General features: G+C 44.3%; 51 protein-coding genes (1 of these 51 cut by a window edge). 28 read left to right on the top strand and 23 right to left on the bottom strand.

Features of this window, described 5'->3' with window-relative positions; translation table 11 throughout:
- Positions 1-237: 237 nt before the first annotated feature.
- Entirely contained in the window at positions 238-645 is a 408-nt protein-coding gene (locus NX845_RS07145; RefSeq protein ID WP_026012354.1) for a hypothetical protein, read from the bottom strand.
- Positions 646-838: 193 nt separating this feature from the next.
- Positions 839-2,170 carry a ferric reductase-like transmembrane domain-containing protein gene (locus tag NX845_RS07140; protein ID WP_260256732.1) on the bottom strand — a complete coding sequence of 444 codons (1,332 nt, stop codon included), beginning with the start codon at positions 2,168-2,170 and terminating at the stop codon, positions 839-841.
- Positions 2,171-2,403: 233 nt separating this feature from the next.
- Between NX845_RS07140 and NX845_RS07135 the strand changes: the two genes are divergently transcribed.
- The 5 genes from NX845_RS07135 (at position 2,404) to NX845_RS07115 (ending at position 5,127) form a co-directional block, all read left to right on the top strand.
- Complete coding sequence (locus NX845_RS07135; protein WP_102548184.1) at positions 2,404-3,105, top strand: flavin reductase family protein; 702 nt, start codon at positions 2,404-2,406, stop codon at positions 3,103-3,105.
- A 175-nt stretch (positions 3,106-3,280) separates the two neighbouring features.
- Entirely contained in the window at positions 3,281-4,072 is a 792-nt protein-coding gene (locus NX845_RS07130) for a CLCA_X family protein (protein WP_017076945.1), read from the top strand.
- A 186-nt stretch (positions 4,073-4,258) separates the two neighbouring features.
- A complete protein-coding gene (locus NX845_RS07125) occupies positions 4,259-4,516 on the top strand; it encodes a type II toxin-antitoxin system Phd/YefM family antitoxin (protein WP_017061616.1) in 258 nt (85 codons plus the stop codon).
- Complete coding sequence (locus NX845_RS07120; RefSeq protein ID WP_017069754.1) at positions 4,506-4,772, top strand: Txe/YoeB family addiction module toxin; 267 nt, start codon at positions 4,506-4,508, stop codon at positions 4,770-4,772. The genes NX845_RS07125 and NX845_RS07120 overlap by 11 nt, the downstream gene beginning before the upstream one ends.
- Before the next feature lie 31 nt (positions 4,773-4,803).
- Positions 4,804-5,127 carry a DUF4144 domain-containing protein gene (locus NX845_RS07115; protein ID WP_004732884.1) on the top strand — a complete coding sequence of 108 codons (324 nt, stop codon included), beginning with the start codon at positions 4,804-4,806 and terminating at the stop codon, positions 5,125-5,127.
- A 122-nt stretch (positions 5,128-5,249) separates the two neighbouring features.
- Here the strand turns inward: NX845_RS07115 and NX845_RS07110 are convergent, their stop codons facing one another.
- Complete coding sequence (locus tag NX845_RS07110) at positions 5,250-6,578, bottom strand: anaerobic C4-dicarboxylate transporter (protein WP_016766967.1); 1,329 nt, start codon at positions 6,576-6,578, stop codon at positions 5,250-5,252.
- A gap of 411 nt (positions 6,579-6,989) precedes the next feature.
- Here NX845_RS07110 and NX845_RS07105 point away from each other — a divergent pair, with 411 nt between their 5' ends.
- The 10 genes from NX845_RS07105 (at position 6,990) to NX845_RS07060 (ending at position 18,599) form a co-directional block, all read left to right on the top strand.
- Positions 6,990-7,649, top strand: a complete 660-nt coding sequence (locus NX845_RS07105) for an HAD family phosphatase (protein WP_065605927.1) — start codon at positions 6,990-6,992, stop codon at positions 7,647-7,649.
- 185 nt (positions 7,650-7,834) lie between these two features.
- Positions 7,835-8,461 (top strand): HD domain-containing protein, encoded by a 627-nt coding sequence (locus tag NX845_RS07100; RefSeq protein WP_108110687.1) that lies wholly within the window; start codon positions 7,835-7,837, stop codon positions 8,459-8,461.
- A 41-nt stretch (positions 8,462-8,502) separates the two neighbouring features.
- Positions 8,503-9,030, top strand: a complete 528-nt coding sequence (locus NX845_RS07095) for a GNAT family N-acetyltransferase (protein WP_108110686.1) — start codon at positions 8,503-8,505, stop codon at positions 9,028-9,030.
- 120 nt (positions 9,031-9,150) lie between these two features.
- Positions 9,151-9,837, top strand: a complete 687-nt coding sequence (locus NX845_RS07090; protein ID WP_017067459.1) for a DNA-3-methyladenine glycosylase I — start codon at positions 9,151-9,153, stop codon at positions 9,835-9,837.
- Positions 9,838-10,031: 194 nt separating this feature from the next.
- The gene (locus NX845_RS07085) at positions 10,032-10,766 is read left to right on the top strand and encodes a GntR family transcriptional regulator (RefSeq protein ID WP_017061609.1); all 735 of its coding nucleotides are present in this window, start codon (positions 10,032-10,034) and stop codon (positions 10,764-10,766) included.
- 496 nt (positions 10,767-11,262) lie between these two features.
- Positions 11,263-12,708, top strand: a complete 1,446-nt coding sequence (gene xdhA, locus NX845_RS07080) for a xanthine dehydrogenase small subunit (protein ID WP_260256731.1) — start codon at positions 11,263-11,265, stop codon at positions 12,706-12,708.
- Entirely contained in the window at positions 12,701-15,106 is a 2,406-nt protein-coding gene (xdhB, locus tag NX845_RS07075) for a xanthine dehydrogenase molybdopterin binding subunit (RefSeq protein WP_017061607.1), read from the top strand. The genes xdhA and xdhB overlap by 8 nt, the downstream gene beginning before the upstream one ends.
- Before the next feature lie 48 nt (positions 15,107-15,154).
- Entirely contained in the window at positions 15,155-16,036 is an 882-nt protein-coding gene (gene xdhC, locus NX845_RS07070; protein ID WP_260256729.1) for a xanthine dehydrogenase accessory protein XdhC, read from the top strand.
- Between the two features lie 59 nt (positions 16,037-16,095).
- A complete protein-coding gene (gene guaD / locus NX845_RS07065) occupies positions 16,096-17,430 on the top strand; it encodes a guanine deaminase (RefSeq protein WP_260256728.1) in 1,335 nt (444 codons plus the stop codon).
- 287 nt (positions 17,431-17,717) lie between these two features.
- A complete protein-coding gene (locus NX845_RS07060; protein ID WP_050632516.1) occupies positions 17,718-18,599 on the top strand; it encodes an AEC family transporter in 882 nt (293 codons plus the stop codon).
- 111 nt (positions 18,600-18,710) lie between these two features.
- Here the strand turns inward: NX845_RS07060 and NX845_RS07055 are convergent, their stop codons facing one another.
- From NX845_RS07055 to puuE, 10 genes are all read right to left on the bottom strand, one after another.
- A complete protein-coding gene (locus tag NX845_RS07055) occupies positions 18,711-19,091 on the bottom strand; it encodes a carboxymuconolactone decarboxylase family protein (protein WP_260256727.1) in 381 nt (126 codons plus the stop codon).
- Between the two features lie 58 nt (positions 19,092-19,149).
- On the bottom strand, positions 19,150-19,506 hold the full coding sequence (locus NX845_RS07050; protein WP_260256726.1) for a MerR family transcriptional regulator: 357 nt from the start codon (positions 19,504-19,506) through the stop codon (positions 19,150-19,152).
- Between the two features lie 36 nt (positions 19,507-19,542).
- On the bottom strand, positions 19,543-20,061 hold the full coding sequence (locus NX845_RS07045; protein WP_048669456.1) for a hypothetical protein: 519 nt from the start codon (positions 20,059-20,061) through the stop codon (positions 19,543-19,545).
- Between the two features lie 310 nt (positions 20,062-20,371).
- Positions 20,372-22,465 (bottom strand): UvrD-helicase domain-containing protein, encoded by a 2,094-nt coding sequence (locus NX845_RS07040; protein WP_260256725.1) that lies wholly within the window; start codon positions 22,463-22,465, stop codon positions 20,372-20,374.
- Positions 22,466-22,479: 14 nt separating this feature from the next.
- A complete protein-coding gene (locus NX845_RS07035; RefSeq protein WP_260256724.1) occupies positions 22,480-24,564 on the bottom strand; it encodes an ATP-dependent endonuclease in 2,085 nt (694 codons plus the stop codon).
- A 313-nt stretch (positions 24,565-24,877) separates the two neighbouring features.
- The gene (locus tag NX845_RS07030; protein WP_102571825.1) at positions 24,878-26,194 is read right to left on the bottom strand and encodes a urate hydroxylase PuuD; all 1,317 of its coding nucleotides are present in this window, start codon (positions 26,192-26,194) and stop codon (positions 24,878-24,880) included.
- 14 nt (positions 26,195-26,208) lie between these two features.
- Positions 26,209-26,769 (bottom strand): ureidoglycolate lyase, encoded by a 561-nt coding sequence (locus NX845_RS07025; protein ID WP_017083066.1) that lies wholly within the window; start codon positions 26,767-26,769, stop codon positions 26,209-26,211.
- A 14-nt stretch (positions 26,770-26,783) separates the two neighbouring features.
- The gene (alc, locus tag NX845_RS07020) at positions 26,784-27,770 is read right to left on the bottom strand and encodes an allantoicase (RefSeq protein ID WP_017086623.1); all 987 of its coding nucleotides are present in this window, start codon (positions 27,768-27,770) and stop codon (positions 26,784-26,786) included.
- 123 nt (positions 27,771-27,893) lie between these two features.
- Positions 27,894-28,409 (bottom strand): 2-oxo-4-hydroxy-4-carboxy-5-ureidoimidazoline decarboxylase, encoded by a 516-nt coding sequence (gene uraD / locus NX845_RS07015; RefSeq protein ID WP_017067791.1) that lies wholly within the window; start codon positions 28,407-28,409, stop codon positions 27,894-27,896.
- Positions 28,410-28,431: 22 nt separating this feature from the next.
- Positions 28,432-29,370, bottom strand: a complete 939-nt coding sequence (gene puuE, locus NX845_RS07010) for an allantoinase PuuE (protein ID WP_017083064.1) — start codon at positions 29,368-29,370, stop codon at positions 28,432-28,434.
- Positions 29,371-29,781: 411 nt separating this feature from the next.
- Between puuE and uraH the strand changes: the two genes are divergently transcribed.
- From uraH to NX845_RS06980, 6 genes are all read left to right on the top strand, one after another.
- The gene (uraH, locus tag NX845_RS07005; RefSeq protein ID WP_004732855.1) at positions 29,782-30,135 is read left to right on the top strand and encodes a hydroxyisourate hydrolase; all 354 of its coding nucleotides are present in this window, start codon (positions 29,782-29,784) and stop codon (positions 30,133-30,135) included.
- A 245-nt stretch (positions 30,136-30,380) separates the two neighbouring features.
- On the top strand, positions 30,381-31,724 hold the full coding sequence (locus NX845_RS07000) for an NCS2 family permease (RefSeq protein WP_260256723.1): 1,344 nt from the start codon (positions 30,381-30,383) through the stop codon (positions 31,722-31,724).
- Positions 31,725-31,941: 217 nt separating this feature from the next.
- On the top strand, positions 31,942-33,393 hold the full coding sequence (locus NX845_RS06995) for a nucleobase:cation symporter-2 family protein (RefSeq protein WP_260256721.1): 1,452 nt from the start codon (positions 31,942-31,944) through the stop codon (positions 33,391-33,393).
- Positions 33,394-33,550: 157 nt separating this feature from the next.
- Entirely contained in the window at positions 33,551-34,915 is a 1,365-nt protein-coding gene (locus tag NX845_RS06990) for an 8-oxoguanine deaminase (protein WP_260256719.1), read from the top strand.
- A 767-nt stretch (positions 34,916-35,682) separates the two neighbouring features.
- The gene (locus tag NX845_RS06985) at positions 35,683-36,921 is read left to right on the top strand and encodes an alpha-xenorhabdolysin family binary toxin subunit A (protein ID WP_260256718.1); all 1,239 of its coding nucleotides are present in this window, start codon (positions 35,683-35,685) and stop codon (positions 36,919-36,921) included.
- Between the two features lie 200 nt (positions 36,922-37,121).
- Entirely contained in the window at positions 37,122-39,518 is a 2,397-nt protein-coding gene (locus NX845_RS06980; RefSeq protein WP_260256716.1) for a hypothetical protein, read from the top strand.
- A gap of 189 nt (positions 39,519-39,707) precedes the next feature.
- On the opposite strand, the gene NX845_RS06975 is transcribed toward NX845_RS06980, so the two are convergent.
- The 6 genes from NX845_RS06975 to gcl all read right to left on the bottom strand — a co-directional run bounded on the left by NX845_RS06975 (position 39,708) and on the right by gcl (position 47,319).
- Entirely contained in the window at positions 39,708-41,144 is a 1,437-nt protein-coding gene (locus NX845_RS06975) for an amidohydrolase (protein WP_260256715.1), read from the bottom strand.
- A 269-nt stretch (positions 41,145-41,413) separates the two neighbouring features.
- Positions 41,414-42,022: a TetR/AcrR family transcriptional regulator gene (locus NX845_RS06970; RefSeq protein ID WP_260256714.1), complete on the bottom strand. Its 609-nt coding sequence runs from the start codon at positions 42,020-42,022 to the stop codon at positions 41,414-41,416.
- 163 nt (positions 42,023-42,185) lie between these two features.
- Entirely contained in the window at positions 42,186-43,496 is a 1,311-nt protein-coding gene (locus tag NX845_RS06965; RefSeq protein WP_260256712.1) for a glycerate kinase, read from the bottom strand.
- A gap of 187 nt (positions 43,497-43,683) precedes the next feature.
- Positions 43,684-44,580, bottom strand: a complete 897-nt coding sequence (locus NX845_RS06960) for a 2-hydroxy-3-oxopropionate reductase (protein WP_048611851.1) — start codon at positions 44,578-44,580, stop codon at positions 43,684-43,686.
- A gap of 37 nt (positions 44,581-44,617) precedes the next feature.
- Positions 44,618-45,394, bottom strand: a complete 777-nt coding sequence (hyi, locus tag NX845_RS06955; RefSeq protein WP_017075254.1) for a hydroxypyruvate isomerase — start codon at positions 45,392-45,394, stop codon at positions 44,618-44,620.
- A gap of 152 nt (positions 45,395-45,546) precedes the next feature.
- Positions 45,547-47,319, bottom strand: a complete 1,773-nt coding sequence (gene gcl / locus NX845_RS06950) for a glyoxylate carboligase (protein ID WP_260256711.1) — start codon at positions 47,317-47,319, stop codon at positions 45,547-45,549.
- Between the two features lie 313 nt (positions 47,320-47,632).
- Between gcl and aceB the strand changes: the two genes are divergently transcribed.
- Both aceB and NX845_RS06940 read left to right on the top strand, forming a co-directional pair.
- Positions 47,633-49,258: a malate synthase A gene (gene aceB, locus NX845_RS06945; protein ID WP_260256710.1), complete on the top strand. Its 1,626-nt coding sequence runs from the start codon at positions 47,633-47,635 to the stop codon at positions 49,256-49,258.
- Positions 49,259-49,359: 101 nt separating this feature from the next.
- Positions 49,360-49,800, top strand: coding sequence for a heme-binding protein (locus NX845_RS06940; RefSeq protein WP_004732837.1), 441 nt, complete (start codon positions 49,360-49,362; stop codon positions 49,798-49,800).
- A gap of 127 nt (positions 49,801-49,927) precedes the next feature.
- Here the strand turns inward: NX845_RS06940 and NX845_RS06935 are convergent, their stop codons facing one another.
- Positions 49,928-50,365 (bottom strand): DoxX family protein, encoded by a 438-nt coding sequence (locus NX845_RS06935; RefSeq protein ID WP_260256709.1) that lies wholly within the window; start codon positions 50,363-50,365, stop codon positions 49,928-49,930.
- 206 nt (positions 50,366-50,571) lie between these two features.
- Between NX845_RS06935 and NX845_RS06930 the strand changes: the two genes are divergently transcribed.
- Positions 50,572-51,477: a LysR family transcriptional regulator gene (locus NX845_RS06930; protein WP_260256708.1), complete on the top strand. Its 906-nt coding sequence runs from the start codon at positions 50,572-50,574 to the stop codon at positions 51,475-51,477.
- Positions 51,478-51,505: 28 nt separating this feature from the next.
- Here NX845_RS06930 and NX845_RS06925 read toward each other — a convergent pair whose 3' ends face one another.
- Positions 51,506-51,808 (bottom strand): hypothetical protein, encoded by a 303-nt coding sequence (locus tag NX845_RS06925; protein WP_108150135.1) that lies wholly within the window; start codon positions 51,806-51,808, stop codon positions 51,506-51,508.
- 275 nt (positions 51,809-52,083) lie between these two features.
- Positions 52,084-52,566, bottom strand: a complete 483-nt coding sequence (locus tag NX845_RS06920; protein WP_010432677.1) for a MarR family winged helix-turn-helix transcriptional regulator — start codon at positions 52,564-52,566, stop codon at positions 52,084-52,086.
- A gap of 124 nt (positions 52,567-52,690) precedes the next feature.
- Here NX845_RS06920 and NX845_RS06915 point away from each other — a divergent pair, with 124 nt between their 5' ends.
- From NX845_RS06915 to NX845_RS06900, 4 genes are all read left to right on the top strand, one after another.
- The gene (locus tag NX845_RS06915) at positions 52,691-53,584 is read left to right on the top strand and encodes a DMT family transporter (protein ID WP_108156347.1); all 894 of its coding nucleotides are present in this window, start codon (positions 52,691-52,693) and stop codon (positions 53,582-53,584) included.
- 134 nt (positions 53,585-53,718) lie between these two features.
- Complete coding sequence (locus NX845_RS06910) at positions 53,719-54,642, top strand: LysR family transcriptional regulator (RefSeq protein WP_017075262.1); 924 nt, start codon at positions 53,719-53,721, stop codon at positions 54,640-54,642.
- Positions 54,643-54,812: 170 nt separating this feature from the next.
- Complete coding sequence (locus NX845_RS06905; RefSeq protein ID WP_260256707.1) at positions 54,813-56,330, top strand: hypothetical protein; 1,518 nt, start codon at positions 54,813-54,815, stop codon at positions 56,328-56,330.
- Positions 56,331-56,403: 73 nt separating this feature from the next.
- The gene (locus NX845_RS06900) at positions 56,404-57,057 is read left to right on the top strand and encodes a hypothetical protein (RefSeq protein ID WP_108214185.1); all 654 of its coding nucleotides are present in this window, start codon (positions 56,404-56,406) and stop codon (positions 57,055-57,057) included.
- Positions 57,058-57,164: 107 nt separating this feature from the next.
- On the opposite strand, the gene NX845_RS06895 is transcribed toward NX845_RS06900, so the two are convergent.
- Positions 57,165-57,175 carry the 3' end of a RidA family protein gene (locus NX845_RS06895; RefSeq protein ID WP_260256706.1) on the bottom strand. The gene runs 385 nt beyond the window's last position, so only the last 11 of its 396 coding nucleotides appear in the window; its start codon lies off the right edge, out of view; it ends in the stop codon at positions 57,165-57,167.

Genomic DNA, 57,175 nt, shown 5'->3' with positions numbered 1-57,175 from the left:
GACGTGCCATCTAAGTATTGCTTAGCAATGATACATTTTAGCTCTCGGCTATATTTGGACATAAAAAGACCCCCAATAATTGGTGTCCAACTATTGGGGGTCAGTTCACTTTTCAGGCTTTTGAAATACAGTCGAACAACATTTATTGGTAGGGTTTGAAATGACTTTATGAACAAATTTTCACGATCAAGTAAATCTTATCGGGCCTCAGTGAGACAGCATAAGACATCGAAAAAATCACTTCTTATTATTCTGCTCAACCAGCTTTTCATTCCACGCTTCGTTGCCGTCTCGCTTACTGACATCATACTCAGAACAGAACTGCGATATGGTCATGTTGTTATCGCCCGTCGCTAACTTTAATGCCAACTGAACTTGTTGAAGCTTGCTTTGAAGGCGAAGGTTTTGGCCTGCCTTTGGGCTTTTTTCTTTGGCGAACTTTAAAGCGGCGTGTTTACGCTCGGCAGCGCCAGCTCGGCGATCCGCTTCTGATAATAGATATTTTAGCTGCGCGACACTCTTGCCCTTCTTAAAGGCAGGCTCAAGCAACTCAACGCATTCATCAAATGATGGATTTATAACATATGGATCAATTCTATGCGCTTGTTGACGCATCCACTCTAGCGCGAGCTTTTCATCTGACATTTTGCAATCTTTACCAATAAAACAGCCGTACATGGTATCGCTCAATAGCAAACCGCTGCAATAAAAAATTGAGTAACTTTTGCCTTTTTAATTAGAGCTTGTCGTTAAGTATCAATAACACCAAATCCAACCGCTGCCTTAACCCCGCAACGAAGAGCCAAACTTGACGCTATTGATACCTCATTCGGCCTTTTTAACGCATCACAAACAGCTCTTCGTGATAATTCTGGTCAACATTAAACTTGTACGCATCGAGTTCTTTTTTAAGCGACGTTGAGAACAACTCTGGCCCACAAAAATACAACTCATAAACGTTTAGATCACCACATTGACTCGCGATTCTCTCTGCATTTAATCGCGGAGAGTGCAAGGTATCTATTACGTTCAGCTTGACACCGACTTGATGCGCAAGGTGCCATAATTCATCGACTAAATGCTCATCGACACCACGGGTACAGTAAAACAGTTCAATTCGAGGATGAGTTTTCTCTGTTTTGAGCGCTTCAAGCGTTGCAAAAAACGACGCTATTCCGACACCACCAGCAATCCAAATTTGTGGCTTGTTTAGGTCAAACTCAAGTCGACCATAAGGCCCTTCCACCGTAACCGCATCGCCCGCATTAACTCGTTCATAAAGACCATTCGTAAAATCACCCAACTCTTTAATCAAGAAACGCAGTTCTGAATCTTCGCTTCCCGAAACAATGGTAAACGGGTGCGGGTCTTCATTACCGAAGCGTAAGTAAGCAAACTGCCCTGCTTTGTGTCCTCGCCATGATGTACTTGGCTTTAGCACTAACTCCATCACTTCAGCTTTGGGAAAGTAGCGAGTGGAAACGACAGAAGCAGAATAACGATTACGACGCCCTACAAAGCCCAATAAACTATAAATCGCCGCAACAGACCCAACCAAAGCAAATGCCACTGTTAGATAATAAATAGGTTCTCCCCAATACGCTCGTTTAAGCAGGATTACTGAGTGGAAAGCGATAAACAGGTACGCAACCGACATCAGACGGTGCGACAATTTAAACGGTTTGTACTTCACTGCCGCCCATAGTGACGCCACCAGTAAAATGAGCAACAAGTAGAAGCCCCACTCGCCAATACTCTGAGCAATACCGCGTAATTCATTGACCCATAACTCCCATCCAGTCAAAACAGCTTGCGGCCCTGAACCATCGTGTCGAACAGGCTTATCTAACACACCAGACACCACCAATGACTTAGGTATTTGGTACCACAACCAGTGTGTCACACCCAGTGCAACACCGCCGATACCGAGCCATTTATGGACTCGATATGCTTTATCCATACCTTTCAGCCAATTCTCAACCATAGGCAAACGCATCGCCAAGATCATTGTGATGGACATTAACACCAGAGACAAAATACCTGAGTACTGAATCATGGCTGAGCGCCATTCAAAGACATCGCTTGAAGCGAATAATTGCGGTTCCATCGCAAACCAAAAGGCTGACATTGTGGCAATCATTGCCCAAATGATATTGCGGACTGTTTTCATTTGTTAACACTCATAAAGACGACATCATTACTTTAGCTCCTGTGATGTAAAGGGACGTCAACGTACGTAAATCTATGCAAAGGATCTCGTTCATTGTGCTGTAGCAGAGATAAAAGAGACAGGCTGCCCATGACCAAACTAAGCACTCTGCTGATCGATAGAGGATGCTTCTGCGTAAATATGACTTGGTTAGTAAACAAGTCGTCGAAACAAAAGTGAGAAGAAGAGAAGATATGAAGGAAATGACCCTTTCAAGACAAGATATCCAAGCAATGGATCAACGTGAGCGTGCTCGTTTAATTAATTCCTTATCGGGGTTCAAAAGCGCTAACCTTATTGGCACCTGCGATAAACAAGGGCTAGAAAACCTTGCTGTGGTGAGTTCTGTGGTTCATTTAGGGTCGAATCCCCCCTTGTTTGGTTTCATCGTCCGACCTGCAGAAAGTCGCCGTCATACATTAGAGAATATCCTAGAAACTCGACACTTCACCATCAACAGCATCGGTGCGGGCTTTGTTCAAAAAGCCCATCAAACTTCCGCTCGTTATCCTAAATCAATCTCAGAATTTAACGCGGTCGGTCTCACGTCCTATTACGATGATGTGTTCCCTGCTCCTTTTGTCTTGGAAAGTCCTCTGAAAATAGGCTTGGTTTTCAAAGAACAAATCACAATTGAAAGTAACCAAACTCAAATGTTGATTGGTGAAGTTGTTACAATTCACGCGCCAAAACGTGCCGTGATGCCGGACGGCTACCTAGATTTAGAAGCGTTAGATTTAGTCACTATTTCTGGGCTAGACAGCTACCATGTCACGCAGAGGCTACATCGTTTAAGCTATGCCAAGCCAAATAAGTCGCTGTTTCCACTGACCCACGAAGGCAGCCCAACCTCATGGGAAGCTTTCGAACACAATCTAACTCATTTTGTTCGGTAATTTACTCACAAAGGTGCTAACTTTCGTTCATAAATACTATTCATAACGGTGTGGTTTAAAGAATATGGCTCAATGCCCAGCATCCGATAAGAATGCTCCACTTAATTCTCATCTAACATCTTTATTTCCACCGAACACCTTTATTTCCACCTAACCTCTTTCTCCAAGGACCCCTTTGAAGTTAACCCACTTTAAATACAAAACGCGCAAAGGCCCAGACTACCGACATGGCGATCAGGTGTCATTCATGGACATCAAACAGACCTTCGGTATGGGCAGCATCCGTGTGGGCGCTTGGGTAACGAAAGAAGAGAAAGAACTTGCTGCAAATCTGATATTCGACTCGTTAGCAGACTTGGCTTACATCTTGGCTCTGCCGCCAGAAGCGATTGGCCTTCGCGGCACGCTCGGTTTAGCCTTTGGCAGTGGCGGAAGAAAAGGTGTGCAAGCACACTACGCACCGAACCAACGAGAATTAGCCCTCGCCAAGAACGCTGGTGCTGGTGCACTCGCTCACGAGTTCTGGCATGCATTTGACCACTACATTGCCGAAAAGGCGTTTGAGATTGGCGACACCTCCGGTCCTCGCAAGCAAATCTTGTTCGCCAGTGACTGTTGGCTACACGATAGAAAGGTGCGACCTCATCCATTAAATGAAAGTTTGATGTCTGTGTTCGATGCCACACTACTCAGCGACAACAACCTAGATAAACACGATTACGTGGCTCGCAGTGTCATTGCCGACAAGGCAACGTCGGCTCGTTACTTCTCATTGCCAACAGAAATGATGGCTCGTGCCTTTGAAGCTACGATTGAATCCTGCTCAGATATCGAGAATTCTTACTTAGTCGATGGCACGACCAAACCGGATATGTTCCCTCTCTATCCAGACCTCACGCATCGCAAAGAGATTTATCAAGCGCTGCAAGGTTACTTCGCGCCGTTGGGCCGATCTTTAAGTAAATAGCATTTTGAGTCAGTAACACTCTGCAGATTTACAGTGAGTGACATGTACCATAAGTTGATCATGTGTAATCTCTGAGATAACATGTACAACAAGCGGAACATGTACAATAGTTAATTCATGAATGATTAACTATTCTGTGTATATTGAAAGATTAAACATATCCAAAAACAACAGGGTAAATAAGTGATGAATATTGTTTCTTTTACTGAGGCAAGAAATAGCCTTAAGTCTGTGCTCGATAGAGTGGTAGACGATTCTGATGTTACGGTAATAACCAGACGAGATTCAGAAGATGCCGTGGTAATGTCTCTTGACCATTTTAATTCAATGCAAGAAACCTTGTACCTAATGAGCTCGCCTAAAAACGCTGAAAGATTAGCTGAATCCATTGCTCAACTCGAAGCCGGAAATACAACCGTTCGAGAATTGAATAATGACGAATGATCGAAAGATTGTATTTACAGATAATGCTTGGGAAGATTACCTATACTGGCAAACCCAAGACAAGAAAACGCTCAAGAAACTAAATAAGTTGATTGAAGCTGCCAAAAGAACGCCCTTTGAAGGGATTGGAAAGCCGGAGCCACTAGTCGGCAACCTGTCTGGATTTTGGTCAAGACGAATCGATGACAAGAATCGATTAGTGTATAAAGCAGATGACGATAACTTTTACATAATTGCTTGTCGTCACCACTATTAAAAGCAGTAAGCAGCACATAGAAAGGGCAGTAATGATCAGTTGGCCATCTTTAGTAAAACTCGACGGTGATGATGAGCTTATTTATGTCGCGTCCGAGAACGATTTTCAGGCAGAATGCTCAGACATGATCTTGGGCGAAGAGGATTACCTCATCGATTCAGTTGGCGACAGCTATTCGCTTCAATCGAGTTCTAACCAACTGTCTCTAGCTAAACGAGCCAACCAGTATTCGGTTGAAAGCGTGACCAAACTGATTCGAAATCACGAGTTCCAAAAAGCAGAAGTGTGCCTGATGAAGATCCACTTCCTAACGATCGAAGAAGCGATTCAGTCTTTGGCTTTTGAGCCACGCTAATATTGGCTAATAATTCGAAACCTAGATTCGAATCAGAACTATCAAACAGAACAAACAAAAACAGCGCCTCACTAGGCGCTGTTTTTGTTTGTTGTCTAGCTATCTCAAAGAAAGCTAATTCATTAAGCGATAAAAATCTGTGCCAGTGCGTAGCCTAAGCAACATGCGCCGACTACACCGATCAAACCAACCGACATGAATGAGTGGTTGAAGTACCACTTACCAATCTTGGTAGTGCCAGACACATCGAAGTTAACCGTTGCGATATCTGATGGGTAGTTCGGGATGAAGAAGTAGCCGTAAACTGCTGGCATTAAGCCGATCAACAAGGCTGGGTCTAGTCCTAAGCCAAGGCCAACAGGTAGCATCATACGTGCAGTAGCGGCTTGAGAGTTCACCACAACCGATACGATGAATAGTGCTAGAGCAAACGTCCACGGGTAGTTGGTCACCATTTCCACGATGCCAGATTTGAACTGAGGCATTGCGTATTGGAAGTAAGTATCCGACATCCATGCGATACCGAAGATAGCAATTGCTGCCACCATACCCGATTTGAATACCACACCGTTTGGCACATCACGCGGGTCAGTTTTAGTTGCCAGCAAGATGATACCGCCGAAGCAGAGCATCATCATTTGGATGATCACCGACATCTTGATTGGCTTGTCGCCGTCTACGATCGTTCTGATCTCAGGCACCATCGCCACGATAACAATCACGACAATTGAAAGTAGGAAAATCAATACCGCATTACGAGCCGAAGTTGGCAACACTTCATCCAAAGACGTCGCTGTGGTGCTTTCGATACGCTTTTTCCACTCTGGATCTTTTAGACGCGCTTGATATTCAGGATCGTCGCTCAGTTCTTTACCACGTTTCAAGCTGTACAAAGAAAGTAAAAACGTACCAAACAGCGTTGCAGGAACCGTCACCATCAAAATAGAAAGCAGAGTAATAGAGTGTTGGATATCAGAAAGTTGCGCGAGGTAATAGACCACAGCAGCAGAAATTGGTGATGCCGTTATAGCTAGTTGAGACGCAACAGACGCAGCCGCCATTGGGCGCTCAGGACGAATACCATTCTTCAACGCAACATCGCCGATGATTGGCATAATTGAGTAAACCGCGTGGCCAGTACCCAATAGGAATGTCATCGAATAAGTCACGAACGGTGCTATCAAGGTGACACGTTTCGGGTTTTTTCTCAGTACCCTTTCCGCAACTTGAAGCATGTATTTCAAGCCACCAGCCGCTTCGAGGATCGAAGCACAGGTAACAACAGCGAGGATGATCAGCATTACGGTGACAGGTGGAGACGTTGGTGGCATCTTGAAGACAAACACCTCGATAACCAAGCCAATCCCAGAAACAACACCTAAGCCAATACCGCCATACCGAGACCCGATATAAAGTACGACTAATAAAAATAGAAACTCAAAATACAACATAAGCAACCTTGCTAAAAATGTGGACTAATTATATTTTGTCCTTTAGTTCAGCCTTTTACTTATTACTTGGTCACACTATGATTGCAGGCTTCCGTTAATTGTTTTTTATAAGATTATGGTCACGCTAACCGACCTGTAAGTTTATGAATTGTAATAGGAAGCTAGGCACTCAACCGAGATTTGTTATGTATGATAGCCATTATTGTGTCTGTTAGAACCGCATGACCTATCAAACATCAGACTCATAACTGAACGATATTATTCCAACGCAAGTTAATCAGGTTTCGCCTCATCTAGAAGCATATTACCGAGACAATTCGTCATATTCTTACTGAACACTGACTCGCCTATCTCCAGGCACTATGTCAAAATACTCGCCCTCACGACGACAACACAGAAAGAACCACGGATATGAATTTTCAAGCTGCTATTTTTGATATGGATGGACTGCTGCTCGACACCGAGCGACTTTGTATGCAGGTTTTTGAAGAAGCATGTCACGCGCAAGGCGTTCCGTTTTTGCAGGATGTTTACCTAGGCATCATTGGCTGTAACGCAAAAACCATCGAACAGATTTTTAGAAATGGCTACGGTGAAGGGCTAGATTACCCAGCGCTGAACAACGAATGGCGCACACGCTACAGTGCGATTGTTAAGCACCAAGCTATCCCAGTAAAAGACGGCGTGATTGAGCTTCTTGAGTGGCTGAAATCAAACGACATTCCAATCGCGGTGGCGACCTCGACTCAGCTTGATATCGCTAAAAAGAAGCTTGAGCTGGCTGGCCTAGATTCTTACTTCACCTCACTAAGCACAGGCTGTGAAGTGACCAACGGTAAACCTCACCCCGAGATCTACCTGCTAGCGGCAGAACGCCTAGGTGTTGCCCCAGAAACCTGCCTAGCGTTTGAAGACTCAAACAACGGCATTCGCGCTTCTATGGCAGCGAACATGATCAGCTTCCAGATCCCTGATTTAGTAGAGCCATGTGAAGAAGTAAAAGCGCTTGGACACACTATCAGCCCTTCTCTGCATCATGTGTTAGCAAAACTTCAACAAGCTGCAGCTTAAGCTCTGATTACCGTTGATAACGCTTTAATCAACACAGAATAACCTTTCTATTAAGCCGACTCACAGAGTCGGTTTTTTTGTGGGTATTCCTTTTATAAAAGATAAAAACTCGCGCTTGAAACTGTTAAAGTCGATGTGAAACGATGGAAATCGAGAAGCAATATTGATCATGGAGAAAGGGACGCGTGATAGAAAAATTTGAAAGCCAACTGCTTGATTTTGCAAAGCAAGAGATGACACAAGATGCAGCGCACGATATCAGCCATATTAAGCGCGTAGTCAAAACCGCCAAGGCTTTATGTACTCAAGAACAAGCTAAGCTTGAAGTCGTGCTGCCCGCCGCTTACCTTCATGATTGCTTCACCTTTCCAAAGAACCACCCAGACCGCGCTCAAAGCTCACAAATGGCAGCAGACAAAGCCATCTCTTATCTCAAATCTATCGAATATCCTGCGTCCTATCTTGATGAGGTCCATCATGCCATTGTCACGCACAGCTACAGCGCCAACATCACACCTGAAACGTTAGAAGCTCAAATCGTCCAAGATGCCGATCGCCTAGACTCTCTCGGTGCGATTGGTATTGCACGCTGCCTGTATGTGGGTCAGAGTTTTAACGCAGAGCTCTATAACCACGAAGATCCATTCGCTGAACATCGTGACTTGGATGACAAGCATTACAGCGTCGACCATTTCTACGTGAAACTGTTTAAGCTGGCTGGAACCATGAATACAGAATCCGCCAAGTTAGAAGCCAACAAGCGCACTGACTACATGCGTGGTTTTCTCTCTCAATTAGCGACAGAAGCTTAACGGCTTAGAAAACAGACACACGATAAGGAAGAGGGAAGGATATGGAAATAAACCGTTTTAAAGCATCCGACGCCGAAGAGATCGTCACTTGGTTTACATCCCTAGAAGACTACGTGCTGTGGGGCGGACGAACATTTGGTTGGCCATTGGAAGCTGCCTCTATCATCGAACGCTCTCAAGAGCCACATGTCGAGCTATATACCTTCTCAGCATCTAAGTCATACTTTGAACCGAACACCGATTCAAACGCCAACTCAAACGCCAGGGACTTGCTTGGCTTTATGGAATTCCAGCGCATGTCTGACAATGAACTTCGCTTTTGCCGGGTCGCGATTCACCCAAACCAACGAGGCAAAGGGCTTGGGCAATCCATGATAGAAAGTGCATTAGAAGCGGCGAAAGAAATACCAGATGTCACGACCATTACCTTGGCGGTATTTAAGCAAAACCACGGCGCAAAACGCTGCTACGACAAAGCAGGCTTTCAGGTGGTCGACAAAGAGCCGAGCGTGAAAGAGTTCAATGGTAAAACATGGCCCTTGTATCAAATGGAATTAAAGCTCAGCTAGTTTGTTTTAATTGTCAGACTGGTTTTAGTTAACAGACTTGTTTTAATTGCCAAATTTGACCCCATATCATTAAGCATTAGCTACACACTCAAGATACACAGATGTAATTTGGAACCTTCAATGACCCAAGAAAAATTCGACACCATTTACCAACGTGCAGCACACCGTAAAGGTGGAGCTGCCGAGCTCGAAAAGATTGTTCGTGCGCCCCTTTCACAAGCTGAGCTATCACAAATCACCGACGATCGTTGGCTAGCCGCCTTTACCGAAAAGGTATTCCAGTGTGGTATTTCATGGAATGTGGTGAGAAAGAAGTGGCCGCAATTTGAAGAAGTGTTCTTTGAATTCAATATCGAAAAAATGCTGATGCTGCCGAATGAAATGTGGGAACAGAAAGCACAAGACCCGCGTATTATTCGCCACCTTACTAAGGTGATGACCATCCCTGCCAATGCCACCATGATTCACAACGCCAAGCGTGAAGCCGATTCATTCTCACAAATGGTTGCCGACTGGCCATCAGAACGTATCACCGAGCTGTGGGATTACCTGAAAAAACACGGCAAGCGATTAGGTGGTAATACTGGTGCCTACACTCTGCGCCAAATGGGTAAAGACACGTTCATCTTATCATCAGATGTTGAAGCACACCTACGCAGCACAGACGTGGTTGATAGCGGTCGTAACACCAAGCGAGCACAACTGGCAGCGGGTAAAGCTTTCAACGAATGGCAGCAACAGTCAGGTCGTAGCCTGAGCGAAATCAGCCAGATCGTTGCCTACAGCTGCGGTGATAATCGAGTTTAGTTAAATAAAAAATGGCTTAAAGATAAAGATTGCACACAGTTCCCTGCAAACAAAATGTTATAAGTCATTAACAAATAAGCGTGCATCGCACTTTCATCCGGTGGCATTGTATAGATAAATGTATACAATATAGAGTAATACTCATGAATTATTCTCGACCAACCCAACTCGACTAAACAAGGGTCCTTATCTCTATGACAGTTCTCAAAAACTCTGTCTCCAAAGGTGTAAAAACGAAAGTAACAGGCCAGACTCAAGACGATGTTGTTTACTGCCATATCTTCGACGCGATACTAGAACAAAGGCTGCCACCAGCCACCAAATTAAGCGAAGAAGCCCTAGCAGAAATCTTTAGCGTTAGCCGCACCATTATCCGCCGTGCCTTACTGCGTCTTTCTTTAGAACAAGTTGTGGTGATCCGTCCTAACCGAGGAGCTGTGATTGCTGCGCCAACGGTTGACGAAGCCAAACAGATCTTTAAAGCACGTGAAGTGATGGAAATTGCTATCACTGAGCTGGCGGTAAAAAACGCAACCAAAGCTCAAATAGAAGAATGCAGAAAATTAGTCGCAAAAGAGAACTGTGCTTTCGACCAAGGTGATTACGGTTCTGGTCTACGCTTGTCTGGCGAGTTTCACATCAAGCTGGCTGAAATGGCTGAGAACGCACCACTGCTGGCTTTCCAACGCAGCTTGGTGTCGCAAACCTCATTGCTGATCGCTCAATACGAAACGGGCAATCACTCGAACTGCTCTCTAGACGAACACTCTGGCTTGCTGGATGCGATAGAGTCAGGCAACGAACAACAAGCTGTAGAATTGATGCAAGAACATCTAAGCCATATTCGTTCGAAGCTCAACCTAGACAGCAGCACGGCTTCTAGCGACCTGCATGTCGTGTTCTCTGATCTGCTTAAGAGCAAGTCATAGAAGATTCAACAAGCGATTAATAACCATCTGTTAACAGCTTTTTGTTAACAACTTTTTGTTAACAGCTTTTTGTTAACAGCTTTTCGTTAACAAAATTGGAGAGAAGTAAGCCTTAGTGTTTACTTCTCTTTTTTATGCCCTCTCCTCTAAAAACAAATACGACGATCGACTCACATCCATCTAAAAATACTGTCTATTCTGCCCTCAACAACGATCTTAGCCTCTATAGAATCACTTCCAACAGTGCCATAAGCCCTTCCTTTATCTTGTATACATAGCTATCAATTCATTCACACCATAAAACTGTTCGCCTTTAACTCAACCCCTTATAAAACAAGCAAATAAAGTTAAAATAAAATTGTACACAATCTCCATAAAAGACTATTTGTTGCATTTTTGTAAATAAATAGTTGACCACAGGGTCAGGATGGATAATTATTGACCTAGAAGTCAAAAAGAATACACATGGAAATATGTCGATTTACAAGGAGGTCTCTTGATTACTTTTTTGCTCAATCAGGAAATAAGACGTGAAGATAATCTGTCGCCAAATATGACAGTGCTCAACTACCTTCGTACCAAGGTTAATAAAACCGGTACCAAAGAAGGTTGTGGGTCGGGTGACTGTGGTGCATGTACGGTAGTTCTGGGTGAAGTGGTTGATGGACAGCTGCAATACCGCTCGGTGAACTCTTGCCTGACGTTCGTTTCAGCGCTGCATGGAAAGCAACTGATCACAGTAGAAGATCTACAAAACCGAGATCGCTCTTTGCACCCCGTCCAGAAAGCGGTGGTGGATTTTCACGGTTCACAGTGTGGTTACTGCACGCCGGGCTTCATCATGTCGATGTTTGCCCTAGGCAAGAACAAACCCGATGCGAGCAAAGAAGACGTCATGGAATCACTGGCGGGTAACCTATGTCGCTGTACAGGCTACCGACCAATTGTTGATGCTGCGATGTCGCTTTCAACAGACCAACCTTTGATCGACCAATTTGCTGAGCTTGAACGCAACACCATCAAGAAGCTAGAAGGTATTCAAGACACCGAGGCCAACTTACGCCTTGGTCACCTCACCGCTTTTTCCCCGAAAAGCACCGATGAGCTGGCCAAGCTTTTTCAAGCACACCCTAACGCTAAGCTAGTCGCTGGCGGTACGGATTTAGCGCTAGAAGTCACGCAGTTCCATCGCGAAATCGAAACACTGATCAGCGTAAATCTTGTTGAAGACATGAAGGTATGCGAAGAAACCGACACCGATTTAATTATTGGTGCCAACCTGCCTATCAGTGACTCTTACGCACTACTGAAAAAACACTACCCAGATTTTGGTGAATTGCTACACCGCTTTGCATCACTGCAAGTGCGTAACCAAGGTACCATTGGCGGTAATGTGGCGAATGCCTCACCTATCGGTGATACCCCTCCTCTGCTGATTGCTTTGGACGCGAAAATCAAACTTCGCTGCGGAGACGAGTCACGCACGATGCCGATTGAAGATTACTTCATCAGCTACAAAGTGACGGCGCAAAAAGAGAGTGAATTCATCGAACAGATCATCATTCCTAAGCCAACCAACGACAGCTTCCGAGCTTACAAAGTGTCGAAACGTTTAGACGATGACATCTCTGCGGTGTGTGGCGCGTTTGATATTCAAATTGAAGATGGCAAGGTTTCTTACGCTCGTATCGCTTTTGGCGGTATGGCAGCAACGCCTAAGCGTGCAACTCGTTGTGAAAATACGTTATTAGGCAAACCGTGGACAGAGGCTAATATTAAGTTAGCTATGCAGGAACTGTATAACGACTTTGAGCCGCTATCTGATTTCCGTGCAAGCCAAGAATACCGTTCATTGTCGGCGGCCAACATGCTGCGTCGCTACTTCATTGAACAACAGAACAAAAACAACCAAATCGAAACAAGGGTAACGTCTTATGTCTAAATCAAATTCCTCTGTTCACAAGAGCAATGCGATGACCCACGAAGAGATGGTTACCATTGCAAAACAAGACCTAAAAACTGGCGTAGGTAAAAGCGTTAAACACGACAGTGCAGCCAAGCAAGTAACGGGCGAAGCGGTATACATTGATGACCGCCTAGAGTTCCCAAATCAGCTGCATGTATACGCACGCCTGAGCACGCAAGCGCACGCTAACATCACCAAAATAGACCTATCACCGTGTTACGAATTCGAAGGTGTGGCAATTGCTATTCAAGCGAAAGACGTACCGGGTGAACTGGATATTGGTGCAATTCTTCCGGGCGACCCACTGCTTGCTGATGGCAAAGTAGAATACTACGGCCAACCTGTGATTGCCGTGGCAGCTAACGATTTAGAAACCGCACGTAAAGCCGCACACGCTGCAATCATTGAATATGAAGAACTGCCTGCGATTCTTGATGTAAAAGAAGCGCTAGAGAAAGAGCACTTCGTCACAGAAAGCCACACTCAACAACGTGGTGACTCGAAAGCCGCACTGGCAAAAGCGAAACACGTGATCTCTGGTGACCTAGAGATCGGCGGACAAGAGCACTTCTACCTAGAAACTCAAATCAGTAGCGTGATGCCAACCGAAGACGGCGGCATGATCGTCTACACCTCTACACAGAACCCGACCGAAGTTCAAAAGCTGGTTGCGGAAGTGATTGGCGTGCCGATGCACAAAGTCGTGATTGATATGCGTCGTATGGGTGGTGGTTTCGGGGGTAAAGAGACTCAAGCAGCCTCTCCAGCGTGTATGGCCGCGGTAATTGCTCACCTCACCGGTCGTCCAACCAAAATGCGTCTGCTACGTAACGAAGACATGCAGCAAACTGGTAAACGCCACCCGTTCTACAATCAATATACGGTCGGTTTTGACGACAATGGTGTGATTCAAGGTGCCGACATTACCGTTGCAGGTAACTGTGGTTACTCACCAGACTTATCAAGTTCTATCGTCGATCGTGCGATGTTCCACTCAGACAACGCCTACTACCTAGGTGATGCAACTGTGGTTGGTCATCGATGCAAAACCAATACCGCATCGAACACCGCTTACCGTGGCTTTGGTGGCCCGCAAGGCATGATGACCATCGAGCACATCATGGACGAGATTGCGCGTTACCTGAAAAAAGATCCTTTGGAAGTACGTAAGGCGAACTACTACGGCGAAGAAGGCCGTAACGTGACCCATTACTACCAAACCGTTGAAGACAACTTTTTACCTGAGATAACCGAACAGCTTGAACGCAGCAGTGACTATCACGCACGTCGTAAAGAAATCGCTGAGTTCAACAAGCAAAGCCCTATCTTGAAGAAAGGCCTTGCTATCACACCGGTGAAATTCGGCATCTCGTTTACTGCGACTTTCTTGAACCAAGCAGGTGCGCTCATCCATATCTACACCGATGGCAGTATTCATTTGAATCACGGTGGTACGGAAATGGGGCAAGGCTTGAACATCAAAGTGGCACAAATCGTTGCACAGGAGTTCCAAGTCGATGTCGAACGTATCCAGATCACCGCTACAAACACAGACAAAGTTCCGAACACATCACCAACCGCAGCCTCATCGGGCACCGACCTCAACGGTAAGGCCGCGCAAAACGCCGCAATGACCATTAAGCAGCGCCTGATTGACTTCGCTTCTTCGCACTTCAAAGTGTGGCCTGAAGAGGTGGTATTTAAGAACGGCATGGTGCAGATTCGCGACGAGATCATGACCTTCAACTCATTTGTTGAACTGGCTTGGTTTAACCAAATCTCGCTATCGAGCACTGGCTTCTACCGCACTCCGAAGATCTATTACGATCACGAGAAAGCACGCGGTCGCCCGTTCTACTACTACGCATACGGAGCATCTTGTTCAGAGGTTATCGTCGATACCCTAACCGGTGAAAACAAGATTCTACGTGTCGATATTTTGCATGACGTGGGCGCTTCATTGAACCCAGCAATTGATATCGGCCAAGTCGAAGGTGGCTTTGTGCAAGGTGTTGGTTGGTTAACGACGGAAGAGTTGGTTTGGAACCAGCAAGGCCGCTTGATGACCAATGGTCCTGCGAGTTACAAGATCCCAGCGATTGCTGATATGCCAATTGATTTCAGAACGCATCTTTTAGAAAACCGTAACAACCCAGAAGACACCGTATTCAACTCGAAAGCCGTGGGTGAACCGCCTTTCATGTTGGGTATGTCGGTATGGAGCGCACTGAAAGATGCCATTAGCTATGTCGCCGTCGATGGCGCGATTCCTAAGCTCAACACACCTGCAACGCCAGAACGTATTCTGATGGCGATTCAGGAAGTCACTGAAACGGCTCCGACTTCGGTCGATGCTCAATCAGAAACGGCTTAATAAGGCTCATGATAGCTTGGGAAGTATAGAAGGGATTTAGGAGGACGTATGTTTAAGGATAATTGGATTCACGAACTGGCAAAACTGGAAGAGAACTACGAACCGTGTGTAATGGTGACAGTACTTGAAGACAGAGGCTCCGTTCCACGCGATGCGGGCACCAAAATGCTTGTCACTCGTGACCGAATCATCGCTACGATTGGTGGTGGTCACCTTGAACATGTGGCCACTAAAATGGCGCGTGAAATGCTGATTGCCAGCGAGAAATCACTCAAAGTAGAACGCTTCAATCTAGGTGCTCGTTTAGGCCAATGTTGTGGCGGAATGGCAACGTTAAGCTTTGAACCGATTGGCACTCAACAGAACCACCTTGTGCTGTTCGGCGCAGGCCATGTTGCCAAAGCGCTGCTGCACATTGTGGCGACTCTGCCCTTCCGTGTGACCTGGATTGATGAACGTGACGAAGTGTTCCCTGAAACGCTGCCACACGGTGTTAAAAAGCTTGTCTCAGACGACCCAGTCGGTGAAGTGAAACACATGCAACCAAACAGTTATTACCTTGTGATGACCCACAACCACCAGCTCGATTTTGACCTAACCAAAGCGATTATTGACCGTGAAGACAGCCGTTACTTTGGCATGATCGGCTCGCTTACCAAGCGTAAGAAGTTCGACTTCCGCTTAGAGCAGCGCGGCTACAGCCAAGAACAAATTGAAACCATGCTTTGCCCGATTGGTATAAGTGCGGTGAATGGCAAACACCCTGCCGAAATTGCGGTGTCGGTTGCGGGTGAACTGATCGCACACTATCAAGGCCAAGCACTTGAACAAAAGCGCCCAACCAAACAATATCGAAATCAGGATTTGACCGATCAACACAGTCAACCAAGCGACGTAGGCGAACCACCATTGGAAGAGAAGATCGCCTAACACAAGTCGCAAAGCTTCAGTGGCCATAACGTCGCTGAAGTCATTAAAAGGAAGTAAACATGACAACGCAACGCAAAGCTTATCGCGCCAGCATTTTACACAGCGTCGCCGACCCAAAAGATGTCGGTATCGATGAGTCTTACGACTATTTTGAAGACGGTGTTTTAGTGGTTGAGAACGGCCATGTCGTCGACTTAGGCCATGCCGATGAGGTATTGGCTCGCCAACCTAAAACACTCGAAGTAAAAGAATACAAAGACAAGCTGATCACCTCTGGCTTTATTGATACGCACATCCACTACCCTCAAACAGGGATGATCGCGTCTTACGGTGAACAGCTACTAGATTGGTTAGAGAACTACACCTTCCCAGAAGAAAAACGCTTTAAAAACCCAGTCTACGCACACAAAGTGGCGAAGCTATTCCTAGACGAATTGGCAAGCAACGGCACCACCACGGCACTCGTGTTCGGCACGGTACACAAAGAGTCGGTTAACGTTTTCTTTGAAGAAGCTGAGAAGCGCAACCTACGTATGATTGCGGGTAAGGTTTTGATGGATCGCAATGCGCCTGATTACCTCACCGACACGCCAGAATCTGGCTACGCCGACTCCAAAGAACTGATTGAGAAATGGCACAACCGCAGCCGTTTGCTTTATGCCGTGACACCTCGTTTCGCGCCAACCAGTACACCAGAACAATTGGCTACCGTTGGTAAATTGCTAGAAGAGTACCCAGATGTGTATATGCACACGCACCTTTCTGAAAACGAGAAAGAGATTGAATGGGTAAAAGAACTGTTCCCAGAGCGCGACAGCTATTTGGATGTGTATGACCACTATGGCCTACTGCACAAACGTTCGGTTTTCGCCCATGGCATTCACTTGTCTGATTGCGAATGTAAGCGCCTAGCCGACACGGAATCTGCCATTGCTTTCTGCCCGACCTCTAACCTGTTCTTAGGCTCAGGTTTATTCCGATTACCAGAAATGGAAGAGCACGGCATTCGTGTTGGTATGGGGACTGATGTCGGCGCAGGCACTAGCTTCTCAATCCTACAAACCATGAGTGAAGCCTATAAGATCATGCAGCTTCAACATAAGAAATTGCACCCAGCTAAGTCGCTATTCTTAGCCACATTAGGTGGTGCACGTTCACTGCATTTAGAAGACAAGATTGGCAACTTGGAAGTAGGAAAAGAAGCCGATTTCGTGGTGTTGGACTTACACGCCACACAATTGATGCGCTTTAGAATGGAACAAACCACCAAGCTTGAAGAAAAACTTTTTGTATTGATGAGCTTAGGTGACGACAGAACCGTTAGCGAGACTTACATCTATGGCGAAAAGGCCTACGATGTGAACTTCAAAGATTACAAAAAGCTCGTTAGTTAGGCTTAAAACCGAGTAACAATCGCTAGACAACGACAGCCGTCGTTAATTAAAAATCCGTCCAGATTTATCTAGCCTTTAAAGACCAGTTGCTGATGCCACTGGTCTTTTTTGTGCTTCATTCAAAGAAATATAAATTAACCGCTCACAGACAACGATCTTCGGTGACGCCAAGTCATTATATTGATAGGTTAATGTTTATACATTTCGACTTCATACTTCACTTTAGCGTCTCTCTCGAACATTCGTTTCTCAGCTAAATGGAAGCACTCAATCTAGAAAGGAATTCTATGTTCGAACAGGTCGTCAGCATTCTGTTTCCCGTTTTTGCTTTAGCCAGTGCTGGCTTTGCGGTAGGTCGTTGGCTCAAGCCCGATTTCAAACCGATCAATCGCATCAACATGGATGTTTGTATTCCTGCTTTGGTGTTTGCATCGCTGACCACCATGCCCCTCGACACTGAACAACTGCCACTCATCTCTGCCTCTTTGGTGGCAGTGCTAGTGCCCGCACTGTTGATGATTCCAATCTGTAAGATCTTTAAGCTCAACTTCAAAGCTTGGGCGCCGCCACATATGTTCCGCAACAGTGGCAACCTGGCCATTCCCCTGTTCACCTATACCTTTGGTGAGAGTGCATTAGCCCCTGCGGTATTGCTGTTTGTGGTATCGGCATGCGTGCACATTAGTGTCGGTTTAGCGCTACTAAGCGAAGGTAATCCGATCAAACAGATCCTCAAGATGCCGATATTCTTAGCCGCAGCGTTAGCGATGACGCTCAACCTGTCTGGCATTGCAGTATGGAATCCAATCTACGAAGCAACATCGCTACTCGGCCAAGCAGCCGTGCCCATCATGCTGTTGTCGTTGGGTTCGCAAATGGTGAACTTGAAGCTAAGCGGACTCAAAGTTGGCTTGCTGTGTACGGCTCAATCGCTGTTTACTGGTGCCATCGCCTTCGCCATCATCTACTTCTTTATCCCGCTGCCAACGCTGCACCTACAAATGATGGTGCTGTTCACCATGCTGCCACCTGCCGTGATGAACTACCTGTTCGCTGAACGGTTCAATGTCGAGCCGCCTAAAGTCGCATCTATGGTGTTGTTCGGCAACTTCCTAAGTGTGGTTACCTTGCCTATTTTACTGTCGTTCGCGCTGTCTATGTCATCTTAAAGAACCGCGAACCTTCAGGTTTACGACCTTGAAAACTTAGCCAATCAATAAAAAGGGAGCGCAACTTAGCAAAGTTGACGCTCCCTTTTCAGACTATATTTTCTATTTATCTCAAGCTGTGCCTCTCTCCGCAAGCACCTCTTTAAATGCGAACATGCCATTTAACGCCGCTGGGAATCCCGCATACACCGACATCTGCAATATCACTTCTTTAATCTCTTCCTCGCTGCATCCGACGTTGAGTGCCGCATTCAAATGCACCTTAAGCTGAGGGGCACAATTGCCGAGTGCGGTAAGGGCGGTGACGGTCGCGATCTCTCGCGATTTCAAATCCAAGCCGGGGCGTGAATAGATGTCACCAAAGGGATACTCGATAGTATATTTGGCAAGATCAGGGCAGATGTCTTGCAGGCTTTCAATAACCCGTTGCCCTGCTTCTCCGTCGATATGATTAAGTCTTTCTAAGCCGATGTCGAAACGTGATTGATTCATAGGTTTGTTCCTTTTTATGATTGACAGGAACACCTTACAAGTTAGAGTCGACTCTAAGTCAACGGACTTTTCCATCTCGATACAAACTAATTTTTTGCTCTAGCGCAGCCAGATGCTTTTGCTGTTCTTCGATATGGGAACGCAAATTCTGTTGATGTTGTTCGAGCAACACTTGGCGCTGCGAAGTCGATTCTGGCCCTAACTCCCTTAGCTTTGCGTATTCTAAAATCTCATCCAGTGGCATTGCGGTGTCTTTTAAGCGCTTCACGAACTCAATCCAGGTAACGTCCTTCGATGTATAGACTCGATGACCGCTACTGTTCCGATGAACATTTTTCAACAAGCCGATTTTTTCATAGTAGCGAAGCGTGTGAGCCGACAAACCCACCAACTGAGAAAACTCACTCACATTCATTACTTCACCTTTTCTATCTGGGTACAGGAACTCAAACTATGCGCACTTATCTAATTTGAGCTCTGCGGTGACTTTCGTCAAACGTAACGCAATCGCAAAACACACTAAGTAAGGGCTCACATACCAAAAGATACTTTCTAGTGGCTGCTTCACCTGCGCTTCTCTGGTTTTTATGTATTGGTTTTTCTGCTTCTCATACTGACTCAACATACCATCCACCCACACTGCATCACTTTCAACCAGCGACACGCTAGGCGCAGGAACCGTAAAATCCGATGCGTTGGGTAACAAGGTAAAATCGACATCTTTGAACGTGATCGCCGTATTCAAATACCACAAACACGCTTCGTGGTGCTGAGCGTGATTATCTAAAGATGGCTGACCAGTGCAGGTATCACTTCTTAATTTATCCAAAGAAAACTGCTGAACCGATTCTAAAATCGCGACCGCTCTGGTTTGTTCTGTTTCAACCCAATCACCCGCTACTTTCGCACGAATCTCAGACACTGCACCCAGCATCCCGATACCCGCCAAGAACGGCCATAAATAATCCATAAGCTTCCACTTGCGTCGGCTCAAGTTGAACCCACACCAAATCGGAAGATGAAAAAGGAGCGTTAGCCCAAGAGATAGCAAAACGAAATTCAAGGAGCTAGAGAGCATGAGTTCGCTATCAAAGAAGTTCTTCATAATGAGAGACTTGCCTGTATAACAAAGAGAAATTTGATACTAGGTTCGATATTTGAAAAGAGTGTAAGAGGAAAGTAAAAACAGCACTAAAAGTTAATGCAAAATACAATAAGATGATAATAAGGATGCCTTATTATCATCAATAATGAAACGCTACGAACGTATCATTAGAACATCAAGCATGCGTAACCGGTGCATAATGATCTACTTTAGAAAAGACACTAACAATACCTTCCTCAAACTGAGAGACATCATCCAGATACAATACCCTCAAATTTTTCACTGCTCTGGAGCAAGATACATACAATAAGTTCCTAGTATTTTCGAATTTTTTTATCTCGTTAAAATTAAGAGATGACAGATCTGGGTTTATATCACTAAAATATTTGGAAAATTTGTTTCTATCTCTAAGCCCGAAATCATTTTCCATAATAACAATTACGTTATCAAACTCTACGCCTTTAGTTCCATGGTAAGTATGATACACAACATTACTTTCAACTTCTCCAGACACATACTCATACCAACGGTCGAACTCTTTAATATCTAGCTCCAAGAATGCAATCAACTCTGACCTCTTAATACGGAATTGCTCATCATCAGATAAATCAGGGTTAAGTGAGGTTACCAGATAATTTATTATTTTCTCATAGGAAAGGTCTTCCATCTTAAAAAGGCTATCAACGTAACGTCTAAAAACCGAAGAAGATTTTTGGTAGTGCAAAAATAATTGCTTTAAATAATCATTTACATTTTTAAAGTTAAATGATTTTAAAACTTTAAATAGATCAGATAGTTGCTTATAACTAAAATTATCAATCATTTCATTATCTAATAATCTATTTATATTAGATTTAGTCATTAGCATCCTTCTAAGTTCAACAACCCTATAAAGTAACGTTTGAGACTTCCCTAATTTTGTCAAGTTTGAATTCAAAAGTTCAACATTAATTCTGTCATAATACTTTGAATAATATCCAGAGGTACTGAAAAAACCATAAATACCTGAGAAACCACTCAGGCTAGCTAGAATTTTATTTGTGAGAACAAGACAATGAATCTTATCATCGCCACTAATACACCAAGACTTGACATATTCATCAATAAAAGATTTTACTACGTATAATTTATCTAGCTGACTATTTGATTGATAAAATTTCACACTTCCTCCCTCACAATCAGAAAATATAGACTTTTGATCTATATCATCTTTTCTAAAGCTATTAATTACATTTATTATTTCCTGGTTAGATCTCCTATTAAATACTTTCCTTATAACATTTAAATTAGGGTGACTATTTAGAATATTTCCGCCAACACCATCGTCATAAATATTTTGATATTTATCACCAAAATAACCTACAACAAAAACACCACCTTTATCCTTAGCTAAAGAATCAACTATAGCCATGATTTTTATTACTTTTGGGTTTGTATCTTGATATTCATCAATTAACACACAGGGGTAAATATCAAAAAAAACCTTACTGACTAAGGGGTATTTTTTAAATAAACTGTAAGCATAGTCAATTACAGTATCATGACTAATAACCATTTTGTGAAGAGAGTCTTTATTGTTTGATGAATTATATTTGATTTTATCAAAATTTTCCTCCTTGCTTTTTATAGATGCAATACATTTTTCAAAATTATCCATTTTGTATATGCATCCCATTATAAATTTGAGGTTTGTTACGTTCTTATACATTTTCCCAAATTTAAAAAGCTCATCGCCCAAAGATTCTCTGAATTTATTAGCTGATACACCATAATTTTCATAATATATGTCTTTTTTAGACAGTGTAAAATCTACAAACTCCCTGCGAACATTATCTTCGAGTTCTAAATATATGGTATTCTTTTTTTCTCTATGTTTTTTATTCAGTATTTCAGATAGTTTTTTAATTTCTCTACGTAATCTCAATAAGTGAATATCAACAAGCTGTTTATTGTAAAGACTAATGAAGCCCCATAACATTTCATGTATTGTAGAAACGTCAATTAAGCTTGTTTCACCAAGTCTAACTTTTATTTCATTTGCAGCTACATTAGTATAAGTGATACATTTTATCTTCTGGCTATTTGAAGATAGCTTTTTTCGATTACTTTTTAAAACATACATTAATGAACTTATTAGTGAATATGTTTTACCTGATCCTGCACCAGAATCAAACACAAAACTAACATTATTAGATAAACATTCATTTACACTTTCTTGTATTGATTGTTCAGAATCTTTATTTAAATCAGATATTATTGATAATGACATTGGCCTTCCCTATACTATAATGATTCCAATATTTTATATTCTAACCAAAACAAACCATCATCAATATAAGCAGGTAAAGATGGAGGCGTTTGGTTTTCGGTATCACTAGCTATTTCATATATCAAATTATTTGCAAAATCACTTTTATCATCTGTTAGCTTCGCTTGGAACTTGTATGATTCACTAATAAGCTTTCTTTTATCAATGTTGCTTCCAACAATATCTTTATATATTTTAGGTTTGGTATATTCTAAAGCTTTATTTAGTATTTCATTTTCACTATTACTTAGAATAAATGCCTCTTCAAAACTAGTTGCATAGTAACCATTAATTCTCTCACTTTGATATACGCATCGAATATTATATTTACTATAGTAATTATCAATAAAATTCAGATAATCTATATTCTTGAAAAAATAATTAATAGTTGAATTAGTAGATGTTCTTTTTATTAAACTTGATATCTGAGCATAATCAGATTTTTCTTTACTCGATTTTTTTATATCTAAATCAGTAATTATTAGAGTCGGTATTTTTAAAAGAGATAATAAAGGTTGGTAGACTAAACCATGAGCACCTGTAATGCTAAATATGGATATATGATAATTCATCATATTATCACAATTTGATAAATAGTAATTTAGTACAACCTCTTCAGTGGCTCCCTCAACAAATATAACCGCATCAGAAAAAAACAATTCGGATACTTTAAACTTTATATGGGTTTTAAGAAACCTCAGATCATTAGACTTTCTTTTTCTATATTCTTCCTGTGTTTCTTCCTTATTATTTCTCTTGGGTGATTTTTTGTTTATTTCACTATCATCTAATCTTATAACTTCAACATCGTCATTTGAAGTAGTTAAATAATTGATATTATCAAAAGAATTGCTTGAATGTATTTTACTGTTTAATATATGAGCAGAATGAGTTGTTATGATTATTTGACTATTTATTTTCTTTCTTTCTGCGTTTGAAACTAAAACCTTTATAGCATCATCGATATATTTAATAAACGATTCTTGCATCTGAGGATGCATGAAAGTTTCGGGTTCTTCAATACAAATAATATTTATCTTGCTCTGAACTTCACTTTCTGGACAATCGTCAATATAATCAATTAAATCACCAACAATACTAACTAAATTTGTATAACCTAATCCGTATTGCCCCTCAGGTATTTGAATACCTAACTCGTCGAACTCATACTTTATCAAGTCCAACATTAATTTATCAAAGTTCAAATCTGAACTAAGGTTAACTTTAAGTTTTTTTGAAGATTCAAGTTTTACTAAGACATTGTTAATAGCATCGCTATGTGTGATAGATATTTTTTTTGACATAGAAATATTTAACTTATCTATTTCGTCGATAAGCTTAACATAATCTTGTTCAGATGATTCAGCTCTATATCTTTTCTTAATTATTTTATTGAAAACAGAAGATAGATTTTTCCCATTTAGATTCTTATTCGCTGATATATTTTTAACTTCAATAATATTGCTTAAGTTAAAAACATTATCATCTACATACTCATTTTTAGAATTATAATAAGAAACTTTAAATTTTGTATTATCAATTAATTCCAAAAACTTGCTAAATAACAATTGTTCGTTATTACTATATTTGGTTTTAATATAATACAACTTATCACTAAATTCAGCTTGCTCTTTAATAGTAAATTTAGATTTCACTCTAATATCTAGCTCGTCAGGTAGCTCACCACTCTCAACATCAACAAAATGATAGATATTATTAAAACCAACAGCTGCAACATTAGTAACTCTAATATCTACGACAAACTCCAGTTCTGGATAGATATTAAAATCACTGTCATAATTAAACTTTTCTAATATTTTTTTTAGATAGTGAAAGTTAAAATCATTACCTTTAATTTCTTTCTTACTGTTTACAATTAATTCTAAAGCCTTCGTTACCGTTGTTTTCCCTGCATTATTTTTTCCCACAATTAACGTAGCGGCAGATGCAACCATATTCTCAGGTCTTGATTCACCTATTCCATTAGACACAAATTTAATTTCATTTGCAGTCGTTTTAAACTTTCTGAAGTTTTTTATTTTTAGGCTTCTTAAATACATAACACTTACTCAAATAAACACAATACTGGCAAAAGGTCACAGATATAAAATAGATTGCACTATATCATATGTCATATACATTACATATGAATGCTTTTTAGATAGACTCAAAATCGGCCACCAGTTGAGTGTTATTTTTTTGTTAAAAAATAAATTAAATCTCGGGTTAGACTCCTAATTCACTCCCAAAAACAAAAAGCCCCGGTTATAGGAACCGGGGAAACAGGGTGGGATGAGTTTGGCGCGTGCCCGAAACCAAACTCTCCCCAAGCCTCACCTAAGACTCATGCTCTTAGGTAAAGGATTCACATCATTATTGAAGCGTAGCGCCTTGCTCTACCCAAGTACCGATGAGTGCGCGCTCTGCGTCGGTCATTTGAGTCATGTTACCAAGCGGCATCACCTTAGTTGTTACTGTTTGAGCAACAATCCTTGGTACGTTGGCTTTAATCTCTTCAGGGGTATCAAACATCACACCACCTGGCGCAGCAGCAAAAGCGGCGTGGCTCGGGGTTGATGAGTGACACACAGAACAGCGCTCTTGAATGACTTTGTTGATAGTTTCAAAGCTGACGCCTGCGCTAGCAGTTTGCATTGCGTGGTCTGCTGGTGCGGCCTGAGAACTAGTCGTTGAAGCGGTGTCGTTTGCAGCAAGTTCTTCTGTCGCTGATTCAGTCGCGCTAACTTGCACTTCTTGAACCACTGGCGCTTGCACAACCGGAGTCATCTGCTTTTTCGCGTAAGGCGAGGTAACAAACGCAAGCGTGATCATACCCAATGCCGCGACTGGCACTGTCCATGCAAACTTTTGGCTACCATGACGGGTGTTGAAGTAGTGGCGCACCAAGATACTGAAAATCGCTAGCCCAGCAAGGATCAACCAGTTGTATTCCGAGCCGTAAGTGCTTGGGAAGTGGTTACTGATCATGATGAACAGTACTGGCAGTGTCATGTAGTTGTTGTGACGAGAACGCAGTAGACCTTTCGCTGGCAGTGCCGGATCCGGTTCGCGCTTCTCTTCTATCGCTTTCACCAAGTTACGTTGCGCAGGCATGATAACGCGGAATACGTTACCCACCATGATGGTACCAATGATCGCACCAACATGGATGTAAGCGCCACGACCACTGAACACTTGAGTTAGGCCGTACGTCGCAGCGACGAGCAGCACAAACAGCACAACGCCAAGCAACACGGGGGTTTTACCTAATGGTGAGTCACACAGTAAGTCGTAAATAAACCAACCGGCAACGAATGAACCAATACCAATCGCGATTGCCGTTGTTGAATCAAGGCCAGAGCCCGGTGCAATCAGGTAAATCTCCGCGTTGAGGTAGTAAACCACACCCAGTAGACACACACCGGTGATCCACGTGAAGTAAGCTTCCCATTTAAACCAGTGCAGGTGCTCTGGCATCTCTGGTGGCGCAAGTTTGTATTTTTCTAGGTGATAAATACCACCGCCGTGAATTGCCCATAAGTCGCCTGAAAGGCCCGTTTTTGGGTTTACTCGGTTAAGGTTGTTCTCTAACCAAACAAAGTAAAATGATGCGCCTATCCACGCAACACCAACAATCATGTGAGCCCAGCGTATTGCTAGATTCAACCATTCTGTAATATGCGGATCCATAATAAACTCCTGTATCACAACGCTTTAGCTAAGCGTTGCTCTTCCTTATTGTCGTCCGTTGGCAGATCGTCCAAATGCAACGCCACTCGGTCGCTGTCGAAATAAACTTCGTCACAGTTGTGTCCTTCGCCGCCTCTATCGACAATCAAGAACTGGTCTTGCTCGGTGAGGGCGAGAACTGGGTGATGCCACACCCCTTTGTGATAGTTCACTCCTTGACGACCGTTGCTCAAGAAAGCTCGGCTATTGGCTAATGTAGGATCGTCGCCTTTTGGCGCAACAACAATTAAATAGGGTTGACCAAGTAATGGAATGAATGCCTGAGAGCCAAGTGGATGACGCTCTAACATTTTGATGGTCAGTGGGTAGCTCAACGGTGTGGCTTGGAAGATGCTGATGATCGCTTCTCCGTCTTGGTCTTGCACATCCGTTGTCGCTAGCTTGTGGTAGCGACGTGTTGATCCACTGTTGATCATGAAGAAATCACTATTATCGGACTCGATAACATCGCCAAACTCTGCAAAAGCCTGCTTGGTTAACGGTTCGATGGATAAACGACGTATTCCATTACTCATACTCATTTCCTTACCTATTTCGCTTTCGTACCAAACAGACGCAAACGGCTGATACCACCATCTGGGAATATGTTTGCACGTACGTGGGTAATCGCACCAAGGTCGTTTACCTCAGAAATGAATTCGTGAATCTCGTGCGCTTGCAGCTTTTGTGCTGGCAACAATTCACGCCAGAATAGGCTTTGTGTTTCTACTTGGTCGTCGGTACCACCTTTCACGTAAGCGGCTTGAATCGAGCAGCTATCAGGATAGTTACCTTTGAAGTGGGCCGTATCAACAACGATGCGTTCGATGTTACCTGGGTGGCCTAGTGCCACGATAACCCAGTCGTTACCTGGTGTACGACGACGCGCTGTTTCCCAGCCATCACCCATGTTTTCACCGCGGCCAGGACCTAAGATGTTGGCTTTGTTGCCGTAGTGCTCATCGCTACATGCCAGTGCTCGGCCACCGTGTTCAACCGATGCTAGGTCGACTTGTTGCTGAGAATCTATTGCTTCCCAATCCACACTTGGTCGGCCATAAACACGTAGGCGTGCGACACCGCCGTCTGGGTAGATGTTCAAACGTAGGTGCGTAAATACTTGGTCGCTTTCAATCGCTTCAAGATGATGATGATCACCCTGTAATGCCATTGAAGGCAGAATTTCTTGCCACTCTGTTGCGTCTGTTGGCTCACCTTGTGGTGAATAACACGCGTCAATTGATGCCGAAGGTGGGAAGTTACCTGTGAAGAATGAGGTATCAATATCAACGCCAGCAATAGTGCCAGCTAGGCCAAGGCGAACGACACAGTAGTCGTAACCTTCACCGCGTTTGCGTCTGCTTTCCCAACCGTCCATCCACTTGCCGTTATCGTCGTATAAGTCGTCTTTCCACTCTGGCGCAGCGTGGCTGAGAAGACGGCTTTTATCCGCGAAAAAATCGTCTGTTGCGAAGATAGCTTCTGCGCCGAGTTTTTCGTCTGCAAGGTTTATGTATTGTTCAAATGTTTGGGTCATGTCCGTGTAATCCTATCCAATTAATCAAGTAATAATAAAATGAGAACTTAGTGGTTTATTCGCTTATAAAGCGTACTCTTAGCGCACTAAGACTGGGCTGAGATAGCTGTTAACTCCGTTAACTTACATATCCCAGAGACGAAACATCGCGATCTTGTTGATCTCTTGAATCGCCGTAGCAAACTCAGTTTCACTATCATTTCCTAATCGCATCTCGAACGACTCAAGAATTTGGTAACGATTGGCTCCCTTCACCGCCATGATAAAAGGGAAATTGAAGCGACTTTTGTAGCTGTTGTTGTAAGAAGTGAATTTTTCAAATTCTTCGGCGTTGCACTGGTCGATGCCCGCCCCCGCTTGTTCCTTGGTCGACGACTCGGTGAGCTCGCCGTTTACTGCTGCTCGACCGGCTAAATCCGGGTGAGCATTGATCAAAGCCAACTGTTTGCCTTGGTCTGCACTTAACAAGGTCGATGCCATTTTCAGATGAAGATTCTCGATATGGTCGTCTTCGGCATTCAAACCTTGGTCATACACCACTTCTGCAACCCACGGGCTGTGTTCGTAGACATCAGCAAAGTGAGCGACAAAGGTATCGCGGTCCATGGTTGTTGGTTGGCATGATCGAAATTCAGTCACGTTAAGCCTCCTTGCTTCACTGCTACTTTTGCTGTTGATGATTAGCGTTATTTGGTTGATATGGATGATGTTGGTGCCAGTGGTTGGCGATATCGATTCGACGACATAACCACACGCTGTCGTGCTGTTTTACGTAATCTAAGAAACGTCTTAATGCAGCAATACGACCGGGGCGACCAATCAGACGACAATGCAGCCCAACCGACATCATTTTCGGTGCGGTTTCGCCTTCCATATAAAGGGTGTCAAACGTGTCTTTCAGATATTGGAAGAACTGCTCACCAGAGTTAAAGCCTTGCGCCGTTGAAAAACGCATGTCGTTCACATCAAGTGTGTAAGGGATCACCAATTGCGGATGACCAGTCTCGGTGTGCCAATAAGGCAGGTCATCATCATAGGCATCTGAGTCGTAAAGAAAGCCGCCTTCTTCTGCGACTAAGCGACGCGTATTTGGACCTGTTCGACCTGTGTACCAACCTTGTGGGCGTTGACCCGTCACTTGTTGGATGATCTCGATCGCTTTGGTCATGTGGTCGCGCTCTTCTGACTCATCAATGTATTGATAGTCTATCCAGCGATAACCGTGACTACAGATTTCGTGCCCCGCTTCGACCATGGCTTTGGCTACGTCTGGGTGACGCTCAATCGCCATTGCAACCGCAAATACGGTCAGTGGGATTTCATATTCATCGAACAAGCGAAGAACACGCCATACACCCGCACGGCTACCATATTCATAGATGGACTCCATGCTCATGTGACGTTCGCCTTTGATCGGCTGTGCTGACGGGATCTCTGAAAGAAAAGCTTCAGACTCGTCGTCTCCATGTAACAAACAACGCTCACCGCCCTCTTCATAGTTCAATACAAAAGAAACCGCGACGCGCGCATTACCTGGCCATTGAGGGTTTGGAGGGTTAGCTCCGTAACCGATCAAATTTCTTGAATAATCCTTATTCATCCAAGTACTCCTAACATAAGTGGTTGGCTTAGCCGCTCTTTAAGTAAGTCACCAAATGATTCAACCAAATGGATTCTCGATAAACAGAGCAACCTTACCCCTGTACATTTATTGTATACAATTATTTATCTCAATGTAAAGATTTTGTTATTCAAGTTAAATTTACGCACCATTACCGACTAAAAACAACAACTTAACAAAACCAAAACTCACCAAAAAACGATAATCAAGATCTATAAAGTCAGAAAAAACGACACAATGGTTAACATTTTTCCAACAATTCGCTTTACTAATTGTGTACAGTTCGTACATAGTTAGTGATAACAAAGTGACCAGTTGCATTCTTTGCAAGGTCGAAACAGACAGATAAACCACGGAACAGAGGAGCGCCAAAAGCGCTATTAAAGGACTATGGGAAGATTAACAACACACGTATTAGACACGACTCACGGCTTACCGGGTGCAGAGATCAAGGTAGAGCTTTATAAGGTCAATGAAGACTCAACAGAAAAGCTGGCGACGGTAATCACTAACTCCGATGGCCGAACCGATGCGCCGATTCTGGCAGGGAATGATTTCCGACCGGGGAAATATCAATTGGTGTTTTACGTAGCCGATTACTACAAAAGCAAAGGTGTGGAATTGGATGGTGTGCCTTTCCTAGACGATGTGGTTATTCGTTTCGGCTTAGATGATCCAGAAGCGCATTATCACGTTCCTCTTCTCGTCTCCCCTTACAGTTTCTCAACCTATCGGGGCAGTTAGTCTCGTGACCTAGAACTTCTAACTAGGCTCACCGACAAATATTAAGCAGATTAGTGCGTGCATCTAAAATGATGCGCGCTCATTAAACACGCTCATATAAAAATACTAATAACGTTATTAGTTAGAAGTTGATGACTAATCAACTGATAGCTAAAGAAATAGCGGCTAGGAAAAAACCTTAAAACTTAATATTGAAATCTCGCTGTATTCAATAAATGGATCACAACATAAAAGGACTTGCTGACATGAGTGAGAGTAAAACAGAAATACTCAACCAAGATGTGAATAACGGAATTTTAGAGAAACTCTTTAAAATTAAGGCCCACGGAAGCAGTGTGAAAAATGAGTTGGTCGGCGGTGTCACCACCTTCGCAACCATGGCTTACATCATCTTCGTTAACCCACAAATTATGGCCGCATCGGGTATGGATGCAGGAGCGGTATTCGTCGCAACCTGTATTGGTGCAGCTATCGGTTGTTTGTTAATGGGGTTATTTGCGAACTGGCCTGTCGGCCTTGCGCCGGGCATGGGCTTGAATGCCTTTTTCTCGTTCACGGTAGTAAGCGAAATGGGCTACAGCTGGGAAGTGGCACTGGGTGCAGTGTTTATCTCAGGTATCTTGTTTGTCGGGATGAGCTTCTACAAAGTCCGCCAATGGATCATTGAAAGTATCCCTGTGAGTTTACGTTACTCCATGACTGCGGGCGTTGGTTTGTTCTTAGGTCTAATTGGTCTTAAAACAGCAGGCATCGTCGTCGAAAACCCAGCAACACTGGTATCACTAGGTGACTTCACTAAACCTGAAGCGCTACTGGCCGCTATCGCTTTCCTTATCATCGCTGTTCTTAGTGAGCGTAAAGTATTTGGTGCGGTGTTAATCGGTATTTTGAGTGTAACGCTCGTCGGCATGATGCTTGGCTTAGTGCATTACAACGGCTTCTTCGCGGCGCCACCAAGCTTAGCGCCTACGTTCCTAAAAATGGACATTATGGGCGCTCTCGATGTTTCAATGATCAGCGTTATCTTGGCTTTCCTTTTTGTAAACATGTTCGATACCGCGGGTACTTTGATGGGCGTGGCTGAGCGTGCAAACCTAACTAACCCAGAAACGGGCAAGATCGAAGGCCTGAGCAAAGCGCTTAAAGCCGACAGTATCTCAAGTGTGGCAGGTGCGTGTGTGGGTTGTCCGCCAGTAACCAGTTATGTAGAAAGTGCAGCGGGTGTTGCAGCAGGCGCACGAACAGGCCTATCAGCGATTGTGGTTGGTGTGTTGTTCTTAGCGGCGATTTTCCTATCTCCACTTGCAGGCATGATCCCCGCTTACGCTACTTCTGGCGCGTTGATTTATGTCGCTTTCGTAATGATGAGCAGCATGCAACACGTGGATTGGAAAGACTTCACCAACGGTGCTCCCGCAGCTATTACGGCGTTAATGATGCCACTGACGTTCTCTATCGCGAATGGTATCGCACTGGGTTTCATTACCTACACAGTGCTAAAACTGGCGACAGGTAAAACAAAAGACGTATCAATTTCGATGTACTTCTTAGCCGCGATTTTTGTCGCGAAGCTCGTGTTCATCGGTTAATCACAAACGTAACTATCGCTTGGCTTGTTCGCAGGCCAAGCAATCAATACACATGCTACCGGCAACATTTTTAAGAAAAAGCTAATTGTGCTAATCGGCGGAACACACAAATATCCGCTCGGTTAGTGCACCTTTTTTATGACCCTACGCAGTTTGTAGAAGTCATTATTTGACCGCCAATCGCCTGTAAACGGAAACACAGGCAGAGGAATATCAAATGAAACTTCTGTACACCCTAAATGAAAGACCGCCTCACAGCTTAACCTTCCTACTCGCATTACAGCACATGCTCGCCTCGATTGGTGGCATCGTCGCTGTTCCCCTTATTGTCGGCGCGTCAATTGGCTTGCCTAACACCGAGATAGTTTCATTGATCAATGCTGCGCTGCTGGCGTCAGGTATTGTGACTGTCGCTCAATGTCTTGGCTTTGGTCCTATTGGTATTCGGCTGCCCGTTGTGATGGGTTCGAGCTTTGCCTTTTTGGGCGTCGCCATTTCAATCGGCAATGAAGGCGGTGTCGCCGCGATCATGGGCTCAGCGCTTATCGGCTCGTTCGTGGTGATTGGTGCCAGCTTCTATATGGACAAGGTTCGGAAACTGTTCCCAACCGTGGTAAGTGGTGTAGTGGTTACCTTAATCGGCTTAACCATTTTACCGGTTGCCATGAACTGGGTCGGAGACTCTCCTGCCAACACAGAACAATTCGCCACGCTGCCAAAGCTGTTTCTAGCACTGATCTCTTTGGGGATTGTGGTTGGCGTATCGGTTTACTGTAAAGGCGCGGTTGCCGCTTCGGCCATCGTGATTGGTTTAGCGGGCGGTTATATTGTGGCGCTATCACTCGGCATGGTCGACCTTGAGCAAATCAGCTCTGCCGCTTGGGTTGGCGGACCTGAGCCCTTCAAATATGGCTTTACCTTTTCTGCGAGTGCCATCATCAGCATGAGCTTGGTGTACATAGTGGTTATCGCCGAAGCTACGGGTGATTTCATGGCATTAGGCAACAACTGCCAAACCCAAGTCAGCGGTAAAGACTTAAAACGTGGGCTATTGGGCGATGGCCTTGGCAGTACCTTATCTTCGATTTTAACGGCAATGCCACTGGCATCGTTCAGCCAAAACGTCGGTATTGTGGGTATCACAGGTGTAGCAAGTCGTTATGTAGTGGCTGCAACCGGTGGTTTGCTAATTTTAGGCGGCTTATTCCCGAAATTAGCCGCTATTGCCGTCACGATTCCGAAACCTGTTCTAGGTGGTGTGGGTTTTGTGATGTTCGGAATGATTGCCTACGCGGGTATCCGCATGTTGATCAAGGCCGCAGACACCAAGCGAAATGCCTTGGTAATCTGTGTTGGTTTAGCGTCTGGCTTAGCCGTCACTTTCGAACCAAGGTTGCTGCAACACTTGCCGCATGACCTTGCGAACTTTCTTCACTCTGGCATTACAACAGGCACCATCATGACGGTTCTTCTAAACCTTGTGTTGCCGAAATCTTCACGAGCAGAAGAGCAAGAAGCACTGGCCGAAAGCCAAGCGCAAGTTGAGCTAGAAATGAAAGAGCAAGCTGAAGAAGAGTTACAGTCAAACGACCAATTAGAGATTCAACAAGCAAGTACAGAAGCCGACGTTCAAGCGGCATCAGATAACCCTGAGCCCAAAACGAACTAACTGGTTCACTGACTAATGTAAAACCGATTTCCGTAGGATCAGGGCTGATTAGAGCATTGAACGTTTTAACGCCCTGATTCGAATTTATCTTTCAACAGCAAATACCAATAAAGACCCTCTTCCCTGAAAAGGCTGAGATGGCTAAGGACTACTATGAATGGAAACCATCTGGATTAAGAATCCTCTCGCAATCTACACTGGCTCACTGGCTGATGCAGAAGGCGGTATTGTCATTAAAGGTAATACAATCATTGAGCTGGTTGGCAAACACAAAGAACCGACCTTACCCGTAGATTACAGCGTCGACGCCTCTCGTCATGTTGTGACTCCTGGGCTTATCAATGCGCACCACCACTTCTATCAAACCCTAACGCGTGCCTACCCCGGCGCACTGAATAAAGAACTCTTCCATTGGCTACAAAGCCTCTATCCAGTTTGGGCCAATCTCGACTCAGAGATGATGAGCCTTGCCACAGAGTTAGCTCTGGTTGAGTTGATGATGTCGGGCTGTACCACAGCGTCAGACCATCATTACTTGCTGCCAAACGGGCTAGAGCACGCCATCGATTTACAAGTTGAGGCCGCAGAGAAACTAGGTGTAAGAGCGATATTTACGCGCGGCTCCATGAGCCTTGGGGAAGATGAAGGTGGGCTACCTCCACGACACACCATTCAAACCGAACAAACCATTATCGATGACAGCCAACGCTTGATCCGCGATTACCACCAGCGCGATGAAGGGGCGATGATTCAAATCGCACTCGCGCCTTGTTCGCCGTTCTCAGTCACCACCGACCTGATGAAAGAGACCGCCAAGATCAGTGAGCGTGAGAACGTGATGATGCACACTCACCTATGCGAAACGCTCGATGAAGAGGACTTCTGTATCGAGAAGTTCGGTCTACGCCCTGTCGATTACCTAGAAGATGTCGGCTGGCTGAATGAACGCACTTGGCTTGCACACGGCATTCACTTCAACCCAGAAGAGATCAAACGATTGGGCAAAGCAGGCATTGGCATCAGCCACTGCCCGACGTCCAACATGATGCTGGCTTCCGGTATTTGTAAGAACAACGACCTCGAAGCCGCTGGCGTGAAAGTCGGCCTAGGTGTCGATGGTTCGGCCTCCAATGACGGCTCCAATATGATTGCCGAAGTGCGCATGGCGATGTACTTACAACGCCTGCAATATGGCTCTGCCAATGTTTCACACTTCGACGCACTGCGCTGGGCGACATCAGGCTCTGCACGCGCAATGGGTAGAACGGATATCGGTACACTAGAAGTCGGAAAACAAGCCGACATCGCGATGTTCAAACTCGATGATATTCGTTTTTCTGGCAGCCACGACCCACTGGCCGCATTACTACTTTGTGGTGCTCAACAAGCGGATAAAGTGATGGTAGCCGGAAAATGGCGAGTTAATGATGGCGCCGTTATTGGCGTAGACATGGAGCGGCTGATGCACCGCCACCACGCTGCCGCAATGAAGCTTGGTAAGTTGGCGATGAATAACAACTAACTAAGACACTTGCCCATCAAACACTGCAAGCCAAAGCGCGTGGCTTTGATGGGCAAACACCCAGAACATCCTAAAGATTCGAAAATATCGCAAACATTCTAAAACCCCATGAACATGATGTCCTCTCAACCTACGTATCCATCTATTTCCTTAAATAACTCCAGCCTTAATAAATCCAAAACAATGTTATTAATTAAAGAGAATCTAATTTAACTTCATCTAATATAATTTCCACTAATAAAACACTCGCTAATAAAAAGCCACTAACAAAAACTTTCCTTAATATAAAACTTGAACATTATCTGGCACGGATCAAATTTAAAACGCTCGTTCTATTTATATATTCATCAAATTAATCAACAGATTTAGTAATAATGGGAATTGTGAGGATAATTATACTTTTATCACTTATCGCATTTATGAATAGAATAAAAACCTCTCGAGGCCTTTCTATACCTAGCCTGACAAAAGACACAAGAGTAGTGACTTAAATATCATTAAATTCAATAGATCAACAATCAATCAATATGAATCCAAATATGTGATCTAAATAGAACTTTTCATTATAAATCTACTATAGATTGACCAAATCTTATAAAAACAAAAAACACATTAAAGGAGTCAATTTTAAAAACAAAAAAATAATTATAAGAATAACAATATAAAACTATTCAATAACCCTTCATAAATATTTAAAAATGCCATCGAATGGTAGGGGGATTATTGTCTTTGTAAAAAGCTAATAACAAATCTAACAGGGCTAAACGATGAAAAAAATCACTAAAACACTCGTACTATCTTCGATTTCAATTGGGCTACTTTCTTCTTTTGCTTTCACTTCTCAAGCAGCTACAGTTCAAATTAACCAAGCGTCAGCTGAACAAAACATACCTCAAGTCACCTACGATACGATAATCGGTGAGAATGGCGTCTTTATTGATTTAGATACCGACAACTTTATTCTCAAGCAGCAAGAGTGGTATCAGATCCAAGCCTATGTCGAAGGTGCTTTAGCACTGCCCGTGACAGAAGCCAGTATGAAGTCGACTTTAAGTATTCCTAACGACATTCCTTTCTCTAATTTTCAAGCACTGGTCGAGCAATACTCAAACATTCACGATACTGCCTTTTATTGGAAAAAAGATCTTTATCCAAGCATCGTTGGCCTTTCATTAAGCTTGGCCAATTACGCACAAATTAAAGACTACATGCTCACCCCTTTGAGCGATGCTTTGAATGAAATGTTGGCCAAAGCATTCTCGCCCCTGCCGGAAGATATAGAAGCAGTAGAACGCAACAGAAAAATGGCGATTGCTTACCTAAAAAGCCTGCAGAACTTTTCCATGAAATACCAACAAGAAGTGTCTGACGTTGGCGGAAGTCTATTGGAATTTTCAGCCACACTGGACACGCAAAAATTGCAGCTAGATGTGTTGGAAGGTACCCATAACGGTTATCTAAGCGATGATGGCAGTGCGCTTCAGCAACGAGTGAATGACATCAATGCACGTATCACTCAACTCAACAAAGATTACACTCACTACGTTACGGTCGCCTCTACCGCAGTGACTTATGCTTGGTTCCCTCTGGTTGCAGGGCCAATTATGGGCGTCTACGGCGATAAAGCAGAAAAAGCACGCAAACTTCGTAACGAATTACAAAACGAAGTAAAAGAGCTTCAAGAGCAGTTAACTTACACGCAAAAGATATATAACTCTTATCATCGCTCTTCGGAGAGCATCGAGATAATTTCTCAGCAAATTGAAAATGCGATTCCACATATTAATAAGCTGAAACTGAATTGGCAGAAAATGAATGCCGACTTCACTTCACTGCTCGTTGCACTAGAACAAGCTCAAGATAATGCCGATATCATGAAAGACGACGCAATGCTTGGCGCGATAGGTGCGCTTGCCAATACAACGGTTGCAGAAAGTAACTGGAGTAATATTAGTGAGAAAGCAAAAGCGTTCGCAAACAATGCTTACATTCAAGAAATGGAATAGTCCCTATACCTATCGAAAAGTAGCGCGACAGATAAAATCGACGCTATATACAGAAACGCTATACACAGCAACGAAACTGCTAAAAATATAACAAGATAGCCAAATTACCTTCCGAATAAGAAGCCGCACCTTAAGCAAATTAAGGTGGCGGCTTCTGCTACCCAAAATTTGGTGACTACTAATTTCGACAGGACATAAATATGAGACTTCTACCTATTATTATTTCTCTTTCATTTTCTCCACAGGCTTTTTCTAGCGACTGGCTTGAACTGAACAATTTACCCAATTCAACCGAATACCCAACCTGGGTTCAATCGGCCTATTCCGATGTTGGCGTCCTATCGCGTTCAACATCCGATTTACACATCAACCTAAGTGACTGGATTGCAGAGCAGAACCTCTATGTCACTAAGCCTTCAAAAGTTGTCATTTTTGCAGATACGATTGAGGTTCCAGAGAACTTCAACTTGCTCGTAAATAACCAAAACATCCTGATTTTTGCGCGTAAAATCGTTGGCCAAGGCACGCCGACATTTGTGCTCGGACAACAAGGCTCTGCTGCCTCAATTTCTGTGATTGCGGGCGAGATAGAGACACCGATTAATGTGCTCGCTTTCCAAAGCGATGGCAGCATTACACGAGACGCTCTAGCAGGAAAAACTGGCGATGGTGAATCTGTAGTATTAGCAGGAGAGCACTACCGAAGAACCACCATCGACTCGAACATCACAGGGCAAATGAAATTGGCTTCTGAGCCTTTTACAGACATTGTTAATCGTTCTTTTGATATGGCCGCCAGCTTATACGATACCAACCCAGAACTTAGCCTCGACCTCATCAACTGGGTTGAGCAGAGCTTACGTTACTCAGGTTCAGTGGTAGAAGACGACCCAATCCTTTCAGACCTTTACTTGCAAACCGTCGCGTTCAAACAATTCATTAGCTTCAGCACCAAAGAGAGCCACTATGTGCCTTATCTCGATAAGGTGTTGTACCAAGATAAATACGAAGCGTATCTGAAAGCGATGGTCGCGTATCAAGCTCAATGGAACATTATTCAAGATAGAAGCACCGTCATTGAAGACAAGATTGAAGCGGCTAAGTTGGCACTCGCTAACATCGAAGACGTTCTTAGAGCACAAACTTCAATCATCACACAAACCCAGTCCAACATAGACAAGATAGGCGATAGCCTGACCGAAGTAGATAGCCAATACAAAGCTCAGGAGTTAGTGACTCTCGATGCAAGAACGACTTATCTAGTTGGCGTAGAGAATTGGAAAACCCAGCAGCAACTCAATGCAGCTTTGGCGATTTTCAAAGCAATAGCCGAGATTGGCAGTGCAGTGAGTGGCGTGTTCACAGGCAACCTTTCAGGGGTCAATGACCTAACCGAGCAATTGGCTAAAACCCCAGAAGCATTAGAAAAAGCGAAAAACCTCGTCACCAATATCAAGTCTGTCACGGGCATTATTGATAGCGTCACCAAAACGATTTCTGGTATCTCTCAGCTCACCGCGGATATTAAATCAACCATCAAGTTCCAGAAGATATCGGAAGCGATGGATGGCTTTAACTTCAATATCCCAACCATCAATGAAAGCAATCTAGCGTGGGATCTGATGATCACCGAGATCCGCAGCAACTTAAGATATGCCGATAGCTTAGGAATCAAAGGGACGAGACAGTACTTACTTGAGCTTGAGAAACAGGTGCTTCTGGGTAAGGCAATCAACATCACCCAGCTTAACTTTGCTCAGGAACAAGCAAAGCTGGTCGACTTGTTGTTAACCAATAACGTAACCATCAATCAACAGCAAAGACTGAATGATGCAATTGGGGGTTATCAGATAGATACCGACAACTTCGATTCGATTGAACGTGAACTGTCGAGAGTATTGATGCACTTCAAACGTCCGATGTACATTGCTTTATCTAACTATGTTCAGGCATACGAATATTGGGCATTGAAGCCAAGCGAGATCACGCCTTCTCTCAGCAAAAGCTACTTGGACTACCAGTTTGATTTGGCGTCCATCGAAAGTGAGTATGTGAATGCTCTGTCTTCTTTCCAACCCGCGCCACAAGATTTCACCATCGATAACTACACCATTTCCAGCCCAGAACAACTCGAAAGCTTTGCAACAACCGGACAGCTCAACTTCTCTATTCCATTAGAGCAAGTCCAACTCTGCTCGTTTGACCGCGTTAGGCTATCCACGGTACGAGTGTTCTTAGAGGGTGAAAACTTACCTTATGGCAAGCAATTCAACCTGCGAGTCTCCAGTTCAGGCAACTATGCCGATCGATACGAAAATCAAGATTACCAGTTCAGCTCTAACCCCGTTTCACGCGCGTTCTACTATCGCCTAGATGATCCAACCACCAACGACATCAGCATCATTAGCGATGGCGCCGTAGCGAATGAGTTCGAATACGCGTACTTCCAGCCCACCCCATTCACTTCATGGAATGTCACGCTTAACAACTTTGATAAAACCGAGCAAGCGAACAACCAGTACCTAAAAGATATCGAACAGATTCGCGTCGAGTTCTTAGGTAGCGGTATCCCTAACGGCAACAGTTGCTCTAATTAGCTAAGTGCTACTTTAATTAATCAAGATCTTCTCTAACTAACCAAGTGCAACCTCAATTAACCAAGTGTTGCTGTCATCCAAAGAACTGAGGTTCAAGGAGTAAGGTTCTGGAGAGAGTTCGTAACAAAAAAGGCCGACATGATGTCGGCCTTGTTACTTCTATTCGATTTTTAGAATCCGATTCACGGCCTAATCCATCAAGCTCTTAGACTTAATAGCCTTCTTTGAAAGCTCTTTGGCAAACTCAGTAATGTCAGCTTCAAACTCATCGACGCTTTGGCGGATATCATCCAGTTGAACTGTCTGCATTACGCGGTTTTCCATCACGATTTGGCCGTTAACGATGGTGGTGTCGATGTTGCTTGGGTTCGCTTGGTAAACCAATGTCGCGTATGGGTCGTAACTTGGCATCATGTTCGCTGATTGTGTTTCTACAATCACGATATCTGCTTTCTTACCCACTTCAAGAGAACCAATTTGATCTTCCATGTGTAGGGCTTTTGCGCCACCTAATGTCGCCATCTCAATGACTTGTTCAGGAATCATGATAGTGCGGTCAGAATGCTTTAAGCGTTGCATGTTGGCTGCGTAGCTTAGAGTACGCATGATATCGACTTGGTTAGAGCTCATTGGGCCGTCTGTTCCCAAGCCAATACGCATATCAGCACGGTACATATCCCACGCAGGTGCAATTCCCGTCGCGCCTTTGGCGTTCGCCATTGGGTTGTATGAGATACCCGCGTCAGCTTGCTTGAGAAGCTTTTGGTCATTCTCTGAAAGGTGAATACCGTGAGCAATCACAACACGCTCATCAAGTACGCCGATTTCATCCATGTATTCGACCGGTGACGTGGCTTTGGTTTCGTCTTTGATGCGCTTTTCTTCATTCGGGAATTCAGCAACGTGAATCAGCACTGGCACATCGTATTGAGCAGACAGCTTGTTGATTTCTTGCAGCTTATCTTTACTCACGGTGTACACCGCGTGTGGTGCATAAGCAGGTGTGATTAACTCGTCGTTTTTGTACTGCTCAATAAAGCCTTTGGCATACTCAATCCCACCGTAAGGTTCTTTAGCATCGACCACTGGAAACTTAATCACGGTTTCGCCCAACACGGCGCGCAAGCCAACTTCTTTGGTCGCTTTTGCCATTTCATCCATGTGGTAATACATATCAGCATAAGTGGTCACACCGCTTTGTGCCAATTCGATAGAGCCAAGCTTAGTTGCGTTGTAAATCAGTTCACGGCTTAGCTTTTCGGCTTCTAGAGGGAAGAAGTAAGCGAACAAGCGGTTCGAAATACCCTCTTCCCCTAAGCCACGAAACGCAATCATAGGTAAATGGTTGTGCGCGTTCACCATGCCTGGCATAACGATTCCGTCTTGAGCATCAATCACCTTTTCAGCGCGATATTGAGTGATCAAATCCTCGTTACCAACTGCGATAATCTGGTCGTCTTTCACCACTACCACGCCATCATCAATCACATCCATTTCAGAGTTGATGGTTAGAACCTGTCCGTTGGTGATGATCAGATCAGCATTGTATGTTTGCGTCGCGACCGTTGAACCGCAACCTGCAAGCAGAACTGCGCTGATGGTGCATGCCAAGCTTTTAAGCGTCATTGCTAAACCTTAATGTTGTGCGTGTAATATTGTTAGCGGCTTCATCTATAAGTTTCCAGCTTTTCGCTTTTCAGAAGAGTAAGTGCCGCCAATTTTCGCGATACTATAACCTGTCATTTAAATAAAATGGCATACCTAATCGAACCGAATTCAAGATAAATGAGTTATTGCACAACGGGTCACAAAAGTAGCTTTGCACATATGCTCACTCAAATGCACAAACAAAAAAGGCCTGCAATCGCAGACCCAAAAAAAACATTCAAATAACGTTAGATTTTCACACCACACCCTTTAATCACTAGCTGCGTGATGAACTCAGCGGCATCTTCATAGTCTTTGTCATCGAGCTTATCTTTCTGCATCACGCTGCAAATCTGCCAGCCAAAATCGGCGTAGGTTTGAGTAGCCGCCCAGATGGTAAACATTAAATGATGTGCAGGAACCTCATCCATTAGACCTTGTGCCGACCATGTTGAGAACTTATCGAGGATCATCTGGGATTGCTTATACAGCTCATCGCCAATCTCTTTCGGCAGCACTTTCGCGCCAGACATCACTTCATTGGCAAACACTTTAGAGGCATGTGGATGGTCGCGAGAAATGATCAGTTTGGTTTGAATATATTGGGACAAGGCTTCAACAGGATCGCTGAGCTCTTCAATTGGACGAGATGCTTCCAGTAAAGGCTGAGTGACGGTTTCTAGAACGGCATTGTAGAGCTTATCTTTAGAGCTGAAATAATAGAAGACGTTGGGTTTGGGAATGTCGGCCGCTTTTGCGATGTCAGCCATTTTTGTTGCGGCATAACCATGAGTAGCGAATTGTTCACACGCGACTTCGATGATTAAATCTTGATTCTTTTGTCTGATCCTAGACATATTGCATCCTTTACAGCTCGTTACTAAAATCATAGTAATCAACGTGCTTCATTAGTCCAGAAGATAATCTCAGAACTCAAGGTCACCGCATTGATAACAATAAAATGGCCGCTCTATTTGTTAAGAAGCGACCATTCCATACCGTGTTTTTGAACTGTTCAAGTTAAAGAATCAATATCGCGCGGAAGTCATTCACATTGGTCAGCGTTGGCCCCGTGGTAAGAAGTACATCGACTTGCTTGAAAAAGTCGTAGCTATTGTTGGCATCGAGGTAGTCTTGCGCTTTAAGCGACAGGCTCGAACCTTGTTGCCATGTTTGAGGCGTGATCCATGCTCCCGCATTGTCTTCAACACCATCAATCCCGTCGGTATCGGCAGCTAATGCAAATATGTTGTCTTGTCCCTTAAGCTCGTTATACAAACTTAAGAGGAACTCGCAATTGCGCCCACCACGGCCATTGCCTTTAACGGTTACTGTGGTTTCGCCGCCGGAAAGTATCACGCAAGGCGTCTCAAATGGGTGCTTGTTATTAGCCACTTGTTTGGCCAGCGCAGCATGCACTTTCGCGACATCTCGCGCTTCTCCCTCTATGCAATCACTCAACACATAAGCCGGAATACCTAAGCCTTCAGCTTCTGCTGCAGCGGATTCCAATGCCGACATCGGGGTGGCGATAATATGGTGCTCCGCGTTCTTCCAACAGACGTCATCCGGCTTAATGGTCTCTGACTCTGGATTATTTAGCCATTCAAATGCCGAGCGTGGTGTTTCTATTTGATAACGTTCTAAAATGGCCATCGCATCAAAACGCGTGGTGGTGTCGGGTACGGTTGGGCCAGAGGCAATCACACTAATGTCATCGCCCGGCACATCTGAAATCGCCAGTGACACAACCCTTGCAGGATACGCCGCTTTAGCAAGTCGACCGCCTTTTATCGAAGATAGATGTTTGCGAACACAGTTCATCTCATCAATGGCGGCGCCTGATTTAAGCAACGCCTTATTGATTTGTTGCTTCTCTGCTAGGCTGATGTCACCACCGGGCAAACTTAGCAAAGCAGAGCCACCGCCCGACAGTAGGCAAATAACCGTGTCATCGGCGCTCAAGCCACTCACCAATTGCAGCATACGTTGGCTCACTTCTAAACCCATCGCATCTGGCACAGGATGCGCTGCTTCAATCACTTCGATATTTTCGCAAGGGGCGGTGTGTTCGTAGCGGGTCACGACTAAGCCTTCAAGATCACGCAGTGCGAGATCTTGCTGTTGTTTAACTTGCCAGACGGCTTCGAGCTCAGCGGCCATCGACGCGGCTGCTTTACCTGCTCCTATAACGACAGTTCGCCCAGCTTGGTTAGCAGAGCGATAAAAAATGTCTTGAGGAAGAAAAGGTTCGATGTGATTTTTAGGTAGCGCCTGATTAACAGCACTTGAGAAAAGGGTTTGCAGAAACTGCTTAGCATCAATGTCCATCAGCCACTCCTTAGTTGACGGAGAAAAAAAGAACCCCGATACAAGGCCAAAGGGTGCCTGCTAAGATCAAGTTGGAAAGGAACAACTTCAACCTCTGCCTCGTATCAGGAACGCGTATAAAAGGAGACGAAACTACGCGATTTATAAACAAACTGTTGGGCTACGCATCGATAGCAGCCCTAATTAATTAACGAATCGAGTGGTCAGAACGTTTCTCAATCGCTTGGATAAGCGCAGAGTGGTCCCAACCTTCGCCACCCATTTCGGCACACTCGCCAAACAACTCTTGAGCGTTAGCCGTATTAGGTAGTGCAACCCCTAGCTCTTGTGCGCCCGTTAGCGCTAAGTTGAGGTCTTTTTGGTGAAGTGAGATTCTAAAGCCCGGGTCGAATGTGCCTTCAACCATACGCTCACCGTGCACTTCCAATATCTTAGAGTTAGCAAAGCCACCTAATAGCGCTTGACGAACTCGTGCTGGATCAGCACCGGCTTTCGAAGCAAAGACTAACGCCTCAGACACGGCTTCGATATTCAGAGCAACGATGATTTGGTTTGCGACCTTACACGTTTGGCCTGCTCCGTTATCACCCACCAGCGTAATATTCTTACCCATGATTTCGAACAGAGGTCGTGCTTTATCAAAGGCGTCTTGCTCACCGCCCACCATGATAGTCAGCGCCGCATTGATAGCGCCTACTTCGCCACCTGATACCGGAGCATCAAGGTATGACGCGCCGCCTTCGTTGATTCGCGCTGCAATGGCTTTGGTCGCGATTGGCGAGATTGAACTCATATCGATAACCAGTTTTCCAGCAGCGCCACCGGCGGTAAGGCCTTGCTCGACGCCATTGTCACCAAACAGGACGTCTTCCACTTGAGGCGTATTCGGCACCATTAGGATAATGACATCCGCCGCCTCTGCCGCTTCTGCGGGTGAATGGCAGACCGTCGCGCCTGCTGCCACAAGATCGGCAGGTGCTGCATTAAAGTGATCCGACAGAATCAAATCGTGACCTGCTTTTTGAAGGTTACTCGCCATAGGTTTCCCCATGATGCCAGTTCCGATAAATGCAATTTTAGACATGTTGTTCTCCTTAACGTTTGAGGGTTACCAGACGCAATTAACGGTACTGGTGCAGCCAACCAAGGCCTTCTGTCGTTGTCGTTTTAGGTTTGTATTCGCAGCCAACCCAGCCTTGATAGCCAAGCTCATCAAGATAATTGAGCACGAATGGATAATTGATTTCGCCAGTACCCGGTTCGTGTCGGCCTGGGTTATCAGCCAGTTGCACGTGTGCGATTTGACCAATGTTCTGTTGCATGGTCGGCGTGAGATCGCCTTCCATAATTTGCATGTGATAAATATCGTATTGGATAGAAAGGTTATCGCTCCCTACCTCTTTGATGATCGCTTTGGCTTGCTCAGTCGTGTTCAAGAAGAAGCCCGGAATATCGCGTGTATTGATCGCTTCTATCACTAAGCTAATGCCTTCTGCTGCTAGCGCGTTCGCCGCGTAATGCAGGTTAATCACAAACGCCGATTGCGCGTCTTGTTGGGTCACACCTTGCGGAACAATCCCCGCCAAGCAATTCACTTGAGTACAGCCAAGCGCTTTTGCGTAAGCGATGGCTTTAGGTACACCCGCTTGAAACTCTTCAACTCGCGCAGGGTCTACCGCGATACCACGGTCGCCAGCGTCCCAATCACCCGCGGGCAGGTTGAATAGCACTTGCTCTAGGTTGTTAGCATCGAGCTTTGCTTTGATTGCCTGAGCATCAAAGGCGTAAGGGAAAAGATATTCCACACCTTGAAAGCCCGCTTCTGCGGCGGCTTCAAAGCGGTCCATAAAATCAACTTCCGTGAATAACATTGACAAGTTTGCTGCAAATTTTGCCATGACTCTGTCCTTATTCTTTATTTGGTGAAACTATGACTGTTTAGTGAAGCAACGGTTATTTGGTGGAGCTACGGTTGCTTAGTAAGCCTCGCTCTATTGGAGACTTTCCGTAGAGCTAAACCTCAACTCTACGGATACACATGACTTAATGATTACTTGTACGCCAGCGCCGTTGGAGCATCGCCGCGGCTTTCGGCAAGTGGCTCAAATTCGTTGATGGCGTTGATCTCTACGCCCATCGCAATATTGGTCACTCGCTCAAGAATCAGCTCAACAACAACCGGTACTTTATGCTTATTCATCAACTCTTTGGCTTGTTCAAACGCAGCGGCAATTTTCTCAGGTTCACGAACTCGAATCGCCTTACAACCTAAACCTTCAACTACTGCGACATGGTCAACACCGTAGCCTTCAAGCTCTGGCGCATTCTGGTTATCAAACGCCAGTTGTACACAATAATCGATATCAAATTGGCGCTGTGCTTGGCGAATCAATCCTAAGTACGAGTTGTTCACCAACACATGAATGTATGGCAGGTTAAATTGCGCACCTACCGCCAGTTCTTCGATCATAAATTGGAAATCGTAATCACCAGAGATAGCAACGATATCGCGATCTGGATCGGCCGCTCGTACGCCTAATGCAGCGGGCGTTGTCCAACCTAGTGGACCTGCTTGACCACAGTTGATCCAGTTACGCGGCTTATAAACATGTAGGAATTGAGCAGCGGCAATTTGCGACAAACCAATGGTGCTCACATAGCAAGTGTCACGGCCAAATGCCTTGTTCATCTCTTCATAAACACGCATCGGTTTCATTGGCGCTTCATCGAAATTGGTTTTACGCAGCATGGTCGATTTACGTTCCTGACACTCACTTGCCCAAGCATTTCGGTTCGGCAACTTGCCAGCGTCACGCCACTCCTGCGCCACTTCAACCATTAACTCAAGCGCTGCTTTTGCATCAGAGACAATACCTAAATCAGGGCAGAACACACGGCCGATTTGGGTCGGTTCAATATCAACGTGAACAAACTTTCGGCCTTCAGTGTAAACATCGACAGAGCCGGTATGACGGTTTGCCCATCGGTTACCGACACCAAACACAAAATCAGAGTTCAGCATGGTTTCGTTACCGTAACGGTGAGAAGTTTGTAGCCCTACCATGCCTGCCATTAATTCATGATCATCTGGGATCGAGCCCCAACCCATCAAGGTTGGAATCACAGGAACTCCAGTGATCTCGGCAAACTGTTGCAACAATTCGGACGCGCCAGCATTAATCACGCCACCACCCGATACAATCAGCGGTTTCTCCGATTGAGACATCATGGTTAATGCTTTCTCAACCTGCGCGCGAGTTGCTTGCGGTTTGTAAGGTTCTAGCGGTTCATAGGTATCGATATCAAACTCAATCTCAGCCAGTTGAACATCAATCGGTAGATCTATCAGGATTGGCCCCGGGCGACCCGAACGCATCAAATGAAAGGCTTTTTGGAATGCGCGTGGCACTTGTGCAGGTTCCAGCACCGTGGTTGCCCATTTAGTGACTGGTTTAGCGATAGATTCAATGTCTACCGCTTGGAAATCTTCTTTATGAAGACGAGCACGGGGCGCTTGGCCTGTGATACATAGAATTGGAATCGAATCAGCAGACGCAGAATAAAGACCCGTGATCATGTCCGTTCCCGCAGGACCAGAAGTACCAATACACACACCTATATTGCCTTGATTGGTACGCGTATACCCTTCAGCCATATGGGATGCACCCTCTACGTGACGAGCTAAGACGTGGTCGATTCCTCCGAGCTTTTTCATAGCCGCATACATAGGGTTAATTGCTGCGCCGGGAACACCAAATGCGATGTCTACACCTTCACGTTTAAGCACCTCTACCGCTGCTTCAATCGCTTTCATAATTGCCATTCGAACCTCCAGCTCAGATTGTATACAATTAAACTAACTTTTGTGTACTATGAACCATCCTAGCTATTTATCAACCCCAAAATGAAACAATTTTGTTACATCAACCCATCACATTAAGTACGCACTCATCCTGAAAAGCTTACAATTCATTGCTTTACATAAAATATCTTTACGTAAAAATAAATTACAAAAAGACCAAATGATAAATAAATGTTAAATACCGTTTGCTTGTTTACAATTTCTACAATATAAATATCCTTAAAAAGAGCATTTTGTATACAAAGTGACATCGTATTGTTCAAAGGAGACAACAATGATGAATGACGTAAAAGAGAGAGAAGAAGTACAGTGTATGCAGGTACTCGGGAATATGGACAACTCCGAGTACAAAGAGATCTTGTCTAAAGATGCATTAAAATTCTTAGAAGCTCTCGTCAATAAGTTTGGAGATCGCCGTCATGCCCTGCTAAGTGACCGCGACACAAAACAAGCTCAATATGACGAGGGTGAGCTACCCAATTTCAGAAAAGACACCATTTCCATTCGTCAGAATAAAGAGTGGAAAGTGGCAACACCTCCAACAGAGCTACTGGATCGCCGCGTAGAGATCACCGGGCCTATCGAAAGAAAGATGGTGATCAACGCGCTAAACTCAGGCGCGAAAGTCTTCATGTGCTGCTTTGAAGATGCGTCTTCCCCGACTTGGGCCAATATGGTCGAAGGGCAAATCAACCTAAGAGACGCCAACCTTGGCACCATTAGCTACTTCGATGAGAAGAAGCAGAAGCGTTACCAATTAAACGACGATCCTGCACTGCTGATTGCCCGCCCACGTGGTATTCATTTACCTGAGCAGTCCATTCAATTCAACAATCAGCCTATCGGCGGTTGCTTGATGGACTTCGCCTTGTACTTTTTCCACAACTATCAATCACGTGCACAACAAGGTTTGGGGGTTTACTACTACATTCCAAAACTTGAAAGCATGGAAGAAGCACAGTGGTGGGACGATATTTTCAGCTTCACCGAAAACTATTTCCACGTACCCAAAGGCACCATTCGTGCGACCGTGTTGATTGAAACTCTGCCAGCCGTATTCCAAATGGAAGAGATCTTGTATGCAATGCGTGATCATATCGTAGCGATGAACTGTGGCCGTTGGGATTACATCTTCAGCTATATCAAAACGCTGAAGAACCATAAAGACCGCATCCTGCCAGATCGACACGGTATCGGCATGGATCAAGAATTCCTCAACGCCTATAGCCAACTGTTGGTGCGCACCTGTCATGCTCGCGGCGCACTGGCAATGGGTGGTATGTCAGCCTTTATTCCAGCGAAAGACCCGCAAGAGATGGCGCGAGTGACGGCCAAAGTCATTGAAGACAAACAGAGAGAATCTCAAAACGGACACGATGGCACTTGGGTCGCGCACCCTGCACTGGTTGATTTAGCGATGTCGATATTCGATAAGCACCTTGATGGCAAAGTAAACCAAATGGATTTCCAAAGCCCAGAGCATGTGATCAATGCAGACTCGTTGCTAAAACCTTGTGAAGGCAGCCGCGACGAAGCAGGAGTACGTAAAAATATCCGCATCGCGCTGTATTACATCGAAGCTTGGATTCAAGGCTACGGCTGTGTACCTATCTACGGTCTTATGGAAGATGCCGCCACCGCAGAGATCTCGAGAGCCAATATCTGGCAATGGATCCACCACGGGGTAACTCTCGATGATGGCCAAACCTTTACCAAATCACTATTCCACTCTTGGCTTTACCAAGAGCTAGACACCATAAAACATGAAGTCGGAGACTCGCGCTATACAGCAGGTCGATTTGAAGAGACAGCTGATCTTTTCTATCAACTTTCTACAGCCGAAGAGTTCGCCGCCTTCCTAACTTTACCCAGCTATGGGCTATTACAAGAGTCCAGTTAGGACTCTTGTACCGAGCTGAATCAGTCGATGATATTCACAACAAGAGTAATGATTGGCTGACTTAGCTTGGTACACGGCCCCTTGAAAAACTAGGAGATAACATGGGAAGTTTGACTCTACAACAAGCGTTAACCATCATCGATGGCACCTTACAAGCGGGAAACAAGATCCACACTGAGCCTTTGACGGTCGCCGTCTTAGACAGCGGTGGCAAACTGATTTCTCTGCAACGTCAAGACGGCTCTAGCATGATGCGACCAGACATCGCGATTGCTAAAGCGTGGGGGGCACTCGCACTGGGTTGTTCCTCTAGAAAACTCGCCCAAGATGCTGACAACCGACCAGCATTCATCTCCGCCGTAAACGTGCTCGCACACGGAAACATGGTGCCAGTTCCAGGGGGGCTACTGATTCGAGACAAGGATAAAACGGTACTGGGTGCTATCGGCGTCAGCGGTGACATTTCAGACATTGATGAAAGCTGCGCCATTAATGGTATTGGTTGCGCGGAGCTATTCAGTGACGAGATGCTACAAGCTTAACTCGCCAATTCGCTGTACTTGAAGTTCTTAGACAGGAACAAAAAACCGAAGCGATTAGGCTTCGGTTTTTTTATTCATAAGTTGCGCCAACAACACTAACGAATAACGTGTGATTAGACAAAGAACGCTAACGTACAAGAACCATTAAGCGCGTCCATTTAGCCTCTTCCTTCAACTTGTTAGACAGCCAGTAATCAACACTAAACGATCCCGCGCCAAGTACCGCTAACGCCAGATACCCACCAGCAACAGAGACATTTTTGTAGAAGTGAATCATTTGACCCGACGAACTTGGGTCGAAGTGAAACATAACACCGGAAACCAAAGAGAAAAATGCAATCGAGAACGCTGTAAAGCGAGTCATAAATCCAGCTAGAATCGCAAGTCCACCACCGAGTTCAAGCAAGATAACCAAAGGCAACAAGTGAGCACTGACTCCTTGAGAAGCCATGTATCCCGCCGTTCCTTCATAGCTAAATAGCTTTCCCCAACCCGCTTGAATAAACAAGTAAGCCAATAAAATACGAGCGAAAAAAGTCAGTGTGTCGTTCAATCTAGTGTTCATAGTTCTAAGCCTTGATAAGTTTCATTGCCGATAGGTTATTCGACTTAGCATTAAGATGATAACGAGAAAAATAGAACAACTTGTTTGAAATTTTAGTAGACATACTCGCATACAAATTACTGACTAAATCCGAAGATTGAACAACCTCAATGCTGTTACCATTGCCTTAAATTCATTGAAACACTTGCCCCATTTTTATTGATTTTATGAAGACTCTGAAGAAAACACTACCGCTCGATACTTTACAAATATTGGATGTTCTACAACGTGAAGGGACTTACTCGTCAGCCTCTGCGCACCTCAATCGATCCGTTTCTGCATTGAGTTATCAGATTCAAAAGTTGGAAGACGAACTCGGCATCTTGATCTTAGATCGTTCAGGACACAGAGCCGTATTTACTCAGGTAGGGCAAATGTTGGTGGAAAATGGTCGCCAGTTACTAGCGGGATCCGATGAACTTATAAACCAAATACAACGTTTCTCAAGTGGTTGGGAAAGCGAACTGTTTGTTTCCTATGACGGCATTATCGGGCAAGACATTGCGTTATCGTTAATCGCCGACATGGCAACAGAATGCAGCACGCAGCTGTATGTTCAAGAGGATATTTTGTCGGGGGGCTGGGAAGCATTAATCTCAGGAAAAGCGGATATTCTTATCTCATCGATGCCCAATATCGAACTACCGAATACCGTGAACAGTAAAACTATCGGCCGTGTAGAAATGATCTGGGTGGCCGCGAAAAATGCCTCCATTTTAAACGAACCAAATCCGCTCAATGAAACCACACGACGTAAACACACGATCATCGCAGTGGCCGATACCGCTAAGTCTGCGCCTAAAATTACCAAAAACATCTTACTGAACCAAAAAACCAGTACGGTCAGTTCAATGAGCAGTAAGTTAACGGCAATTCAACGGAACTTGGGTATAGGCACTCTGCCTAAACAGCTTATAACCGCCGAGTTAGAAGCTGGAAGTTTAGTGGAAATTGGCCACGCAAGAACCGTTGATATCGTGCTCGCGTGGCAAATAGGTAACATGGGGAAAGCGAAAACACTCGCTTTGAAAAAGTTAGAACAATGCTGGAGAGCGTCGGCTCAAACTCACTAGCTCGATCCTATCCTGACACTCCGAAAATCTATTTATCTCGTCCGATGAATCGACTTTGTTGGACACTCTCCCCTTGAGGTGTGGTTGCTTCAAATCGGTACACCCTCGGGATATTTCCCTTATAGAAAAAGGCTCGTCCTCTGTCTGATGTTTCTGTCACTTGTTGCCCGCGAATATTAGTGGTCACCTGCGCATTAGGGACGCGTTTTCCATCTTTATAAACCGTGACGACGACGCCGTTAGTTTGTTCATTGATCGACATTTTCAACTCTGCATGGGATGCAAATGAGGTTGCGAGTAGTGCTACGCTAAGGGCTATTTTAAGTTTCATTTCGGTCATCTCTGTATTGTGGGAATACGAGAAATATACGGATGGGGACTCTCTATTGATAACGGGAAGTCTTAAATAAGATGTCCTAAAATATTGAATTACATCGATGGAACTTGTTGGGTTTTCTGGCTCAGTGCCGTTCCCAAATTAACCGACACTAAATAGCTCGATACCAAATTGCAGACACAAAAAAACCGAAGCTCATCACTTCGGTTTTCAAATCAGATTAAGTTAGCTCAGTTCAATAAATTCAGCAAGCCGCTCCAGCCAGTCAATTACTCGTAAGCACTCAACCATGTTTTCAGCAGCTGGTTAGTATTTTTCTTCTGGCTCGCAGACAGAGATTTCACCAGCTTCTTCTGTGTTTCAACATGCTCAGTCATCATTTGGTCAATCAAAATCAAACCATCTTTGGTTAACTGCACACTCACGCTGCGTCTGTCTTCTTTGCTGTGCTCACGACTGATCAGCCCTTTAGCTTCTAGCTTATCAAGGCGATTGGTCATCGCGCCGGATGTCAGCATCATCGAACCTATCAGCTCAGAGGGAGTGAGTCGATAAGGCTTTCCAGAACGTCGCAACGTGGCTAGCACATCAAACTCACCGAGTTTCATGTCGTATTTTTTATGAAGCTCGGCAACCTGCGTCTCCATATACTTGGCAATACGCATAATCCGGCCCATCATTGCCATAGGCTCAGTTTCTAATTCGGGCTTTTCCTTTGCCCATTGCTCTACAACGCGGTCGATAGCATCCATTTGCAATCTAGCTCCGTGATTAGTCTTGTTTAATTCAAACTAGTTTAACATAAAGATACTTTACAACCACTAGTTCTCAGTATACAGTTCACCCAATAGTTATCTTAACGTAAAGATATTTTAAATGAACATATTATTAGCAATGATCCCCGCGTTCTTTTGGGGAACAACCTATGCAGTGACGCAATTTACGCTACAGGAGTGGCCACCATTATTATTAGGTGCTTTGCGTGCGTTACCTGCTGGTTTGTTATTGCTAGCAGTAAAGCCGACACTGCCTAAAAAAGGCGAGTGGCAGATCATTTTCACATTGGGCCTTATCAATATTGCGACCTTCTTTGGCCTGATCTTCGTGATGGCACTAACGCTGCCTTCAGCGATTTCTGGCGTGGGTATGATCTCTGTGCCTGTGTTCGCGATGATCTTCCATTGGGTAGTGAAAAAGCAGCGCCCGCATTTGATTCAAGCCCTGTCTGGTATTGGCTTGATCACCTTAGCGTGGATACTGTTTAACCCAAGCCAAATCGCTTTGAATCCAATCGGTTTAGGCGCAATGTTCGCCGCAATCATGTGTATTGTCATCGGCAGCAGCATTACAAAATCACTGGGTAATCGCATGCACTGGTGGAAGGTATTAACGTGGCAACTGATTTTGGGTGGTACGATTTTATCTGTCGCGTCTGGCGTTCATGCGTTCATCGACCCGCAGCCTTATGTTAACGCTGTCACTCATTTCGATTCTCGTAATGCTATGGGGCTATTGTGGGTGATTGGACTAAACACAGCTCTGGGTTATGGCATGTATGTGTGGCTGCTACAACGTATGTCAGTGGTCGATTTCACCTTCGGTGGCATCGCTAACCCAGTGGCTGGCATCGTTACGGGGATGGTGTTGATGGGTGAATCCTTTACTCCAGTGCAGTATTCACTGATGACAGGCATGATCGTGATGTCACTACTACCGCAACTTATTCTGGCAGTAAGACAGCCCAAACAAGTTAAGCCTGTTACGCAGTAGAAGATTTAGATTATTACTTATAAACCCGCCAAGTGCGGGTTTTTCTTTACAGGCATCACACCTATATAAAATATGTATTTGTTCTCGTACCGACCCAACCTTATAGTTAAATAACTAATAATAAGGTGCTCAATATGGCAAAAGACTTGTTTTCTAGCTTAGATTTAAATCTACTGCGAACTTTTATGATCCTTCATCAAGAGCGGAATATGCGCAAAGCATCCGAACGTTTGTTCGTATCTCAACCGGCGATCAGTAAAGCTCTACAAAGATTGCGCGATCATTTCGACGATGAGCTATTTGTAAAAACGCACCACGGATTACGTGCAACTGATCACGCGACTATGCTAGCGGAAAGCATTTCACCAATACTTGATGAACTTTCTTTCGCTATTAATAACAGCAATGATTTTAATCCCGCCGAACTACAAGGAGTGGTCAAAGTCGCGTTATCCCCATATTTGCTGTCGTCTCTTTCAAGTAAGCTCTTTAAAGCCATTCGTTCTGAAGCGCCATTAGTACAAATTCAGCTATTGAATTGGTCAGGCACAACCATGACCGACATTATTAATGATGAAGTTTACATAGGGTTGAACTACGAGATTAACCATGCCCCTAAAGAACTACTACAAAAGCCTATTGCGCAAGATACTTTCAAAGGGTATGTCAGGAAAGATCACCCATACGAAAAAGAATTTTTAGAAATTAAAGACGGAGTAAATTTTGAATTAGCTTCAGTCATTGCGGTTGATTGGAATTCACACCAGTCACAAGCGGAGAAAATACTCAAAGTAAAAGGGTTGAAAGCAAACATTGGTTTTCGTTCAGAATTACCGTCTGCAGTTATTGATGTCGTCAAAAACTCAGACATGTTATTCCCAGCATCTAAATTCCTAGATATTGAACAAGAAACCTCATTAAGAGCCATCAAGTTGCTGTTTGATAGTAGTTATTACGAACCAACGGTTTGTGCGTACTATCATCACAAAAACCGAAATAGCCCAATGACGCTGTGGTTGAGGAAAATACTTGAATCACAACTCAATAATAACCAGTAGTTATCACCCTCTTTACTCTGTTTCATTAATAACTCATCGTTAAGGCCTCTATTCTCTTAAGAGATTAGAGGCTTTTTTGTTCAGTCCATATACTTCTCTCATCGGCTAGGAACGCCACATAACACTGCAAGAAGCAAACTTTGTTCCTAACAATTATTTGAGAGTAAACCATGAAACTAAAACTACTAAGTACTGCTATCGCGGCGACATTCCTTGCTGGCTGTTCTTCTTCTGGTAGCAGCGATAACGGTACAAGCCCTGAACCACAGGTTGGCGTTGCTGATGTTATTTACAACGAAGAGCTACATACTGCTTATATTACTGGCGATGAAGGTAACAATGCTGTGGTTGTTGGAGATGGTAAAGGCAACGCTGTAGTAACAGTAAACGGTGAAATATTCACAATTCAAGGCGATGTTGTGGTCAACGCGAATGGCGACATCGTTGGCACTGTGGTTACAGATAATGGTGTTGCGACCGTTTATATCAACGACAAATCATATACATTAGCTGTTGAAAATGGCCGATTGATCATCGAAGGCTCAGTGTTAGACCCAGAATTTGGTGATGACGAATGGGGACCTTCTGCTGGCAATGAATTCTTTGCTAATTACATGATTGTAGACGACCTTGGAATGCCTGTAGCGCTTATCGAAGGTGACAACGGTAACTACATGTGGGTCATCCAAGGAGATGATGCTTATTACCTCAACATCAACGGTTCAGATGCTAAACCAACTCACAAAATCGTAGATGGTGAAGTGCTAACGATGTCTGGTGAAAGCACTGGGATCACGGTAGAAACTCATCGTACTGATGGTCAAATTACACATTTAACATTCAATACTCCTCGCGGTGAAGAAATTATTATTCGCCATGAAGACGGCCGTTTAATCGCTACTGTTTTTGGCCACGGTCATGAACACGAAGGCCCTGATTCCGCGCCTACTTACGGTGATATAGATGACGTTTTAGGCACAACTATCATTACTTTGGACAACGGTGAGACACTGATTTTAAAAGATGGTGTTTTATACCACCCAAGTTCAGATAGCGGAGCTGTGCTCAATGCTGATGGAACAATCACTAATATGGATGGCGAAGTTATCGCTCACGCTGAAATGCAAGAGCTCGGTTTTGTTGTAAGCTTAGAAAATGGCGCAGAAATTACGTTCCGTAATGACGATGGACGCCTTTTCGCTGCATTAACCCGCAAACCGATTGAACATCCTATTGAAGGAACACCAACGCATCCAATTGAATTAGACCCTTCTCAACCAATTCGCGATGGCATTATTGATCACGCAAACATTGGTGAATCAATAGATATAACAATTAATAATCGTGGCCATATTATTGTCGAGAATGAAATGATTAAGGGTGACTCTGGGTACCGTATAACTGAAGAAACCACAGGTGTAGTTATCAAAAACCCTGAAGGAGAGACCGTAGGTACTCTAAAAAGCAAAGAACTTAACTATGGCCTAACGTACTCTCTAATTAAAACTGAGCATGGCATAACAATTGTCCAAGGAAGGAAGAACGCTTTAGGTTTAGTACAAATTGAAGGTGCGAAAACTATCACACAAGACACAATCGATGACTTAAAAAGTAACCTTCAATCTCTTTCTCAAGAGCAACGTCAGCAAATTAAACAAGCAGTAAAAGACCGCGCTAGTCGTAGCTAATAAAAAATAATAAAGATAAAAGCAAAGGAGCCGCTTATTAGCGGCTCCTTTTTATTTGAGAGTTGAGAACACGATGAAACGACTACTATTCACTTTATTGATGCCCCTTACCGTATGTGCAAACGACCATCAATTACAAACATTAAATTATCATGAACCAAGTTTAAGTTTTCAAACAGCCAAAGCCGGAGACAGCTGGATAGGTACAGTCTCTGGTGTCATTCAAGCAACTGAAGAAATCAACATCAGTGCAGAAATTGACTCGGAAGGTTACCTAGAAATAGGGACTGGTTACGGCTTGATGTTAGGTAACTTTTACACTGAAGCTTTCGTAAGTTATGGCCGAGCAGATCTTATCGATATCTACGACATAGGCTTATTTGGTGGCACAGCTATCACGAGTAACATTATGGTTTTTGCTAATACATCGCATGAATGGCGCGATGTTTCTTTATCCCTCATAGATATGACAGATAGGGAATGGAAGAACACGGTTGGTACCAGTTACTCTCCCACACAGTTTATGAACTTTTCTTATTCATTCAGTCATGACCGCCAATTAACGGGTTCAAAAGGCTATTACAACAGCCAAGACGTTACTTTTACGCTGAAACCCAAATGGGTGGAACCGTATGTGAAATATACATTCGGTCAAAAGCGCGTTAGTCCGGGAGACGTATTTCGTTCTGATGGTAGCGTTGAGCTAGGCTTCAACCTTCGTTTTTAGTTTACCGTTTCGTGTGGTAGCTCTCACCCCTTTATAGTCTGATTAAATAAAGGGGCTTTTTGCTTCATAGCATGTCTTTCATATCAATTGAGCATACAGCGATCGACTTAAATCAGTT

Origin of the sequence: Vibrio sp. NC2 (assembly GCF_025195005.1) — a bacterium.
GTDB classification, from domain to species: Bacteria; Pseudomonadota; Gammaproteobacteria; order Enterobacterales; family Vibrionaceae; genus Vibrio; species Vibrio splendidus.
This window is presented reverse-complemented; position numbering and strand designations above follow the sequence as displayed.

What these genes read in the sequence shown, in the direction of transcription:
- NX845_RS07145 (WP_026012354.1), bottom strand. Translation starts at nt 645, where the DNA reads ATGTCAGATGAAAAGCTCGCGCTAGAGTGGATGCGTCAACAAGCGCAT.
- NX845_RS07140 (WP_260256732.1), bottom strand. Translation starts at nt 2,170, where the DNA reads ATGAAAACAGTCCGCAATATCATTTGGGCAATGATTGCCACAATGTCA.
- NX845_RS07135 (WP_102548184.1), top strand. Translation starts at nt 2,404, where the DNA reads ATGAAGGAAATGACCCTTTCAAGACAAGATATCCAAGCAATGGATCAA.
- NX845_RS07125 (WP_017061616.1), top strand. Translation starts at nt 4,259, where the DNA reads ATGAATATTGTTTCTTTTACTGAGGCAAGAAATAGCCTTAAGTCTGTG.
- NX845_RS07120 (WP_017069754.1), top strand. Translation starts at nt 4,506, where the DNA reads ATGACGAATGATCGAAAGATTGTATTTACAGATAATGCTTGGGAAGAT.
- NX845_RS07115 (WP_004732884.1), top strand. Translation starts at nt 4,804, where the DNA reads ATGATCAGTTGGCCATCTTTAGTAAAACTCGACGGTGATGATGAGCTT.
- NX845_RS07110 (WP_016766967.1), bottom strand. Translation starts at nt 6,578, where the DNA reads ATGTTGTATTTTGAGTTTCTATTTTTATTAGTCGTACTTTATATCGGG.
- NX845_RS07105 (WP_065605927.1), top strand. Translation starts at nt 6,990, where the DNA reads ATGAATTTTCAAGCTGCTATTTTTGATATGGATGGACTGCTGCTCGAC.
- NX845_RS07095 (WP_108110686.1), top strand. Translation starts at nt 8,503, where the DNA reads ATGGAAATAAACCGTTTTAAAGCATCCGACGCCGAAGAGATCGTCACT.
- NX845_RS07090 (WP_017067459.1), top strand. Translation starts at nt 9,151, where the DNA reads ATGACCCAAGAAAAATTCGACACCATTTACCAACGTGCAGCACACCGT.
- NX845_RS07085 (WP_017061609.1), top strand. Translation starts at nt 10,032, where the DNA reads ATGACAGTTCTCAAAAACTCTGTCTCCAAAGGTGTAAAAACGAAAGTA.
- xdhB (WP_017061607.1), top strand. Translation starts at nt 12,701, where the DNA reads ATGTCTAAATCAAATTCCTCTGTTCACAAGAGCAATGCGATGACCCAC.
- xdhC (WP_260256729.1), top strand. Translation starts at nt 15,155, where the DNA reads ATGTTTAAGGATAATTGGATTCACGAACTGGCAAAACTGGAAGAGAAC.
- guaD (WP_260256728.1), top strand. Translation starts at nt 16,096, where the DNA reads ATGACAACGCAACGCAAAGCTTATCGCGCCAGCATTTTACACAGCGTC.
- NX845_RS07060 (WP_050632516.1), top strand. Translation starts at nt 17,718, where the DNA reads ATGTTCGAACAGGTCGTCAGCATTCTGTTTCCCGTTTTTGCTTTAGCC.
- NX845_RS07055 (WP_260256727.1), bottom strand. Translation starts at nt 19,091, where the DNA reads ATGAATCAATCACGTTTCGACATCGGCTTAGAAAGACTTAATCATATC.
- NX845_RS07050 (WP_260256726.1), bottom strand. Translation starts at nt 19,506, where the DNA reads ATGAATGTGAGTGAGTTTTCTCAGTTGGTGGGTTTGTCGGCTCACACG.
- NX845_RS07045 (WP_048669456.1), bottom strand. Translation starts at nt 20,061, where the DNA reads ATGGATTATTTATGGCCGTTCTTGGCGGGTATCGGGATGCTGGGTGCA.
- NX845_RS07040 (WP_260256725.1), bottom strand. Translation starts at nt 22,465, where the DNA reads ATGTCATTATCAATAATATCTGATTTAAATAAAGATTCTGAACAATCA.
- NX845_RS07035 (WP_260256724.1), bottom strand. Translation starts at nt 24,564, where the DNA reads ATGTATTTAAGAAGCCTAAAAATAAAAAACTTCAGAAAGTTTAAAACG.
- NX845_RS07030 (WP_102571825.1), bottom strand. Translation starts at nt 26,194, where the DNA reads ATGGATCCGCATATTACAGAATGGTTGAATCTAGCAATACGCTGGGCT.
- NX845_RS07025 (WP_017083066.1), bottom strand. Translation starts at nt 26,769, where the DNA reads ATGAGTAATGGAATACGTCGTTTATCCATCGAACCGTTAACCAAGCAG.
- alc (WP_017086623.1), bottom strand. Translation starts at nt 27,770, where the DNA reads ATGACCCAAACATTTGAACAATACATAAACCTTGCAGACGAAAAACTC.
- puuE (WP_017083064.1), bottom strand. Translation starts at nt 29,370, where the DNA reads ATGAATAAGGATTATTCAAGAAATTTGATCGGTTACGGAGCTAACCCT.
- uraH (WP_004732855.1), top strand. Translation starts at nt 29,782, where the DNA reads ATGGGAAGATTAACAACACACGTATTAGACACGACTCACGGCTTACCG.
- NX845_RS07000 (WP_260256723.1), top strand. Translation starts at nt 30,381, where the DNA reads ATGAGTGAGAGTAAAACAGAAATACTCAACCAAGATGTGAATAACGGA.
- NX845_RS06995 (WP_260256721.1), top strand. Translation starts at nt 31,942, where the DNA reads ATGAAACTTCTGTACACCCTAAATGAAAGACCGCCTCACAGCTTAACC.
- NX845_RS06990 (WP_260256719.1), top strand. Translation starts at nt 33,551, where the DNA reads ATGGAAACCATCTGGATTAAGAATCCTCTCGCAATCTACACTGGCTCA.
- NX845_RS06985 (WP_260256718.1), top strand. Translation starts at nt 35,683, where the DNA reads ATGAAAAAAATCACTAAAACACTCGTACTATCTTCGATTTCAATTGGG.
- NX845_RS06980 (WP_260256716.1), top strand. Translation starts at nt 37,122, where the DNA reads ATGAGACTTCTACCTATTATTATTTCTCTTTCATTTTCTCCACAGGCT.
- NX845_RS06975 (WP_260256715.1), bottom strand. Translation starts at nt 41,144, where the DNA reads ATGACGCTTAAAAGCTTGGCATGCACCATCAGCGCAGTTCTGCTTGCA.
- NX845_RS06970 (WP_260256714.1), bottom strand. Translation starts at nt 42,022, where the DNA reads ATGTCTAGGATCAGACAAAAGAATCAAGATTTAATCATCGAAGTCGCG.
- NX845_RS06965 (WP_260256712.1), bottom strand. Translation starts at nt 43,496, where the DNA reads ATGGACATTGATGCTAAGCAGTTTCTGCAAACCCTTTTCTCAAGTGCT.
- NX845_RS06960 (WP_048611851.1), bottom strand. Translation starts at nt 44,580, where the DNA reads ATGTCTAAAATTGCATTTATCGGAACTGGCATCATGGGGAAACCTATG.
- hyi (WP_017075254.1), bottom strand. Translation starts at nt 45,394, where the DNA reads ATGGCAAAATTTGCAGCAAACTTGTCAATGTTATTCACGGAAGTTGAT.
- gcl (WP_260256711.1), bottom strand. Translation starts at nt 47,319, where the DNA reads ATGGCAATTATGAAAGCGATTGAAGCAGCGGTAGAGGTGCTTAAACGT.
- aceB (WP_260256710.1), top strand. Translation starts at nt 47,633, where the DNA reads ATGATGAATGACGTAAAAGAGAGAGAAGAAGTACAGTGTATGCAGGTA.
- NX845_RS06940 (WP_004732837.1), top strand. Translation starts at nt 49,360, where the DNA reads ATGGGAAGTTTGACTCTACAACAAGCGTTAACCATCATCGATGGCACC.
- NX845_RS06935 (WP_260256709.1), bottom strand. Translation starts at nt 50,365, where the DNA reads ATGAACACTAGATTGAACGACACACTGACTTTTTTCGCTCGTATTTTA.
- NX845_RS06930 (WP_260256708.1), top strand. Translation starts at nt 50,572, where the DNA reads ATGAAGACTCTGAAGAAAACACTACCGCTCGATACTTTACAAATATTG.
- NX845_RS06925 (WP_108150135.1), bottom strand. Translation starts at nt 51,808, where the DNA reads ATGAAACTTAAAATAGCCCTTAGCGTAGCACTACTCGCAACCTCATTT.
- NX845_RS06920 (WP_010432677.1), bottom strand. Translation starts at nt 52,566, where the DNA reads ATGGATGCTATCGACCGCGTTGTAGAGCAATGGGCAAAGGAAAAGCCC.
- NX845_RS06915 (WP_108156347.1), top strand. Translation starts at nt 52,691, where the DNA reads ATGAACATATTATTAGCAATGATCCCCGCGTTCTTTTGGGGAACAACC.
- NX845_RS06910 (WP_017075262.1), top strand. Translation starts at nt 53,719, where the DNA reads ATGGCAAAAGACTTGTTTTCTAGCTTAGATTTAAATCTACTGCGAACT.
- NX845_RS06905 (WP_260256707.1), top strand. Translation starts at nt 54,813, where the DNA reads ATGAAACTAAAACTACTAAGTACTGCTATCGCGGCGACATTCCTTGCT.
- NX845_RS06900 (WP_108214185.1), top strand. Translation starts at nt 56,404, where the DNA reads ATGAAACGACTACTATTCACTTTATTGATGCCCCTTACCGTATGTGCA.